The sequence below is a fragment of the Pseudomonas sp. microsymbiont 2 genome (assembly GCF_054788395.1).
This window is the reverse complement of the sequence record NZ_CM139112.1, coordinates 968,879-1,024,497: the sequence shown is the minus strand read 5'-3', so window position 1 is coordinate 1,024,497 and position 55,619 is coordinate 968,879. Positions and strand designations below refer to the sequence as shown.

At 66.2% G+C, this 55,619-nt stretch carries 53 protein-coding genes (2 of these 53 running past the window's edge); 22 read left to right on the top strand and 31 right to left on the bottom strand.

The window, feature by feature from the left end; all coding sequences use genetic code 11:
• The 3 genes from ACYUME_RS04685 to ACYUME_RS04675 all read left to right on the top strand — a co-directional run.
• Window positions 1-976: the 3' portion of an acyl-CoA dehydrogenase family protein gene (locus ACYUME_RS04685; RefSeq protein WP_460418192.1), read on the top strand. The gene continues 194 nt to the left of window position 1, outside the view; only the last 976 of its 1,170 coding nucleotides appear in the window; its start codon lies beyond the left edge, outside the window; the stop codon is at window positions 974-976.
• A gap of 156 nt (window positions 977-1,132) precedes the next feature.
• Window positions 1,133-2,464, top strand: a complete 1,332-nt coding sequence (gene paaK / locus ACYUME_RS04680; RefSeq protein WP_460419286.1) for a phenylacetate--CoA ligase PaaK — start codon at window positions 1,133-1,135, stop codon at window positions 2,462-2,464.
• A 45-nt stretch (window positions 2,465-2,509) separates the two neighbouring features.
• Complete coding sequence (locus ACYUME_RS04675) at window positions 2,510-4,201, top strand: alpha-keto acid decarboxylase family protein (RefSeq protein WP_460418191.1); 1,692 nt, start codon at window positions 2,510-2,512, stop codon at window positions 4,199-4,201.
• A 231-nt stretch (window positions 4,202-4,432) separates the two neighbouring features.
• Here the strand turns inward: ACYUME_RS04675 and ACYUME_RS04670 are convergent, their stop codons facing one another.
• The 5 genes from ACYUME_RS04670 to ACYUME_RS04650 form a co-directional block, all read right to left on the bottom strand.
• A complete protein-coding gene (locus ACYUME_RS04670; RefSeq protein ID WP_279888256.1) occupies window positions 4,433-5,227 on the bottom strand; it encodes an SDR family NAD(P)-dependent oxidoreductase in 795 nt (264 codons plus the stop codon).
• A gap of 103 nt (window positions 5,228-5,330) precedes the next feature.
• Window positions 5,331-6,797 carry an efflux transporter outer membrane subunit gene (locus ACYUME_RS04665; RefSeq protein WP_460418190.1) on the bottom strand — a complete coding sequence of 489 codons (1,467 nt, stop codon included), beginning with the start codon at window positions 6,795-6,797 and terminating at the stop codon, window positions 5,331-5,333.
• Window positions 6,794-7,876 carry an HlyD family secretion protein gene (locus tag ACYUME_RS04660; protein WP_279888266.1) on the bottom strand — a complete coding sequence of 361 codons (1,083 nt, stop codon included), beginning with the start codon at window positions 7,874-7,876 and terminating at the stop codon, window positions 6,794-6,796. Before ACYUME_RS04660 ends, ACYUME_RS04665 begins: the two co-directional genes overlap by 4 nt.
• A gap of 32 nt (window positions 7,877-7,908) precedes the next feature.
• Window positions 7,909-9,465 (bottom strand): MFS transporter, encoded by a 1,557-nt coding sequence (locus ACYUME_RS04655; RefSeq protein WP_460418189.1) that lies wholly within the window; start codon window positions 9,463-9,465, stop codon window positions 7,909-7,911.
• 501 nt (window positions 9,466-9,966) lie between these two features.
• The gene (locus ACYUME_RS04650) at window positions 9,967-10,872 is read right to left on the bottom strand and encodes a LysR family transcriptional regulator (protein ID WP_279888262.1); all 906 of its coding nucleotides are present in this window, start codon (window positions 10,870-10,872) and stop codon (window positions 9,967-9,969) included.
• Between the two features lie 170 nt (window positions 10,873-11,042).
• Between ACYUME_RS04650 and ACYUME_RS04645 the strand changes: the two genes are divergently transcribed.
• The gene (locus tag ACYUME_RS04645) at window positions 11,043-11,507 is read left to right on the top strand and encodes a universal stress protein (protein WP_279888264.1); all 465 of its coding nucleotides are present in this window, start codon (window positions 11,043-11,045) and stop codon (window positions 11,505-11,507) included.
• A gap of 15 nt (window positions 11,508-11,522) precedes the next feature.
• Window positions 11,523-12,299 (top strand): enoyl-CoA hydratase, encoded by a 777-nt coding sequence (locus ACYUME_RS04640; protein ID WP_460418188.1) that lies wholly within the window; start codon window positions 11,523-11,525, stop codon window positions 12,297-12,299.
• Window positions 12,300-12,480: 181 nt separating this feature from the next.
• On the opposite strand, the gene ACYUME_RS04635 is transcribed toward ACYUME_RS04640, so the two are convergent.
• Genes ACYUME_RS04635 through ACYUME_RS04620 form a run of 4 tightly spaced genes read right to left on the bottom strand, consistent with a single transcriptional unit; the run spans window position 12,481 to window position 17,242 of the window.
• Complete coding sequence (locus ACYUME_RS04635; RefSeq protein WP_460418187.1) at window positions 12,481-13,341, bottom strand: efflux RND transporter periplasmic adaptor subunit; 861 nt, start codon at window positions 13,339-13,341, stop codon at window positions 12,481-12,483.
• A gap of 10 nt (window positions 13,342-13,351) precedes the next feature.
• Window positions 13,352-13,552: a DUF1656 domain-containing protein gene (locus ACYUME_RS04630; RefSeq protein ID WP_028689551.1), complete on the bottom strand. Its 201-nt coding sequence runs from the start codon at window positions 13,550-13,552 to the stop codon at window positions 13,352-13,354.
• A complete protein-coding gene (locus ACYUME_RS04625) occupies window positions 13,542-15,719 on the bottom strand; it encodes an FUSC family protein (RefSeq protein ID WP_279882950.1) in 2,178 nt (725 codons plus the stop codon). Before ACYUME_RS04625 ends, ACYUME_RS04630 begins: the two co-directional genes overlap by 11 nt.
• Window positions 15,716-17,242, bottom strand: a complete 1,527-nt coding sequence (locus ACYUME_RS04620; protein WP_460418186.1) for an efflux transporter outer membrane subunit — start codon at window positions 17,240-17,242, stop codon at window positions 15,716-15,718. Before ACYUME_RS04620 ends, ACYUME_RS04625 begins: the two co-directional genes overlap by 4 nt.
• Window positions 17,243-17,422: 180 nt before the next feature.
• Here ACYUME_RS04620 and ACYUME_RS04615 point away from each other — a divergent pair, with 180 nt between their 5' ends.
• Window positions 17,423-18,370, top strand: coding sequence for a LysR family transcriptional regulator (locus ACYUME_RS04615; RefSeq protein WP_460418185.1), 948 nt, complete (start codon window positions 17,423-17,425; stop codon window positions 18,368-18,370).
• A 224-nt stretch (window positions 18,371-18,594) separates the two neighbouring features.
• Window positions 18,595-19,569, top strand: a complete 975-nt coding sequence (locus tag ACYUME_RS04610) for a 2-hydroxyacid dehydrogenase (protein WP_460418184.1) — start codon at window positions 18,595-18,597, stop codon at window positions 19,567-19,569.
• 46 nt (window positions 19,570-19,615) lie between these two features.
• On the opposite strand, the gene ACYUME_RS04605 is transcribed toward ACYUME_RS04610, so the two are convergent.
• Genes ACYUME_RS04605 through ACYUME_RS04590 form a run of 4 tightly spaced genes read right to left on the bottom strand, consistent with a single transcriptional unit; the run spans window position 19,616 to window position 23,365 of the window.
• Window positions 19,616-20,554 (bottom strand): glycosyltransferase family 2 protein, encoded by a 939-nt coding sequence (locus tag ACYUME_RS04605; RefSeq protein ID WP_279882941.1) that lies wholly within the window; start codon window positions 20,552-20,554, stop codon window positions 19,616-19,618.
• The gene (locus ACYUME_RS04600; protein WP_279882939.1) at window positions 20,551-20,919 is read right to left on the bottom strand and encodes a GtrA family protein; all 369 of its coding nucleotides are present in this window, start codon (window positions 20,917-20,919) and stop codon (window positions 20,551-20,553) included. Before ACYUME_RS04600 ends, ACYUME_RS04605 begins: the two co-directional genes overlap by 4 nt.
• On the bottom strand, window positions 20,916-22,418 hold the full coding sequence (locus ACYUME_RS04595; protein WP_460418183.1) for a glucosyltransferase domain-containing protein: 1,503 nt from the start codon (window positions 22,416-22,418) through the stop codon (window positions 20,916-20,918). Before ACYUME_RS04595 ends, ACYUME_RS04600 begins: the two co-directional genes overlap by 4 nt.
• Before the next feature lie 47 nt (window positions 22,419-22,465).
• Window positions 22,466-23,365: a DMT family transporter gene (locus tag ACYUME_RS04590; protein ID WP_460418182.1), complete on the bottom strand. Its 900-nt coding sequence runs from the start codon at window positions 23,363-23,365 to the stop codon at window positions 22,466-22,468.
• 227 nt (window positions 23,366-23,592) lie between these two features.
• On the opposite strand from ACYUME_RS04590, the gene ACYUME_RS04585 reads away from it, so the two are divergent.
• Window positions 23,593-24,519, top strand: a complete 927-nt coding sequence (locus tag ACYUME_RS04585) for a helix-turn-helix domain-containing protein (RefSeq protein WP_460418181.1) — start codon at window positions 23,593-23,595, stop codon at window positions 24,517-24,519.
• Here the strand turns inward: ACYUME_RS04585 and ACYUME_RS04580 are convergent.
• The 6 genes from ACYUME_RS04580 to ACYUME_RS04555 all read right to left on the bottom strand — a co-directional run bounded on the left by ACYUME_RS04580 (window position 24,516) and on the right by ACYUME_RS04555 (window position 30,852).
• Window positions 24,516-26,918, bottom strand: coding sequence for a TonB-dependent siderophore receptor (locus ACYUME_RS04580; RefSeq protein WP_460418180.1), 2,403 nt, complete (start codon window positions 26,916-26,918; stop codon window positions 24,516-24,518). The two genes, ACYUME_RS04585 and ACYUME_RS04580, sit on opposite strands and share 4 nt — an antisense overlap.
• Before the next feature lie 213 nt (window positions 26,919-27,131).
• Complete coding sequence (locus tag ACYUME_RS04575) at window positions 27,132-28,103, bottom strand: FecR family protein (RefSeq protein ID WP_279882929.1); 972 nt, start codon at window positions 28,101-28,103, stop codon at window positions 27,132-27,134.
• Window positions 28,100-28,657: an RNA polymerase sigma factor gene (locus tag ACYUME_RS04570; protein WP_279882927.1), complete on the bottom strand. Its 558-nt coding sequence runs from the start codon at window positions 28,655-28,657 to the stop codon at window positions 28,100-28,102. Before ACYUME_RS04570 ends, ACYUME_RS04575 begins: the two co-directional genes overlap by 4 nt.
• 4 nt (window positions 28,658-28,661) lie before the next feature.
• A complete protein-coding gene (locus ACYUME_RS04565; RefSeq protein ID WP_279882925.1) occupies window positions 28,662-28,988 on the bottom strand; it encodes a DUF3325 domain-containing protein in 327 nt (108 codons plus the stop codon).
• Window positions 28,988-30,550, bottom strand: a complete 1,563-nt coding sequence (locus ACYUME_RS04560) for a PepSY-associated TM helix domain-containing protein (protein ID WP_460418179.1) — start codon at window positions 30,548-30,550, stop codon at window positions 28,988-28,990. Before ACYUME_RS04560 ends, ACYUME_RS04565 begins: the two co-directional genes overlap by 1 nt.
• On the bottom strand, window positions 30,547-30,852 hold the full coding sequence (locus ACYUME_RS04555; protein ID WP_460418178.1) for a DUF3649 domain-containing protein: 306 nt from the start codon (window positions 30,850-30,852) through the stop codon (window positions 30,547-30,549). Before ACYUME_RS04555 ends, ACYUME_RS04560 begins: the two co-directional genes overlap by 4 nt.
• Window positions 30,853-31,050: 198 nt before the next feature.
• On the opposite strand from ACYUME_RS04555, the gene ACYUME_RS04550 reads away from it, so the two are divergent.
• The 5 genes from ACYUME_RS04550 (at window position 31,051) to ACYUME_RS04530 (ending at window position 35,819) form a co-directional block, all read left to right on the top strand.
• Window positions 31,051-31,545 (top strand): sigma-70 family RNA polymerase sigma factor, encoded by a 495-nt coding sequence (locus ACYUME_RS04550; protein ID WP_460418177.1) that lies wholly within the window; start codon window positions 31,051-31,053, stop codon window positions 31,543-31,545.
• Window positions 31,542-32,465, top strand: coding sequence for a FecR domain-containing protein (locus tag ACYUME_RS04545; protein ID WP_460418176.1), 924 nt, complete (start codon window positions 31,542-31,544; stop codon window positions 32,463-32,465). Before ACYUME_RS04550 ends, ACYUME_RS04545 begins: the two co-directional genes overlap by 4 nt.
• A 108-nt stretch (window positions 32,466-32,573) precedes the next feature.
• Window positions 32,574-34,886 carry a TonB-dependent Fe(3+) dicitrate receptor FecA gene (gene fecA / locus ACYUME_RS04540; RefSeq protein ID WP_460418175.1) on the top strand — a complete coding sequence of 771 codons (2,313 nt, stop codon included), beginning with the start codon at window positions 32,574-32,576 and terminating at the stop codon, window positions 34,884-34,886.
• 177 nt (window positions 34,887-35,063) lie between these two features.
• Entirely contained in the window at window positions 35,064-35,411 is a 348-nt protein-coding gene (locus ACYUME_RS04535; protein ID WP_279882913.1) for an HPF/RaiA family ribosome-associated protein, read from the top strand.
• A 120-nt stretch (window positions 35,412-35,531) separates the two neighbouring features.
• A complete protein-coding gene (locus tag ACYUME_RS04530; protein WP_279882911.1) occupies window positions 35,532-35,819 on the top strand; it encodes a DUF3509 domain-containing protein in 288 nt (95 codons plus the stop codon).
• 3 nt (window positions 35,820-35,822) lie between these two features.
• Here ACYUME_RS04530 and ACYUME_RS04525 read toward each other — a convergent pair whose 3' ends face one another.
• Window positions 35,823-36,293: a phosphate-starvation-inducible protein PsiE gene (locus ACYUME_RS04525; RefSeq protein ID WP_279882909.1), complete on the bottom strand. Its 471-nt coding sequence runs from the start codon at window positions 36,291-36,293 to the stop codon at window positions 35,823-35,825.
• Window positions 36,294-36,538: 245 nt separating this feature from the next.
• Here ACYUME_RS04525 and ACYUME_RS04520 point away from each other — a divergent pair, with 245 nt between their 5' ends.
• Window positions 36,539-36,802, top strand: coding sequence for a YebG family protein (locus ACYUME_RS04520; RefSeq protein WP_460418174.1), 264 nt, complete (start codon window positions 36,539-36,541; stop codon window positions 36,800-36,802).
• A 57-nt stretch (window positions 36,803-36,859) separates the two neighbouring features.
• Here ACYUME_RS04520 and ACYUME_RS04515 read toward each other — a convergent pair whose 3' ends face one another.
• Window positions 36,860-37,879, bottom strand: a complete 1,020-nt coding sequence (locus ACYUME_RS04515; protein WP_279882905.1) for a Leu/Phe/Val dehydrogenase — start codon at window positions 37,877-37,879, stop codon at window positions 36,860-36,862.
• A gap of 123 nt (window positions 37,880-38,002) precedes the next feature.
• Here ACYUME_RS04515 and ACYUME_RS04510 point away from each other — a divergent pair, with 123 nt between their 5' ends.
• Entirely contained in the window at window positions 38,003-38,809 is an 807-nt protein-coding gene (locus ACYUME_RS04510) for a SirB1 family protein (protein ID WP_279882902.1), read from the top strand.
• Here the strand turns inward: ACYUME_RS04510 and ACYUME_RS04505 are convergent.
• The 4 genes from ACYUME_RS04505 to hmgA form a co-directional block, all read right to left on the bottom strand.
• Window positions 38,798-40,147, bottom strand: a complete 1,350-nt coding sequence (locus tag ACYUME_RS04505) for an MFS transporter (protein WP_279882901.1) — start codon at window positions 40,145-40,147, stop codon at window positions 38,798-38,800. The two genes, ACYUME_RS04510 and ACYUME_RS04505, sit on opposite strands and share 12 nt — an antisense overlap.
• A gap of 184 nt (window positions 40,148-40,331) precedes the next feature.
• Window positions 40,332-40,961: a maleylacetoacetate isomerase gene (gene maiA, locus ACYUME_RS04500; protein ID WP_460418173.1), complete on the bottom strand. Its 630-nt coding sequence runs from the start codon at window positions 40,959-40,961 to the stop codon at window positions 40,332-40,334.
• A gap of 10 nt (window positions 40,962-40,971) precedes the next feature.
• Entirely contained in the window at window positions 40,972-42,264 is a 1,293-nt protein-coding gene (fahA, locus tag ACYUME_RS04495) for a fumarylacetoacetase (protein WP_460418172.1), read from the bottom strand.
• A gap of 3 nt (window positions 42,265-42,267) precedes the next feature.
• Window positions 42,268-43,569: a homogentisate 1,2-dioxygenase gene (gene hmgA / locus ACYUME_RS04490; RefSeq protein ID WP_460418171.1), complete on the bottom strand. Its 1,302-nt coding sequence runs from the start codon at window positions 43,567-43,569 to the stop codon at window positions 42,268-42,270.
• A gap of 192 nt (window positions 43,570-43,761) precedes the next feature.
• Here hmgA and ACYUME_RS04485 point away from each other — a divergent pair, with 192 nt between their 5' ends.
• Complete coding sequence (locus ACYUME_RS04485) at window positions 43,762-44,544, top strand: IclR family transcriptional regulator (protein ID WP_460418170.1); 783 nt, start codon at window positions 43,762-43,764, stop codon at window positions 44,542-44,544.
• Window positions 44,545-44,567: 23 nt separating this feature from the next.
• On the opposite strand, the gene ACYUME_RS04480 is transcribed toward ACYUME_RS04485, so the two are convergent.
• From ACYUME_RS04480 to ACYUME_RS04460, 5 genes are all read right to left on the bottom strand, one after another.
• Window positions 44,568-47,759 carry a hypothetical protein gene (locus tag ACYUME_RS04480; protein ID WP_460418169.1) on the bottom strand — a complete coding sequence of 1,064 codons (3,192 nt, stop codon included), beginning with the start codon at window positions 47,757-47,759 and terminating at the stop codon, window positions 44,568-44,570.
• Between the two features lie 433 nt (window positions 47,760-48,192).
• A complete protein-coding gene (locus ACYUME_RS04475; protein ID WP_460418168.1) occupies window positions 48,193-49,107 on the bottom strand; it encodes an SDR family oxidoreductase in 915 nt (304 codons plus the stop codon).
• A gap of 116 nt (window positions 49,108-49,223) precedes the next feature.
• Entirely contained in the window at window positions 49,224-50,129 is a 906-nt protein-coding gene (locus ACYUME_RS04470) for an alpha/beta fold hydrolase (RefSeq protein WP_279882888.1), read from the bottom strand.
• Window positions 50,130-50,302: 173 nt separating this feature from the next.
• The gene (locus ACYUME_RS04465; protein ID WP_460418167.1) at window positions 50,303-50,989 is read right to left on the bottom strand and encodes an LrgB family protein; all 687 of its coding nucleotides are present in this window, start codon (window positions 50,987-50,989) and stop codon (window positions 50,303-50,305) included.
• On the bottom strand, window positions 50,979-51,365 hold the full coding sequence (locus tag ACYUME_RS04460; RefSeq protein ID WP_460418166.1) for a CidA/LrgA family protein: 387 nt from the start codon (window positions 51,363-51,365) through the stop codon (window positions 50,979-50,981). Before ACYUME_RS04460 ends, ACYUME_RS04465 begins: the two co-directional genes overlap by 11 nt.
• A gap of 101 nt (window positions 51,366-51,466) precedes the next feature.
• On the opposite strand from ACYUME_RS04460, the gene ACYUME_RS04455 reads away from it, so the two are divergent.
• Entirely contained in the window at window positions 51,467-52,351 is an 885-nt protein-coding gene (locus ACYUME_RS04455) for a LysR substrate-binding domain-containing protein (RefSeq protein ID WP_460418165.1), read from the top strand.
• Between the two features lie 23 nt (window positions 52,352-52,374).
• Here the strand turns inward: ACYUME_RS04455 and ACYUME_RS04450 are convergent, their stop codons facing one another.
• Complete coding sequence (locus ACYUME_RS04450) at window positions 52,375-52,830, bottom strand: flavodoxin (protein ID WP_460418164.1); 456 nt, start codon at window positions 52,828-52,830, stop codon at window positions 52,375-52,377.
• A gap of 185 nt (window positions 52,831-53,015) precedes the next feature.
• Between ACYUME_RS04450 and ACYUME_RS04445 the strand changes: the two genes are divergently transcribed.
• From ACYUME_RS04445 to ACYUME_RS04425, 5 genes are all read left to right on the top strand, one after another.
• Entirely contained in the window at window positions 53,016-53,639 is a 624-nt protein-coding gene (locus tag ACYUME_RS04445) for a hypothetical protein (RefSeq protein ID WP_460418163.1), read from the top strand.
• 148 nt (window positions 53,640-53,787) lie between these two features.
• Window positions 53,788-54,360 (top strand): antibiotic biosynthesis monooxygenase, encoded by a 573-nt coding sequence (locus ACYUME_RS04440; protein WP_279882875.1) that lies wholly within the window; start codon window positions 53,788-53,790, stop codon window positions 54,358-54,360.
• A 76-nt stretch (window positions 54,361-54,436) separates the two neighbouring features.
• Window positions 54,437-55,129 (top strand): dihydromonapterin reductase, encoded by a 693-nt coding sequence (gene folM, locus ACYUME_RS04435; protein WP_460418162.1) that lies wholly within the window; start codon window positions 54,437-54,439, stop codon window positions 55,127-55,129.
• A gap of 11 nt (window positions 55,130-55,140) precedes the next feature.
• Window positions 55,141-55,437, top strand: coding sequence for a DUF1244 domain-containing protein (locus tag ACYUME_RS04430; RefSeq protein WP_279882871.1), 297 nt, complete (start codon window positions 55,141-55,143; stop codon window positions 55,435-55,437).
• Window positions 55,430-55,619 carry the 5' portion of a HopJ type III effector protein gene (locus tag ACYUME_RS04425; protein ID WP_460418161.1) on the top strand. 152 nt of this gene lie beyond the right edge of the window, so 190 of the gene's 342 nt are visible here — the first part of the coding sequence; the start codon lies at window positions 55,430-55,432; its stop codon lies beyond the right edge, outside the window. Before ACYUME_RS04430 ends, ACYUME_RS04425 begins: the two co-directional genes overlap by 8 nt.

Genomic DNA, 55,619 nt, shown 5'->3' with positions numbered 1-55,619 from the left:
CGGTGGCCTGGGCGAGGACTGGTGGGGCTTCACCGCCGCGCTCGAAGGCCTGGCCTCTTCGATCCGCACACCGGAGCTGCTGCTCTCGGTGATCGCCCAGGCCGGCATGGTCCGCGCGCTGATGCTGTACGGCAGCGAAGAGCAGAAGGATCGCTACCTCACCGCGATCCTCAACGGCGCGCTGAGCGCCACCGGCATCGCCGAACCCGGCACCGGCACCGACGTGCGCAGCATCCATAGCCTGCTGACCCCGACCGGCGACGGCTACCGCCTCAACGGCAGCAAGTTCAACATCGCCCACGCCCCCGTGGCCGACTTCATGCTGATCGTGACCAAGCTGGACACCGACGCCAAGGCCAACATCGCCCTGGTGATGATCGACAAGGACACCCCGGGCCTGACCCGTGGCCAACCCGACGACAAGCTCGGCAACAAGCGCCTGCCCACCGGCCCGCTGCACTTCGACAACCTGCACATTCCGGCCTCCCAGGTACTTGGCCAGCCAGGCCGTGGCCTGCAGCAGCTGATCAAGATCATTTCCCTGGGCCGCCTGTACTACGGCCTGGTGGCGGCCAACCTGCCGACGCCGTTCCTTGCCGAGGCCATGCAGTACGCGGCCAAGCGAGAGAGCTTCAACAGCGCCATCGACAGCCACCAGTACGTGCAGAAGCGCCTGGTCGACCTGGCCATGGGCATCGAACGCAACCGCTGGATGGCCTATGCCGCGCTGGACCAGCTGCTCGACGACCACCCGCAGGCCCTGATGAGCTGCTCGATCGCCAAGCTCGGCGCCGCGCAGGACTTCATCAACAGCGCCATCAGCCTGCTCAAGCTGTACGGCAGCCAGGGCTACCACGAAGGCGGCATCGCCAACCTGGTCAAGGACGCCCTCGGTTTCGCCAGCGTCGGCGGCACCGAAGAGATGCACCAGAAGAACATCTTCAACCAGCTGCTGCGCCTGACACAGGCCGTCTGAAACGGTCGAGACCGCAGCCCGCAAGCCCTTTCATGCCCTGCCGGCACGCCAGGCCCGCCCCTTCCGGGGTGGGCCCGGCGTGGCCCGGCACTGGGGCTTTGCCTGCCTTCCATTGCGCCCAACACAAAGAGAGCAGACCCGATGCCCACTTCATCGATGCCCTTGCACAGCACGTCCTCCACCGCCTTCGCCGAACCGGTCGACGACCGCTTCGAACACGCCAGCGTCGACGAACTGCGCGCCCACCAGCTGCAACGTCTGCGCGTCACCCTGGAGCACGCCTACACCAACGTGCCCTGGTACCGCGAGCAGTTCCAGGCCCTGGGGGTCCGCCCACAAGACCTGAGCAACCTCGACGACCTGGCCCGCTTCCCCCTGACCAGCAAGGCCGAACTGCGCGAGCACTACCCGTTCGGCCTGTTCGCCGTGCCCATGGACCAGGTGGTGCGCCTGCACGCCTCCAGCGGCACCACCGGCAAGCCCACCGTGGTCGGCTACACCCGTCACGACATCGATGTCTGGTCGTCGCTGGTGGCCCGCTCGATCCGCGCCGCGGGTGGCCAGCGTGGCGACCGTATCCATATTGCCTACGGCTATGGCCTGTTCACCGGCGGCCTGGGCGCGCACTACGGCGCCGAGAAACTCGGCTGCACGGTGATCCCGATGTCCGGCGGCCAGACCGAGAAGCAGGTCCAGCTGATCCGCGACTTCCAGCCCGACATCATCATGGTCACGCCGTCGTACATGCTCAACATCGCCGAAGAGATCGAGCGCCAGGGCCTTGACCCACGCGCCCTGTCACTGCGGGTCGGAATCTTCGGCGCCGAGCCGTGGGGCCAGCAGATGCGCGGCGAACTGGAACAACGCCTGGGCATCCAGGCCCTGGACATCTACGGCCTGTCGGAAATCATGGGCCCGGGCGTGGCCATGGAACACCTGGACACCAAGGACGGCCCGACCCTCTGGGAAGACCACTTCTACCCCGAGATCATCGACCCGGTGACCGGCGAGGTGCTGCCCGACGGCCAGTTCGGCGAACTGGTGCTCACCACCCTGAGCAAGGAAGCCTTGCCGATGGTGCGCTACCGCACCCGCGACCTCACCCGCCTGCTGCCCGGCACCGGCCGCGCCATGCGCCGGCTGGACAAGATCACCGGGCGCAGCGACGACATGCTGATCATCCGTGGGGTCAACGTATTCCCCAGCCAGATCGAGGAACAGCTGCTGAACCTGTTCATCTTCAGTCCGGTACACGAGCTGCACGTGAGCCGCGAAGGCAATCTCGACGCGCTCACCGTCCAGGTCGAGCTGCGCCCAGAGCACAGCCGGCTGAGCAACGAAGAGCAACTCGCGGCGTGCCAGCAGCTCAGCCACCGGATCAAGGTACACGTCGGCATCAGCACCCGCATCGTGCTCAACCCATGCCACTCCCTGAAACGCTCCGAAGGCAAGGCCGGCAAGGTCATCGACCTGCGCGGCACGCGCTGACGGCCTGGTAACCCTCCGCAACGGACTCACGAGGTTGACCCCAACATGGATATGACCATCGGCGACTTTCTCCTGCGTCGCCTGCAGGAATTCGGTATCCGCCACCTGTTCGGCGTGCCCGGCGACTACAACCTGACCTTGCTCGAACAGGTCGAGGTCATGCCGGACCTGCGCTTCATCGGCAACTGCAACGAGCTCAACGCCGCCTACGCCGCCGACGGCTATGCCCGCGCCCAGGGCTTCGGCGCGGTGCTGACCACCTACGGCGTCGGTGACCTGAGTGCCTTGAACGGCATCGCCGGGGCCTATGCCGAACGGGTCCCGGTGGTCATGATCTCCGGCATGCCACCGCTGCACGCGATCATCGACCGCGCCCTGATGCACCACACCCTGGCCGACGGCAACTACGACAACATCATGGTCGCCGTGCGTCAGTTCACCGTGGCCCAGGCACGCATCACCGTCGAGAACGCCGCCCAGGAGATCGACCGGGTGCTGCAGACCTGCTATCGCGAACGCCGCCCGGTGTATCTGCAGCTGCCCTCGGACCTGGCCTACCTGCACATCGAAGTGCCCGACACCCCGCTGCAGCTGAGCGAGGCCCGCAGCGAGCCGGGCCAGTTGCAGCATGTCGTCGCCCAGCTGCGCGATCGCCTGGCCAAGGCGAGCCGGCCGGTGGTGCTGGTGGATATCGATGTCGAACGCTTCGGCCTGACCGAGCAGGTACTGGAACTGATCGAACGCCTCGAACTGCCCTTCGCCAACCTGCCACCGGCCAAGGCCATGCTGCCGGAGTCCCACCACCTGTGGCTCGGCACCTATGCCGGCGCCGGCAGCGCCCCGGCGGTGCGCGAGGCGATCGAGCAGGCCGACTGCGTGCTGAGCATCGGCGCGCGCTTCGCCGACGTCAGTACCGCACTGTTCTCGCAGAAGTTCCAGGACGGCGCGCTGATCCAGCTGCAGCCCTATGCCGCGTCGATGGCCAAGGTCCACTACAACGCCGTGAGCATGCGCCAGGTGCTGGAAACCCTGGTGCAGCAGCCACCGGTCATGCAGGCCGCGCCGCGCCAGGTGCCGCCCTTCAGCGGCCCCGCGGCGTACCAGGCCCAGCCCGAACGCCCGTTGAGCCAGCTGCGCTTCTGGCAGCGCATCGCCAACCTGATCCGCGGCGACGAACTGATCATCGCCGAGAGCGGCACCTCGTCGGCCGGCCTCAATGGCCTGCGCATGCCGCGAGGCGTGACCTACCTCACCCAGCCGATCTGGGGCTCGATCGGCTACACCTTGCCGGCGCTGCTCGGCAGCCTGCTGGCCCAGCCGCAACGGCGGCAGATGCTGTTCATCGGTGACGGCTCGTTGCAGATGACCGTGCAGGAACTGTCGACCATCCTCGCCCACGACCTGAAGCCGATCATCTTCCTGATCAACAACGACGGCTACACCATCGAACGCCTGATCCTCGGCGAGCATTCCAGCTACAACGACATCAACCCCTGGCGTTACGCGCAACTGCCCAAGGTGCTCGACACCCGTGACCGCGCCAGGCATTTCACCGTGCACACCGAAGACCAGCTGGAAGTGACGCTGATCGAAGCCGAGGCCTGCGACTCGCTGGTGTTCATCGAGGTGGTGATGGAGCGCATGGACGCGCCGGAGTCGCTCAAGCGCTTCGCCCGGCTGTTCGCCGAGTTCGACTACGGGCTGCCGACGATGAGCCAGCCGACCCTGGCGCATTGACAGACGGCGGCGCCTGCAAGATCGAGCGCCGCTTCGCGGGCAAGTCGCATCGGCGCACCACCGCCCCCACAGGAATTGCACAAGGCTTGAGGTCGGTGTGATCTCTGTGGGAGCGGCTTCAGCCGCGAACACCCGCACAGCGGGTGCCTGCCACCGAATTATCTGCCTCGCGGCTGACGCCGCACACAAGAGACACGGCCCGGGCGGCATCGCCACCCGGGCTTTTTTGCATCAGGCGATCGAACGCACCACCCCGCCATCCACGCGCATGGCCGCGCCGGTGGTGGCGCTGGCCTGACGCGAAGCCAGGTAGACCACCAGGCTGGCGACCTCCTCGACCGTGGCCAGGCGCTTGATGATCGAGCTGGATCGGTGCTCGGCGATGAAGCTGGCCTCCAGCTCTTCCACCGGCTTGCCAGCCTCATCTGCCATCTTCTCGAAATAACCACCCACGCCTTCGGAACGGGTCGGCCCCGGCAACACGGCGTTGACCGTCACGCCGGTGCCGGCCAGGGTCTCGGCCAGGCCGCGGGACACCGCCAGCAGCGCGGTCTTGGTGGTGCCGTAGTGGACCATCTCGGTCGGGATCTGCAGCGCCGATTCACTGGACATGAACAGCACCCGGCCCCAGTTGCGCACCTTCATGCCCTGGGCATAGTGACGCGACAGGCGCACCGCGCTCATCACGTTGACCTCGAAGAAGCGCTGCCAGTCTTCGTCGCTGATCTCGAAGAAGCCCTTGGGCTCGAAGATGCCCAGGTTGTTCACCAGGATGTCGATTTCCGGCTCCTTGGCGAACAGCTTCTTCACCCCCTCGGCCGTGCCAAGGTCCGCCACCACGCCGGACACCTTGGCGCCTGGCAGCTTGTCGGTGATTTTCTTGATGGCGCGTCTGACCCGGCCATCATCGCGGCCGTTGATCACCACATCCGCACCCGCCTCGGCCAGGCCGAAGGCGACGGCGAACCCTATTCCGGCCGTGGAACCGCTGACGATCGCACGCTTGCCGTGCAAGGAAATATTCATACCTGCGTCCTTTTTCTGGATGACTTCTGTTCCCCAAAACGACACGCCGCCAACAACGCGAGCATTGTTGGCGGCGTGCCTCATGGCTGTTTGACCGCTGTGTTCAATCGCGTTCGACCTTGGCTTGCAATACCGGCGCGAACGATTGCCAACCGCCGCCCAGGGACTTGTACAGCCCCACCATGGACAGCGAAGTGGCGGCGCTGCTTTGCACCCACTGCTCCTGGTTGGCCAGCAACGCGCTCTGTACCGTCAACACGTTGAGGAAGTCCACCGCGCCCTCCACGTACTGGCGCTTGGCGTTGTCCAGGGCGACCCGGCTCTGGCGCACCGCTTCCTCGAGCAGGTCGCGGCGCAACTGGCTGGCGTTGTACTGGCGCAGCACATCGTCGACTTCATGCCAGGCGCGCAGCACCGTCTGCTGATACTGCAATGCCGCCTGCTGCTGCTGCGCCTCGCGCAGCTCGAGCACGCCCTTCAGGCGCCCGCCCTCGAAGATCGGCAGATTCAACTGTGGCCCGATGGCGAAGCGCCGCGCGTCCCAGTTGCCGAAGTCGGACAGTTGCATCGACTGGAAGCCGGCGCTGCCGGACAGGCGAATGCTTGGGTAGAAGTTGGCCTTGGCCACGCCGATGCTGGCGGTGGCCGCGTGCAGCCGCGCCTCGGCCTGGCGGATGTCGGGGCGACGCTCGGCCAGCTCCGATGGCAGGCCCATGGCGAAGCGCTGGGCGGTGCGCGGCAGCTCGCCCGGGGTCAGCAGTTCGCGCTGCAGGCTGCGCGGCGGCTCGGCCACCAGCAGGCTCAGGGCGTTGATCAGCTGGGCCTGGCGCTCTTCGAGGGTCGGCAGGCGTGCCTCGACCGCGGCCACCTGGGCGGCGGCCTGGGCCACATCGAGGTTGGTCGCCACGCCGTCGTTCAGGCGCATCTGCGACAGGCGCAGCGAGTGCCGGGACACGTCGAGGTTCTCGCGCACCACGCCGAGCGTGCTCTGCACCGAGCGCAGCTGGATGTAGGTGCTGGCGGTTTCCGCCAGCAGCGACAACAGCACGCCCTGGCGATCGTTCTCGGCAACCTCGACACTGGCGTCGGCCGCTTCCACTTCGCGGCGCACGCGCCCCCACAGGTCCAGTTCCCAGGCCGCGACGAAGTCGCCCTGCCACAGGTTGAAGGCCGACTTGCCGCCCTTGCCGGACGGGTCGGAAAGCCCCTCGGCACTGTTGCGCGCCCGGCTGTAGCCGGCGTTGACGTCCACCGACGGGTACTGCGCCGAGGCGATGCTCATGCGCAGCGCGCGGCTCTGCATCAAACGCGAGGTGGCGATCTGCAGGTCCAGGTTGCGGTCTACCGCGCGTTGGATCAGCGCTGTCAGCTGCGCGTCGTGGAAGGTCTCCCACCAACGGGCCTCCAGCGGCGTGCTTTGCGGCTGGCTGGGCGCAGCCTTTTCCTGCAACTCGGGCCAGGTCGCCGGGGCGCTCGGGGCGGGCTTGTGGAAGTCCGGTCCGAGGGTGCAGGCACTCAAGGCCAGGGTAGCGCCCAACAGCAAGGGCGTGCCGGTGCGTGCAAGCTTCATCGGGCGCTGACCTCCTGGTTGGCCTTGCCCCGGGCATCCTGGCCGCCTTCGCTGCGAGTATCGATGTCGGCGATCACCGACATGCCCACGCGCAGACGCTGCAACAGCGGCTGGTCGGCGTCGAAGACGATCTTCACCGGAATACGCTGCACCACCTTGGTGAAGTTGCCGGTGGCATTGTCCGGCTTGACCGCCGCGAAGGTCAGGCCGGTGGCCGGCGCGACGCTCTGCACGACCCCGCGCAGGCGCTCGCCGGGGAAGGTGTCGACGCTCACCTCCACGCGCTGCCCAGGCAGTACGTGGGTCAGCTGGGTCTCGCGGAAATTGCCGATCACGTAGGCACGTTGCAACGGCACTACCGAGAGCATCTTCGCCCCTGGCTGCACGTAGGAGCCGATGCGCACCGCGCGCTCGCCGACCATGCCGTCGATCGGTGCGACGATGGTGGTGTAGGACAGGTCCAGCCGCGCGCGGTCCAGGGTCGCATCGGCATGCTTGCGCCCGGCCTCGGCAGCCTGCAGCTGCGCGCTGAGGATGTCGGTCTGCTTGCGCGCCGCCGCCAGGGCCGCGCTGGAGTTGGTCGAGCGCGCCTGGGCCTGGTCGACCCGGCTGCGCGCCTGTTGGGCGTTCTGCACAGTGCCGGCGCCCTGCTCGGCCAGGCGCGTGTGGCGGGTCAGCTCGTGGCTGGCGAAGGCCAGCTCGGCCTTGTCGGCGGCCACCGTGGCCTCGGCCTGGGAGATCAGCGAAGCCTGGCGCTCCAGGGTGGCCTTGGCGTTCTGCAGTTGTGCGCGAGCCATCTGCGCCTGGGCCTCGGCCGCCGCCAGGGCGGCCTGGAAATCGCGGTCGTCGATGCGCGCCAAGGTCTGTCCGGCCTTGACCTGCTGGTTGTCCTCCACCAGCACCTGGGTGATGAAACCGGCCACTTTCGGGGCCACCACGGTGTAGTCCGCCGACACGTAGGCGTCGTTGGTCGACTGCACGCCCCCGCCGCCGAACAGCGACGGCAAGGCGGTAGAGGCGATGCCGCCGACGACGATGACCGCCGCCGCGATCAAGGCCAATTTCTGGTTTTTACTCATGGTCATGATGTCTTTCTCTCTCAACAAGAACGCTATGCCACCGCGCGGGGTGGATAGATTCGGGTAGGCACGAAGGGAATCAGCACGATCAGCGCCAGCGCCAGTAGTGCCATGCACAGGTAGAGGTCAGCCGAGGTCAGCACCACAGCCTGTTCGTGAATACGCTTGGCCAGGCCCGCGGCGTTGCCGTCGACCAGCGGCGAGTTGCCCAGGTTGTCCACCAGCATGTTCGAGTGGAAATGCCGGCGGCTGGTGGTCAGCGCGTCCAGCACTCCGGCGGCGACCACCGAGGCAAGGCCCTTGATGGTGTTGAACCAGGCCGAGGCGAACGGGCCGTCCTGCGGCGTCATGCCGCCGGTGGCGAGCATCAGCAGCGGGATCACCGCCATGGGTTGGCCGAAGATCTGGAACAGCTGCAACACGTAGAAGTTGTCGCGGATCCATTGCGAGGTGACGAAGGTGCCGCCGAAGCAGGACACCGCCAGCATGCCCAGGCCGATGGCCAGCACCCAGCGGCAGTCCACCGCGCGGATGTTGCACAGCGCCGCCGTCAGCGGCAGGGCCAGCAATTGTGGCAGCGCCACCAGCAGCATCACCGGGCCGGTCTGCGCCGGGCGATAGCCCTGGATCTGGGCCAGGAAGCTCGACGGAATGATGATCACCGCCGACAGCACCACCAGCACGCCGCCCAGGGTGATCAGGGCGTGGGTGAGGTTGCGGTTGGTGAGCATCTGCAACTTGAAGAACGGCAGCGGGTGGGACCACTCGTTGATCATGAACAGCACCAGCAGCGCCAGGCCGCCGCCCAGCAGCCAGCAGATCATCGGCGAGTTGAACCAGCCGTAGCGGTCGCCCTGGGACAGGCCGATGACGATCGAGCAGATCGCCGGCAGCCCCAGCAACAGGCCACGCCAGTCGAACTGCTTGAAGCGTTCCAGGCGCAGCGGGTCCTGCGGCAGCCCCCAGGCCACGCAGGCCATGGCCAGCAACGACGGCACGATGATCTGCCAGAACGCCCACTGCCAACCGACGTATTCGGTCCAAAGGCCCGCCAGCGGCAGGCCCAGGCTGGGACCGAAGGTGGCGGTCAGGGCATAGCCGGCCAGGCCATAGAGCTTGATGCCCGGCGGCAGGAAGCGCAGCGCCACGCTCATCAGCATCGGCGGCAGGGCACCACCGGCGAAGCCTTGCAGGGTGCGCAGCACCATCAAGGTTTCCTGGTTGGGCGCGAACGGGCACAGCAGGCCGAGCACGGCGAAGGCGCCGATGGCGCAGAGCGTGAAGCGGCGCAGGGAGAAGGTCACCGAACACCAGGGCGCGAAGGCCATGGCCGACACCGAGGTCGCCGAATACAGCGCCACCAGCCACGAGCCTTCGTCGGCGCCGATGCCCATGCCGCCGCGAATATCGGCCAGGGCCATCTTGGTGACCATCTCGTTGAGGCCGGCGCACAGTACCGCCAGCAACACGCCGACCAGGCCGACCACGATGCGCGGACCGAACGCCGGGGGTGCGGCCGGCTTGGCCGGGGCCGGGGCCGGGGCCGGGGCCGCTGCCGCGGCGGTAGCCGTGACGGCCAGCGAAGTCATGGCCTGGCCCCGGCGCTACGGGCTGGGGCGGGACAAGGCAGATAGGCACGCATGGCTTTGGAACTCCGGGAAAATAGATACCCGGCAAGTCTAGGGAGGCGCAATGCTGACGAAAACTGACATATTCGCAGCTTTGTGCTGCATGCAATGCAACAATCAAGTCACTTAATCATAAGTGCCCTATGCCCCGGCCCCACGCATGTCCCTGCAGGAGCGGCCTTGCGCCGCGAAAGGGGCGCATGGCGGTTCCGGCAATACCCGCCAGGGTCTGCTGCGCAGCCCTTTCCGGCCGGTCCGACGCCTCGGCAAGGCCGCTCTCATGGAACAAACCATAACTCATTGATTTAGCTTGCCCGCGAACACCGGCGAAGCCGGTGCCAGGAACCGTGGCGCCTGCTTCGCGGGCAAGCCCGCTCCCACAGGGATAACGGTTCCCTGCGCGACAGCCCAACCCCAAAGGGCTGGGCGATCTCCTACAGGGGCGCCGCAAACGCCCCTCACTCAATGCCTGCTGCAGCACTCCTTGAGCGTCTGCCGCAGCCAGCGATGCGCCGGATCGTTGTCGTAGCGCGGGTGCCAGGCCTGCATGATGGCCACCGACTCGAGCGCGATCGGGATCCGGAACGAGCGCAACGGCAGCCCCAGCCGCGCCACACTGAGCAGCACATGCTGCGGCAACGGCAGCAACAGGTCGGACTCGGGCAACGAGAACATCGCCGAGTGGAAGCTCGGCGTGATCAATGCCACTCGCCGGCTCAAGCCCATGCCCGCCAGGGCCTGGTCGATCGGGCCGGTGGCACGACCGCGCCGCGACACGCTGATCTGCTCATAGGCGGCGAAGCGCTCCGGGGTGATCTCGTCGCTGAAGATCGGATGGTCGACCCGGGCCAGGCCAACGAAGGTGGTGGAGAACAGACTCTGCACCTTGATCTCCGGCCCCAGGTTGCGGGTGGCGCTGATATACAGGTCCAGTCGCCCGTCGCGCAGGCTTTCGTCCTCGTCACCGCCCTCGCCCTCCGGGACGAAGCGCAGCACGGTGCGCGGCGCCTGCCGGCGCATGGTTTCCAGCAATGGCGTGGCGAACGGCGCGATGAACACATCGTTGGCGCGCAGATTGAAAGAACGTTCGAGGGTCGGCAGGTCGACCTCGTCGCTGGAGCTGAAGACCTGGCCGGCCTGTTCGACCACGCTGCGCACCTGGCTGCGCAGCGCCATGGCCTTGGGCGTGGGCACCAGGCCACGGCCAGCGCGCACCAGAATCGGGTCGCCGACGGCATGGCGGATTCGTGTCAGGGTGCGGCTCATGGCCGCCGGGCTGAGGTTCATGCGGCGTGCCGCCCCGACCACGCTGCCTTCGTCGAGCAGCGCATCCAGCGCGACCAGCAGGTTCATATCCGGAAAGTGCATGGTAAGCATCCATTCAAGAATTTCAGTGAATCCGCTGCAATATTACCAGTCTTTGCCGACTTTCCTGCCTTTGCATACGACGCAACATGTGATTGCGCCGCACACCATTTACCCGGCTGCATGCATTCTCAAGAATACCTGCCTTGTACATAAACAATGGACCCACAAGCATGTTCAGGTCGGTACTGATCGCCATCGATGGCACCTCGCACAGCCTCGGCATCCTCGACACCGTCAAGCGCTTCTGCGATACCGAGCAGCATTTGCTGCACGTGTTGCTGGCGGTCGACAGCGCCTATGCCCTGGAAGAGTTCGACCAGCGCCTGAGCAGCTTCGACCGCACCGAATACCCCGCCGCCGCCCAGGAGCAGCTGCACGCGGACAAGATCGTGCAACAGGCCATCCAGGCCTTCGAACAGGCGGGCTTCTCGACCACCGGCAGCCAGGAGGTCGGCGAACCGGCCGAAGCCATCATCAAGGTGGCGAAGGCACGCAACAGCGACCTGATCGTCATGGGGCACCGCCACCTGTCACGCCTCAAACGCATGCTCGATCCATCGATCGCCAGCAAGGTCATCGACGAAGCCAGCTGCCCGGTGCTCATCGACGCCCGCCACCAATCCCCACGCCACTGAACCGAGACGACACGGATGAAACTCGACTACCTGCAACTGGAACAGTTCGGCGCCGTCGCGCTGGTGCGCCTGAGCCGCCCCGAAGCCCTCAACGCCCTGTGCGTCGAGCTGATGGAGGAACTGGCCGGCGTGCTCGAGCGCCTGGAGCAGGACCGCAGCGTGCGCGCCCTGGTGCTGACCGGCGGCGACACGGTGTTCGCCGCCGGCGCCGACATCAAGGCCATGCGCGATCGCAGCTACATGGACGTCTACACCAGCGACTTCGTGACGGTGAACTGGGAGCGCCTGGCCAGCTTCCGCAAGCCGAGCATCGCCGCGGTGGCCGGCTACGCCCTGGGCGGTGGCTGCGAACTGGCGCTGATGTGCGACATGATCATCGCCGCTGAAAGCGCCCGCTTCGGCCAACCGGAAATCAAGATCGGCACCATCCCCGGCGCCGGCGGCAGCCAGCGTCTGGCGCGCTCGATCGGCAAGGCCAAGACCATGGACCTGGTGCTGACCGGGCGCACCATGGATGCCGAGGAAGCCGAACGCTGCGGGTTGGTCAGCCGCCGCGTCAGCGACGCCACGCTGCTCGACGAAGCGCTGCAGGCCGCCTCGCGCATTGCCGGCTATTCGGGCCCGGTGACCATGATGGCCAAGGAAGCGGTCAACCACGCGTTCGAGAGCAACCTGAGCGAAGGCGTGCGGGTCGAGCGCCGGCTGTTCCACTCGACCTTCGCCATCGACGACCAGAAGGAAGGCATGGCCGCCTTCGCCGAGAAACGCGCCCCGCAGTTCATGCACCGCTGAGCCCCGGCGCCAAACCGTAGGCGCCAGCCTTGCTGGCGAAACAGGCGACGCGGTGGCTGGCACCGGCTACGCCGGTGTTCGCGGCTGAAGCCGCTCCCACGGACCTCGGGCCATGCGCTCTCTCTGTGGGAGCGGGTTCACCCGCGAAGCAAGCGCCCGAGGTACCCGGCACCAAAGCGAGTCAATCGCTGTCCGGCGTGACCACCACGGTGCAGGTGGTCCCCGCCGCCAGCAGGAAGCCCTCGGGCACCTCATCGATATGAATGCGCACCGGCACCCGCTGCGCCAGGCGCACCCAGTTGAAGGTCGGGTTTACGTCAGCGATCAGCTCGCGGCTCTGCGGGTTGTCACGGTCGTAGATACCCCGGGCGATGCTTTCTACATGCCCCTTGAGGCGCTCGCCGCTCATCATCTGCAGCTCGGCCTGGTTGCCCACTTTCACATGGGGCAGCTTGGTCTCCTCGAAAAAGCCGTAGACCCAGAACGAATGCTCGTCCACGACCGCCATCACCGCCTCGCCGGTACGCGCGTAGTCGCCCCGGTGGATGTTCAGGTTGGTCACGTAGCCATCGACGGTGGCGACGATCTGCGTGCGCTTGAGGTTCAGCTCGGCGGCGGCCAGTTGCGCCTGGGCGTGCTGGTAGTCGGCCAGGGCCGAGTTGGCGATGTTGCTGGCGTCGTCACGGTTCTCCTTGGAGATCACCAGGTTGTCCATATCGGCCCGGCGCTTGGCGTTGACCTTGCGCATCTCCCAGGTGGCCTTGCGCGATGCGACCATGGCCTTGGCCTGGTCCACCGCCAGCTGGTAGTGCTCGGGGTCGATGCGCATCAGCACGTCGCCCTTCTTCACCCGCTGGTTGTCCAGCACCGGCACATCGACCACATAGCCCGGCACATCGGCGGCGACATTGATGATGTCGGCGCGCACCCGACCGTCGCGGGTCCACGGCGTGGTCATGTAGTGCAGCCACAACTGGCGACCGATCACCACGGCAGCGACCAGCACCAGCAGGGTGGCGATCAGGCTGAAAAACTTTTTCATCGAAGGATTCTCACCAGTAGAGCGACAGCGCCAGGGCGCCGAACAGGCAGACGAACAGCGACAGGCGCAGCAGCGCCGGGTGCCAGAAGAAGCGATAGCCATCCACGCTGGCGATGAACCGGTCCAGGCCCCAGGCCAGGCCCAGGGCGAACAGGAACATCAAGGTCATGGTGGGCATGTACACGCCATGGAAGGCGATCTCACGGGGCATGGTGCATTCCTTTCGCCGGTGCCAGCGGCGACTGTGGGTCGAGCAGGGAGGAACGGATGAAATGCAGGTAGCTCTGCGCACGGCGCAGCACCGAGGTGTCGAAGTGCCGGGCGAAGGGTTCGTCGGTGGCCTGCACACGGCTGATGGCATGATCCACCGCCACCAGGGCGCGCTCGTGGTTGCTGGCGCTGGGCTGCAGGAACAAGCGCGCCAGGGCCCGGCCCATCACGCGGATAGCCTGGCGCCAGGGCTGACTCTCGGCATAGGCCGGATGGACCGGCGCGCGGGCTTGCTCCTTGCGCAGCTCGATGATCGCGTGGCCGATCTCCAGCACGGTGAACATCCAGCCCATCAGCTCGCTCTGCACCCGCGGCTTGCCGGCGGCCAGGCCATAGGCCTGGTGCAGCAGGTCGCGGGTGCGGCTCTCGAAGGCCGACCCCAGCCCACGCAAGCGCCCGCCGATGGCGAACAGCACCTGTTCGCGCAGCGCCTGCTCCAGGCGGCTCCACAGCCAGCGGCTGTTGGGCGGCAGGATGATCGCCCCGGCGGCGGCGCAGACGAACATGCCGATGACCATGCCGATGTAGTCGTTGATGAAGGTGTAGGGGTCGTAGACGGTCAGGTTGTTCGGCACCGAACCGATGGCGAAGAACACCAGCAGGCCCAGGCCGTAACCCGCGTAAGCCGGGCGTGACGCAAGGAACGCGCCGAGCACGAACACCGGCGCCAGGACCATGCACAGCAGCGCGAAACCGTCGATCCAGGGGAACACGAAGAAGGTCTCGAAGAAGCCGATGAACGCGCCGAGCGCCGTGCCGCAGGCCATCTGGAACGACATGCGCTTGGGGTTCGGCGAGGCCGCCGACAGGCCCACGGTGACCGTGGCGATCAGGGTCATCATCGCGCCGCTGGGCCAGTCGCTGAGCAGCCAGTAGCTGCCCAGCAACAACAGCACCGCCGAGGCGCGCACGCCGGCGGCCAGCGACACCAGCCAGCTGGTCTGGGCCACGTAGGGCTCGTCCCACTGCTCGCGCTCGTGCTTGTGCACGGCCAGCGAAGCGTGGGTCTCGGCGTAGCTGTACATCTCGTCGACGAAGCGATAGAGCAGTTCGAAGGCGGTATGGAAGTCGAGCAGGTCGGATTCGCTGGGGTTGGTTTGCAGGTATTGGGCGCGCAAGCCGCGCACCTGCGCCTGCAGGCCTTCCTTGTAGCTGCCCAGCTCCAGCGCCAGGCGCAGCGCGTCGGCGTCGGTCAGGGCGCGCCCCACATAAGGCTCGAGCAGCTCGGCGAGGGTCGCAAGCCCCGGCTCGATGGCGCCGACGATCTGCAACGGGCCACGGGCACGCAGCCGTTCGAGCAGTCGGTGCAGAGCGTTGAAGCGCGTGGTGATGGCCATGAACTCGCTGTTCATGCGCACCAGCCGGCCAGAGCGCCGACGCATGTGCGGATCTTCGAAGGCGGTGACGTTGCGCAGGCTCTCCAGGCCCACCGCCTCGGCGACGAAGCGCACGTTGCTGGTCTCGTAGCGGTCGCGCTGGCTGTCGCCATGCAGGGCCTCGACCACCACCCCGGCGAAGGTGCCGAAACGCTGGTACAGGGCGTTGCGCATGGCGGCGCTGGCCGATTGCGGCAGGATCGCGGCGCTGACGAAGGTCGAGACGAGAATCCCCAGGGCGATCTCCAGCACCCGCCATACCGCCGCCATGAACGCCTGGTCGGGGTGCTGCAGGACCGGCAGGCCGATCATCGCCGCCGTGTAGCCGGCCAGCACGAAGCCATAGGCGCGGAAGGTGCGGTAGCGCATGGCCCCCGCCGAGCACAGGCCGACCCACAGCGCCAGGCTGGGCAGGAACAGCTCGGTGTTCTGCGGGAAGATCGCGATCAGCGCGACCATCATCGCCGAGCCGGCCAGGGTGCCAAGCACGCGGTAGAAGCTCTTGGCGAACACATGGCCGCTCTGCGGCTGCATGACGATGAACACGGTGATCATCGCCGTGCGCGGCTGCGGCAACTCCAGGCGCATGGCCAGCCACAGGGTGATGAACGCGGCGGCCAGCACCTTGAAGATGTAGACCCAGGTGACGCCATCGGTACGCGCCCAGGCGAAGAAGCCCCGGCGCCACTCCAGGCTCCGCAGCCAGCGCAAGGGCAAGCTCAGTGTGCTCATTCGGCGTGATCCGGCTGGTCGAAGATGGCCAGGGTGGCCGGGGTTCTCGGCGCGGCCTGGCGCTCTTGATCGGGCACGTCCTTGCCCGCCTCGAGGCCGCCGCCCAAGGCGGTGACCAGCTCGGCGTGGGCGGTCAGGCGCGCGGCCTGCACCTGCTGCTGCACCTGTTGCTGGCGGAACAGCAGGGTCTGCGCATTGAGCACGTTGAGGTAATCGGTCAGGCCACGCTGGAAGGCGACGGTGGCAATGTCGTAGGTCTTCTGCGCGGCAGCCACGCTTTCTGCGGCGAAATGCGCCTGTTCCTTCATCGACTCGCGACGGATCAGCTGGTCGGAGATGTTCTTCAGCGCGCCGATCACCGTCTGGTTGTAGCGCGCCACGGCCATGTCATAGCCGGCCGAGGCCACGCCCAGTTGCGAGCGCAGGCGGCCGCCGTCGAAGATCGGCAGGCTGATGGCAGGCCCCACGTTGTAGTTGAACTTGCGCCCGGTGAGAAACTCCAGCGGTCCGCCGCCGGTGGCCATGAAGCCGAGGCCGCCGACCAGGTCGACATTGGGGAAGAAGCCGGCATGGGCCACGTCGATGCCACGGGCCTGGGCCGCCACCTGCCAGCGGCTGGCGACCACGTCGGGACGCTGGCCGACCAGTTCGGCGGGCAAGTTCGACGGCAAGGTGAGCGGCGCGCCAAGGGTCAGGGTCGGGCGTCGCAGCTTCGCGCCCTGCCCCGGCCCCTGGCCGGCCAGGGCCGCCAACTGGTTGCCGGTCAGGGCGATTTCCTCGTTGAGGCTGTCGATCTGCCGATGGGTCTCCGGCAGCGGCGCTTCTGCCTGGCTGACCTCGAAATGGGTGCCGATGCCGCCGTCGAGGCGGCGCTTGGCCAGGGCGAGGATCTGCTCTTGCTGCGCCAGCTCGGCCTGGACGATATCGCGTCGGGCGTAATGCAGGCTGAGCTGGATGTAGGCGCGCACCACGTTGTTCTCCAGCTCCAGCTGGGCCTGGCGCGCCTCGGCGACGCTCACGTGCGCCTGGTCCACGGCCTGTTCGCTGGCGTTGCGCTCGCGGCCCCACAGGTCCAGCGCGTAGCTCAGGCCAATGGCGGCATTGTTGTCCCAGGTATTGGCGCCGGACAGCGCGCCCGGGCCGTAGAACTGATCCTCGGGCCAGTTGTGGCGCTTGAGCGTGGCGTTGCCATTGGCCTGCAGCTTCTCGGCCGACTCGACCACGCCGGCCATGGCCTTGGCTTCACGCACCCGGGCGGCGGCCATGGCCATGCTCGGGCTGCCGGCCAGGGCCAGGGCGATCCAGTCGTTCAGCTGGGCATCGCCATAGCCGCGCCACCATTGCTGGGCTGGCCAGTTGGCATCGCGCGCGGCTTCGCGGATGGCCTCGTCGGTGGCGAGTGAATTGGCTTGGATTGTCTTGCTTTGCGGGGCAATGCCCCAGGTTCCGATACAGCCGCTCAAGGTGAGACAAAGGGCACAGGCACTGAGCGCATGGAGCGCTCTGATGTTGCGACGCGGCACAGCGGCGATTTCCCGAGGAAGAGGTGGAGGGGCCGAGCAATTCTAGGGGCGGGTTTCATTGGCGATAAGCGTATATTCCTGCGAATCTTTGTTACCAAAACAGCGATAATCCGGCTTTAGTCGGACGTGCATTTGCGTTACTTCATGTCACAATTTTGTCCTCTAAACCGAGAGTGACCCATGGACACCCTGCAAAACATGCGTGCTTTCAGTTGCGTCGCCCAGCTCGGCAGCTTCACCGCTGCCGCCGCGCAACTGGATACGACCACCGCGAACGTGTCGCGGGCGGTCTCCAACCTGGAAGCCCATCTGCAAACCCGCCTGCTCAACCGCACCACCCGGCGCATCGCGCTGACCGAAGCAGGCAAGCGCTACCTGATGCGCTGCGAACAGATTCTCACCTACGTCGAGGAGGCCGAAGCCGAGGCCAGCGATGCCCATGCGCGCCCGGCCGGGCAGCTGAAGGTGCATTCGATGACCGGCGTCGGCCAGCACTTCGTGGTCGATGCCATCGCCCGCTACCGCGAGTCGCACCCGGACGTGACCTTCGACCTGACCATGGCCAACCGCGTGCCCGACCTGCTGGACGAGGGCTACGACGTGTCCATCGTGCTGGCCAGCGAGCTGCCGGACTCGGGCTTCGTCTCCCAGCGCCTGGGCATCACCTACAGCATCGTCTGCGCCTCGCCCGAGTACGTGGCCCGCCACGGCAGCGCGCACAAACCGGCCGACCTGCTCCAGCATGCCTGCCTGCGCATGGTCAGCCCGGTGATCCCGCTGGAGAAGTGGCTGTTCGACGGGCCGGAAGGCCAGGAGATGGTCAACATCACCAGCTCGCCGTTCCAGGTCAACTCGGCGGACGCGATGAAGACCGCGATCCGCAGCGGCATGGGCGTGGGCGTGCTGCCGATCTACACCGCCATCGATGGCCTGCGTGATGGCAGCCTGGTGCGGATCATGCCGGAGTATCGTCTGCAGGAGCTGAACCTGTACGCGATCTACCCATCGCGCCAATACCTGGATGCGAAGATCAAGACCTGGGTCGAGTACCTGCGCAACTCGCTGCCGGAGATTCTTGCCGCCCATGAGGCCGACCTGAAGACCCACGAGCTGCTGATCGCCAACTGAAAAAGCCGGTGCATTGGGGGTGGGGACAATGGTAGGTTGCTAACCATTGATTCCAGCGTCTGGCAGACAGGGACATGGGAGGGCTTCGCCCTCCATCGCGACACAAGGCCGCTCCTACAGGGTTACGCGACACCTGTAGGAGCGGCCTTGCGTCGCGAAAGGGCCGCACAGCGGCCCCGCTCTTCTGCCCGACTCCATCACCCGCCTTGCAGAGAAGCAGCCCGATGAAAAAGACCGTCCTGGCCTTCAGCCGCATCACCCCGGCCATGGCCGAACGCCTGCAGCAAGACTTCAACGTGATCGTGCCCAACCCGAAACTCGGTGACATCGCTGCCCAGTTCAGCGAAGCCCTGCCCGAGGCCCACGGCCTGATCGGCGTCGGCCGCAAGCTCGGCCGGGCGCAGCTCGAAGGCGCGGGCAAGCTGGAGGTGGTGTCCAGCGTCTCGGTCGGCTACGACAACTACGACCTGGACTACTTCAACGAGCGCGGCATCGCCCTGACCAATACCCCCGACGTGCTCACCGAAAGCACCGCCGACCTGGGCTTCGCCCTGATCATGGGCTGCGCCCGCCGCACCGCCGAGCTCGACGCCTGGACCAAGGCCGGGCAATGGCAGGCCACCGTGGGACCGGCGCAATTCGGCAGCGACGTGCACGGCAAGAAACTGGGCATCGTCGGCCTGGGCAATATCGGCGCCGCCATCGCCCGCCGTGGCCACTTCGGCTTCAACATGCAGGTGCTGTACACCGGCAACAGCCGCAAGACTGCGCTGGAGCAGGAGCTGGGCGCGCAGTTCCGCAGCCTGGACGCACTGCTGGGCGAAGCCGATTTCGTCTGCCTGGTAGTGCCGCTGTCCGAGGCCACTCGCAAGCTGATCGGTGCCCGCGAGCTGAAACTGATGAAGCCCAGCGCGTTCCTGGTCAACGTCGCCCGTGGGCCGGTTGTGGACGAAGCGGCGCTGGTCGAGGCGCTACAGAACGGCACGATTCGCGGTGCCGGGCTGGATGTGTACGAAAAGGAACCGCTGAGCGATTCGCCGCTGTTCAAGCTGCCCAACGCCCTGACCCTGCCGCACATCGGCTCGGCCACCGCCGAGACCCGCGAGGCCATGGCCAACCGCGCCATGGACAACCTGCGTGCGGCGCTGCTGGGCGAGCGGCCGCGAGACCTGGTGAACCCCCAGGTGTGGAAACACTGAAACCTTCATCGCGGGGCTCGTGAGAACGCGCTTGCCCCGCGATGCATCATCGAGGCTGCCGCCGCCTGCCCAGTACCTTGCGCACCACATACCGCGGCCGGTGCTTGGTCTCCTGGTAGATCCGCCCGATGTATTCGCCAAGGATGCCGATCCCGATCAGTTGCACCCCGCCCAGGAACAGGATCGCCGCCATCAGCGACGGATACCCCGGCAGGTCGTTGCCGAACACCAGCTTGTCGATCACCAGGAACGCCGCATAGACCAAGGCGACCAGCGAAACCCCGCCACCGAGGTAGGTCCATAGCCGCAACGGCACGGTGCTGAACGAGGTGATGCCGTCCAGCGCCAGGTTCCACAGGCGCCAGAAGCCGAACTTGCTGTTGCCCGCCGCGCGCTCCTGGCGGTCGTACTCGATGATCTCGGTGCGAAAGCCCACCCACGACAGCACGCCCTTCATGAACAGCTGCTGCTCCGGCATCTGCCGGATGGCGGCGACCACCTTGCGATCGAGCAGGCGGAAATCGCCGACGTTCTCCTCGATGGGCATCGAGGCGATGGCGTTGTGCAAGCGGTAGTAGAGCCGCGCCGTCCAGCGCTTGAAACGCGTGTCGGCGATGCGGCTGCGGCGCTTGGCCAGGACCACGTCGGCCCCGCCCTGCCAGCGCTCGATCATCTGCGCCACCACTGCGATCGGGTCCTGCAGGTCGACATCGATCGGCACCACCGCATCGCCCTCGGCATACTCCAGCCCTGCGAACAACGCCGACTCCTTGCCGAAGTTGCGCGAGAAGCTGATCGCCGTGACCCACTCGTCGCCGGCGGCCAGCTCCGCGCAGATGGCCTCGGTGTCGTCGCTGCTGCCATCGTTGACGAAGACGATCTCCACCGTCTTGTCGCGCAGCGACGGCTCGGCGCGCACGGCCTGGTAGAAGCGCCGCAGGGTCTCCTGCTCGTTGTATACCGGTACCACCAGGGTAATGTTCATGGGGTTCTCCGTCTGAACACCACGGTGTGCGAATAGGCGTAGCCCACCACCAGGCTGACCAGGGAGAAGGTTACCAAAGTCAGCCAGGGCGACAGCTCGGCATGGTCGGAGAAAGCGCCGATGGCCACGCTCAGGCCGCCCATCCCCAGCAGGAACAGCACATAGCGCCGACGGCTGGGGCGCACGGCGAAGGTGAAGTGGGCATTCATGTAGTAGGACAGGCTCGCCGCCACGGCGAAGCCCAGCAGGTTGCTGCCGGCCTGGCGCAGCCCCAGCCCCAGGTGCAGGCCCAGGAACACCAGCCAGTGCGCCAGGGTGTTGCCGACGCCGACCAGGCCATAGCGGATGAAACGCGACAGGCTCATTGGCCCGTATCCTGCGCCGGATGCACCAGCACATAGGCGGCGTCGCCGACCAGATGGATATCGTAGAAGCGGCTGGAAACCTCTGGCGCAGGGCTGCTCGCCAGCACCTGCTGGCGATCCAGTGGCGCGCCGCCATAGAAGGTGTGCAAGTCGCCGATGCCCATCCGCGGCAGCATCTCGGGCAATACCAGGTAGTTGTAGGCGTGGATCCTGGCGATCGCCGGCATCGCCTGCAACGTGCCCTGGGCTGCCGGAATCCAGGGCTGCTTCAGCCAGAACCCCAGCAGGTAATGATGCCTAGCCCCCTGCAGCGCCGGCGTGGATGACAGATCGTGGGCCAGGGCCTGGGCGATCGACTGGTGCAAGGTCTTCTGCAACACCAGCACACGACCATAGGCATAGGCATACGAGAGCATGAACAACACCGGGATCGCCAGCACCAGCACACGGATCCGTGGCAGCCCGGCCAGCGTGTCATGGGCCAGGTACGCCAGCAGCGCCAGGAAGGCTCCCAGCCCGAGCAGCACGCGCACCGTCTGCTCGAACTCCGCCAGCAGCAGGATCAGGCCAGGCACGCACAGAAGCACCAGCGGCACCGGCAACAACAAGGCCAGGCTCAGGCCCAGGCGCTCGCGCCCAGGCAACGGGCGACGCCACACGGCGAGCAGATGCCGCCCCAGGGCCAGCAACGCCAGCAGGATCAGCGCGGCGAAGATCCAGGCGCTCACCGGGGTGACCAGCAGGCCGACCGTATCGACCGTGGCCGCCAGCCGATGGCCGACCTCGCCCAGCCACTGGCCATCAAACGCCAGCAGCCCGGCACGGCTCGAGCTGACCATCCAGGCACTGCTGGCGTAGTACAACAGACAGCCGAGCAGCAACTGGCCAAGGCGCGCGCCGACACGCCGACCGATCAGCGCCAGCCTGGCGCCCTCGATGACCCGGCGCATCGCCTCGAGGCCACACAATGCGGCGAACAGGTTCACAGCGGGTTGGTACAGCGCGGCCGCCATCGCGACCAGCAGCGCCCCGTAGAGCCAGCCGCGCAGCGGCTGCGCGCCGAGGACGATGGCCCACGCGCAGGCCGCCAGCGACAGGGCCATGGTGGCGCCGTCGTACTGGTACGAAAGGTTCTGCAGAAAGAACGGCTGGTACCACAGCGGCAGCACCACCAGCACGGCGCTGAGCGTCGGCGTGGCGAACCAGTGCCGTACCAGGCGCGCCAGGGCATCGCCCGTGAGCAGCACGGCCAGCAGCAGCGGCAGCGGGTAGAGGTTCACCGCCCCCGGCGCGAAACTGAGCGCGGCGAACAGGGCGACCACCAACGGCCGCCCTACATGCCCCCAATCATTGCTGGCCAGGTGCTGGCGCGCGAAGTCGTCCAGGAACGGCATGTCGGCCATGAGCAATGGCAGGATGTGCAGCGCCAATGCCGCCGAGCACAGCAGCCAGAGCTGCACCGGCGTCAGCGGCCTGTTCCAGGATGAAGCGCAGGACATTCCCTTTCCCCAGACGAAAACATCCGGGCAAGTCTAGCCAGCCTCTCTCACCGCGCCAGCGCGGGCGGCGCGGACCTGGCCACGGGCTTGCGAAACACCAGCACATTGCCCGCCATCACCGCCACCAACCCCAGCAACGCCGGCGCAGTCCACTCGTAGCCCTCGGCAAACGCCGACACGTTCAACGCCACCAGCGGGAACAGCACCGTGCAGTAGGCCGCCCGCTCCGGCCCCATGCGTCCGACCAGGGTCAGGTAGGCGGTGAAGGCGATCACCGAGCCCGGGATCACCAGGTACAGCAGCGAACCGATGTAGCGCGCGTTCCACTCGATGGTGAAGGGAATGCCGCTTACCAGGCAGTACACCGCCAGCATCGAAGCGCCATACAGCATGCCCCAGGCATTGGTCGTCAGTGGTTTGAGGCCAGCCTTCTGCTGCAGGCTGGACAGCATGTTGCCGGCCGAGAAGCACAGCGTGCCGAGCAAGGCCAGACCCAGCCCGTAGAGGGTTTCGCGGCTGGCCGCATGATGGGAGAGCTCCGGCCAGAACAGCAGCCCCAGCCCCAGCAGCCCCATCGCGCCACCGCCAATCACGTTGGCGGCGATCTTCTGACCGAAGAAGATCCGCGCATTGATCGCGTTCCACAGCGTCGCGGTGGAGAACACCACGGCGATCAGGCCGCTGGCGACCCACTGGCTGGCGGTGAGAAAACACATGAAGTTGACGCAGAACAGGCAAAAGCCCTGGGCCAGGCACACCAGGTGGCCGCGCCGGTCCATCGGTTGCAGGCGGCGGGTGAGCAGCAGGAAGGCGAACAGGATGAGCCCGGCCAGGGCAAAGCGGTAGACGATCGACACCGCGATGGCGACCTCGCCCAGCTGCAGTTTCAAGGCGATCCAGGTGGTGCCCCAGATCAGGACGGTGAGCAGGTAGAGCGACAGGTTCATGCTGATACCTCTATTGCCAGGACCGGCCCCTTCGCGGGCAAGCCCGCTCCCACAGGTATTGCGCCATCCCCGTGGGAGCGGGCTTGCCCGCGAAATGGGCCACACGATTGTGTGATCAGTCTCCCTGCACACCCTGTGTTGCCGCTTGCATAAACTTGCGCTTTTCCTCCCTGGGTAGCTGCCATCCCAGCGCCAGCGCAGTACGATGGCCAGCAGAGGAACCGCCCATGCCCGCACTCGATCACCTGCACGTCTTCAACGCCATGCACGCCTCGCCCAACGCCCGGCTGGAGCTGAGCGCGCACCTGGGCGACGGACTGGCGGCCGCCTTGTGGAGCAACCGCGACGACGCCCGCGACTACCACGCCCCCAGCCACCACACCCTGTCCTGCTACATCGCCGACGGCACCGGCACCTTCCGCCGCCAGCGTCCGGCCGACAAGGGCGCGCCGGACAAGCTGTGCATCATGCCCGCCGGCCACGAGTCGAACTGGGTGGTCAACGGCCCGATCCGCCTGGCCCACCTGTACATCAGCGAGGCGCAGTTCGCCCTCGGCTGTACCCGTCTGCTGGACCGCGAACCGCGAGAGATGCAACTGCGCGAAGAAACCTTTCTCGACGAACCCCAACAGGCCCGGCGCTTCCGTGAGCTGATCACCCTGGACTGGGCCGAGCCCGGCGAACGCTTGCTGGCCAGCAGCCTGGCCCACGACATCATCGACCACGCGGTGCTCAACCAGGCAGGGCTGCGCCAGGGCCTCAAGCTCAAGGGCGGATTGGCGCCGTACCAACGCAGGCAGTTGGTGGACTACATCGAAGCCCACCTCGACCAGCCGCTGACGCTGGGCGAGCTGGCGCTGCGCTGCAACCTGTCCGAATACCACTTCGCGCGGATGTTCCGGGCGAGCTTCGGCCTGCCGCCGCACCAGTACCTGCTGGCCCGACGGCTGCAGCGGGCGTGCCGCTTGCTGCGCCTGGACGCGCTGCCATTGGGCGAGGTGGCGCTGGCGTGCGGATTCGCCAGCGCCAGCCATTTCAGCAACCGCTTCCGCCAGGTGCTGGGCGCGACGCCGGGGGAGTATCGGGCGGCGTTCGCCAGTTGCAGGAGCGGCCTTGTGCCGCGAAAGGACCGCAACGCGGTCCCGGCGATCTAGAATTCGAACGTGCTCGACAGACTGACCTGCCGCGCATCCCCCACCGCAACGAAGTAACGGTTCACCGCCGAGCTGTAGTAAACCTTGTCGAACAGGTTCTTCACGTTCAGTTGCAGACGCACCTTGTGCTCGTCCAGCTTGGTCTCGTAGCTGGCGAAGGCATCGGCCACGGTGTAGGCCGGCAGCTCGAAATCGTTGGTCGCATTGCCGGCCCGCTCGCCCACATAGCGGGCACCGGCGCCCAGGCGCAGGTTGTCGCCGCCGAACAGGCTGCCGTAGTCGTACACCGCCGACAGCGAACCGCTGTGCCGGGCGACGTTCTGCAGGCGATTGCCCTTGAGCTGCGGGTCCTTGGTCACCTCGGCATCGGTGAAGGCATAGGCGCCGATCAGGCTCCAGCGCTCGCTGAGCTGGCCGCTCAAGTCCAGCTCGACACCTCGCGAACGCACCTCGCCGGCGTTGCTGTAGAGGATGGTGCCGGGCTGGCTGTCGCCATCGGCCACCAGCACGTTGCGCTTGGTGATGTCGAACAGCGCCAGGGTACCGGTCACCGCGCCCGGCACATCGAGCTTGGCCCCGATTTCCCACGACTTGCCCTCTTCCGGCGCGACGCCGGAGTCCAGGGTCAGCGTGCGGCCACCGCCGATGCTCAGCGGGGCGATGGTCGAGTTGGGCTTGAACGACTCGCTGTAGCTGCCATAGAACGACAGCTGTTCGTCGACCTTGTACACCACGCCGGCATGGGGCACCCAGGTCTGGTCGCTGGTGTCGGTGTTGGCGGTGAACGGTCGGCCACGACCGGCGTACTGGTCGTACTGCTGGAAGCGCCCGCCGGCCACCAGGATCCAGTGCTCGTCCAGGTGCCAGGCATCCTGCAGGAACAGCGCGTCGCTGCGCAGCTTGTCGGTCTGGTCGCTGTCGCTGGCCCGCACGGTGGTGCCCTGCACTTCTCGGCCATAGACCGGGTCGAGGTAGCTGAAGGTCGAGCGGCTGTTCTGGCGGATCAGGTCGGCGCGGTAGACCTTGCGGTCCTCGTGGTCGGCGCCCAGCACCAGGTCGTGGCGCATGCCCGCCAGCTCCACGCTGCCGTTGAGGCTGAGGGTGGCGAACTGATCGCGGCTCATGGCGCCCTGGGTGCCGTCGATGCTGCGCGTCAGGGTGCCCCTGCGTTCATCCACCCCGGTCACGCGGACCTGGCTGGCGTCGTAGGTCTCACGGTTGAAGCTGTAGCCGAAATGCAGCTTCCAGTCGTCGGCCAGTTGGTGATCGACCTCCAGGCGGTACAGGTCGGAGCGCCCTTGCATGTCGTTGAACGGCTCGTCGAGACGGCGGGTGGCGGGAATGTTCAGCGGGTGCCCATCGCTGCCGAAGGCGGTGCCGCGGTCGAACGGGTAGAGAAACTCGCGGTGCTCGTAGGCCAGCACCACCTGGGTATCCTCGCCGTACCAGGCCAGCGACGGCGCCACCAGCGATTCGCGATGCACACCGTAGTTGCGCCAGTAGTCCTCGTCCTCGTGGTCGACGATCAGCCGGTAGGCCAGGTTGCTGTCGCCCAGCGCGCCGGTGCTGTCCAGGCCACCACCGCTGCCGTTCTTGCCGCTGCCGTAGGTCGAGCCGCGCAGGGTCAGGGCGTTGTATTGCTCGAGCTGCGGACGCTTGCTGACCACGTTGATCACCCCGCCCGGGTCCTGGATGCCGTACAGCAGCGAGGCCGGCCCCTTGAGCACCTCGACCCGCTCGGTGCTGGCATTGAGCGCGCGGCCCTGCACGATCGGCATGCCATCGCGCATGATCGAGCCGTCGCGGTTGTCGCCAAAGCCACGCTTCATCACGGTGTCGGCGGTGCCACCGAAGTTGTTGCCCTGGGTGATGCCGCTGACGTTGTACAGCGCGTCGTCGAGGTTGCGCGGCGCCTGGTCGCGGATCACCTGGGCCGGCACCACGTTGATGGCCTGGGGGATATCCAGGGTCGGGCCCTGGCCGCGCATGATCGAGGCACTGGTCGGCGGCTGGTAGCTGTAGCTGTCGCTCTGGGAGTCGATATTGATCGCCTGCAGCTTGAGCGCGCCGGAAGTGTCCATGGGCTCCAGGGTCAGGGTACGGGCGTCGAGACGACGCCAGGCCAGGCCCGAACCGCCGAGCAATTGCTGCAGGGCCTGCTCGGCATCGAAGGTACCGTTCAAGGCCGGGGCCTGCAGGTCGGGCAGCGCCAAGGTGTAGACCACGCTCTGCCCGGTGGCGCGACTGAAGGCATTGAGCGCCTGGGCCAGCGGCTGGCTTGGCTGGGCGAAGCGGTAGGCCTGGCTCTGCTGCGCGGCCAGGGCCTGGGGCGCGACGGCCATCGCGGGCAAGGAACAGAGACCGAACCAGAGCGGGACACAACGCGGGGAGAACTTCATGGACGCTGACCTGTGAGAGGGATGATCGTTTGCGAATGAATCGCACTTCCACTCACTACACGTATGCCGCGGTGGGATACCTCATCGCCTGATCGGATTTTTTTTGCCGTACCGACGCCATCGCGGGTAAACCCGCTCCCACGCAGCTTGTGTCTGGCTCGTGGGAGCGGCGGTACGCCGATGCGACTTGCCCCGCGATGGCGTCGGCACAGGTCAACGCAATACGGTCAGTCGCCCCAGCAGTGTCTGCCGCGAAAAGCCCATGACCTTGCCCAGCGAGTCCAGCGCCGCCAGCGGCTCTTCCAGCGGGAAACTGCCACTGACCTTACGCTGCGCCAGATCACCGTCGAGCAGCAGGATCCGCCCGGGGTAATAGCGCCCGAGGTCCTCGACCACCTGCCCCAGCGGTACTTGGTAGTAGTTCAGCCAACCCTGGCGCCAGGCCAGGCGGCTTTCGCTGTCCGCGACCTCGACGGCGCCGGCCTCGCCCGCGGCATAGGCCAGTTGCTGGTTGGCCGTCAGCTCCCGGGGCATCTGGCCCGGCCCCGCCGTGACCGCCACCCTCCCGCTGCGCACCGTGACCAGAGCGCCCTGATTCTGGTCGCGAACTTCGAACTGGGTACCCAGCACGCGCACCTCGCCGCCATTGGCCTCGACCATGAACGGCTGGCCGGTATGGGTCACTTCGAAGAACGCTGCGCCCCGCAGTAGCCGCACGCGCCGCTCGCCATGGTCGAAATCCACCACCACGGCGCTGCCGGCGTCCAGCGTGAGCTGCGAACGATCCGCCAGGGTCACCTGGCGCACTCGCTCGCCGCTGGTGTAGTCGGCGCGCAGGTCCTGCAGCCAGGACTGTGGTTGCCAGCCCGCCGCACAACCCAGCGCCAGCACCAGGCAGGCCGCGACCGCCAGGCCGCGCCAGGGGCGTCGGCGGGATGGTCGGTTCATCGCCTCGAGGTACTGCTGCAGGCTGTCCCGTTCCTCGAGCGCCAGCCGCGCCGCCGGTACTTCGCTCAGCCGCCACAGCGCCTGGGCCTCGGCATAGGCCTGGCGATGGGCCGGGTGCTCCAGCAACCAGCGCTTGAACGCCGCACCTTGCGCCTGCGCCGGCTGCTGCTGGATACGCCCCAGCCAGCGCAGGGCCGCCTGGGACTGTTCGGCGCTGATCGGCTGTTCAACATTCATCGACGGGCGCTCCCTGGCCGGCGCAGTGGGGATGCGGGTTCGGCGACGCTCGCCTTGCACGCTTCGAGGGCGCGCATCATATGCTTTTCCACTGCGCTCTGGGACAGCTGCATGGCCTTGGCGATCTCACCGTAGGTACAGCCATGGATGCGGTTGAGCAGGAAGATCTGCCGGGTACGCTCGGGTAAGGCGCGCAGGGCCGCCTCGATGCGCTGCAGGTCGTGGTCGACTTCCAGGGCCTGTTCGGGTGCCGGGGCGCACGCCGGATCATCAGCGTTGTGCAGGCCCTCGGTGGCGCGATCCCGCGTGCCTTCGCTGCGCAGATGGTCGATGGCCAGGTTGCTGGCACTGCGCAACAGGTAGGTATCGAGCGCCTCGACCTGCACCTCGGGGCGACGCCAGAACCGCAGGAACAGGTCCTGGACCAGGTCCGAGGCCGTGGCGCGGCAGCCGATGCGCCGGCTGACCAGCGCCTCCATGCGCGCGCGCTGGGCGAGGAACACCTGGAGAAAACGCGCCCGGCCACTGCCGTTGTCGGCGCCCGGCTCGCTCACCGCCCTATACCGCCAGCACGGCCAGCAGCGGCCCGAGCACCAGGCTGGCCGCTGCCAGGCCAAGCAGCAGGCGCGGTTGATAGGGCAGCGCGAAGACCCATAGCGTCACCCCGGCCATCAGCACCGCGATCCACTCCACCAGGCCCAAGGCCCAACCACGCCAATGCACGGCCAGGACCACCGACAGCAGCAGCAACGCCCAGCCGCCCAGGCGCAGGGCGCGCAGCTGGAACGCCGTGGGCTTGCGTCCGAGCAGGTCGCTGAAATGCTTGTCCATGGCCAGGCACAGGCCGGCGAAACCGGCGAAGCCGATCAGGGCGATCGCCAGCATCAGCTCGCCTCCACGGTTTTCGCCGCGCGCGGCGCACGCTTGGGCGCAGGCTTGGGCGCGCGTAGCATCTTGCCAGCCGCCCAGGCCAGGAACAGCCCGGTCGCCAGCGCGGTGAGGTCGAACCCGGCCATGACCCAGTCGCCCGTGGCGATGGAATGGTCCAGGCCCTTGCCGGTGGTCAGGGCATTGAGCAGCGGCAGCAAGGCGAACGCCAGCGCGCCCAGCAGCAACTGCTCGCCCCAGGCGCGACGCCCCGGCCGCAACATGGCGTGCAGCAACGACAGCCCCCAGGCCAGGAAGAACGCATCGATTTCCCAGTCGGCGCGCCCCTCCAGGCCCACCGGCAGCAGGCGATTGGCCCAGAAGAACGCCGCCACGCCCAGCAGCAGGCCGCTCATGCCGGCGATGTTCAGCACTTCGACAAGGCGCAGCTCGCCGGGCATGCGCGCGCTCTTGGCATGCTTGAGCTGGCGCTTGCTCAGCCACATCACCAGGCCGGTGCCGATCACCGCCGTGCCGGCCACGCCGAACACGAAGTACAGCCAGCGCAGCCAGGGCCCGGCGAAGTTGCCCATGTGCAGGCCGACCAGGGTGAAGGAGGTCTTCATCGCCGCGCTTTCCGGCGTACCTTGCTGAAGCAGTGCGCCGCTGCTGCCGTCGAAGGTCCAGGTGGCGCTGCGCGAATAGGCGACGCTGTCTGCGGGCGTCCAGGAGAAGTTGACCCGGGCATTGCGATCACCGGGGTTCAGCACCTGGATGAAGCCCATCCGCGCCCCCGGCGCATGCGCCTGGACCTTGGCGTACAACTCGGTCAACGGCACCAGCGGCGCCGGCTGGGCGGCGGCGCTGACCACCTCGTCACGCCCGAACAGGTCGTTGAAGTAACCGTCGCTGTCACCGTAGCTGGCCAGGATGCCGGCCGGCATGACCATGTACATGAAGATCACCAGGCTGCTGTAGCTGATCATCAGGTGGAACGGCAGCACCAGCACACCGATGGCGTTGTGCCCGTCGAGCCAGGAACGCTGGCCCTTGCCGGGGCGGAAGGTGAAGAACTCCTTGAAGATCTTCTTGTGGGTGATGATCCCGGTGACCAGCCCCAGCAGCATGATGAAGGCGCAGAAAGTCGACAGCCAGCGCCCCCATGGATGGGGCATCTGCAGCTGGAAGTGGAAGCGGTAGAAGAACTCGCCACCGCGCGTGTCACGCGCCTCGACCGCCTCGCCGCTGCGCGCGTCCAGCGCCTTGTTGGTGAAAGCCGCGCGACCGACGCCGTTGGGGTCGCGCCAGGTGACGCCAAGCGCGGCATCGCGCTCGCTGGGCAGGCGAATGAACCAGGTGCTGGCATGGCCGGCGTTGGCTTCGAGATAGCGCTGGGCCATGCCGAGGCTGGCCACCGGGTCCAAGGGGTGAAACTGGACCTCGGGCTGGGTCCAGTGGCTGATCTCGTCCTTGAAGTACGACAGCGTTCCGGTGAGGAAAATGGCGAACAGCAGCCAGCCGAAGATCAGGCCGGTCCAGGTGTGTAGCCAGGCCATGGCCTGGCGCAAGCCCTCTTTCATGGCTGTTTCATCCAATAGGCCAGGCCATTGATCAATCCCAGCGCCAGGCTCGGCAGCAGCACGCCGAACCAGGCCCGCCAGGCGCTGCGGCAGGCGAAGCACCAGAGAAAGGCCAGCAGATAGACCACGAACGACAGCATCATGCCGGTCAGCGCGGCATCGACCTGGGCCATGGGCGCGAGCAGGGCGATGGCGATGCTGGCCATGGACGCCAGCAGGTAGCCGCCCAGCAACGCGGCCAGACTGCGCGAGGTCACGGCCAGGCGGTAGCTCAAGGGGATGCCGGCGGCTTTGCTGTTCATGGCGAGGGTCCGAGGGGCGGGGCTGCAATAGTAATGATTTTAATTCTCACAGGCAAAACATCAGAGACGAGTTGCCAGGCTGAACCATCGCGCCGTGAACGCCCGGATATCGGCATCGATTGCCGAACGCCGGACGGATGAATACAATGCGAACAATTCTTACTTCCAGTTGCGCCACCTGGCGCCGGAGTCGCATCGGTGCCCAGCGCCCTCTCTTCCACCGTCGAAGGCCTCTACATCGCCCATCACAGCTGGCTGACCGGTTGGCTGCGGCGGCGCCTGGGCTGCCCGCAAAGCGCCGCCGATCTGGCCCAGGACACCTATGTGCGCCTGCTCCAGGCGCGCGAAGCACCGCAACTGGTCGAACCCCGCGCCTTCCTCACCACCGTGGCCAAGCGCGTGCTGTGCAACCACTTCCGCCGCCTGGAACTGGAGCGCGCCTACCTTGAGGCCCTGGCACAACTCCCCGAGCAAGTGGCGCCCAGCGAAGAGCAGAAGGCGATCATCTTCGACACCCTGCTCGAGCTCGACCGTCTGCTCGATGGCCTGCCGCCGCTGGTCAAGCGCGCCTTCCTGCTGGCCCAGGTCGATGGCCTGGGCCAGGGCGAGATCGCCCGTGAGCTGGACATCTCGCTGACGACGGTCAAGCGCTACCTGCACAAGGCAGCCCTGCGCTGCTACTTCGCCCTGTGAACAGCGCGTTCGCCCCACATATCGCCGAGCAGGCGGTGCATTGGCTGATCGAATCGCAGAGCGCCGGCTTCGACCAGCAGCAGGCCCTGGAACGCTGGTTGCTGGCCGACAGCGAGCACCAGCGGGCCTGGGCGCATATCCAGCAGGTCAACCAACGTCTGCGCGGGGTGGCCTCGCCCGTGGTTCATGCGACCCTCGAGGCACCGCCCTCCCCGGCCCGGCGCCGAGCGCTCAAGGCACTGCTGCTGGCAGGGCTGGCCAGCGCCACCGGGCTGGGCCTGCACGGGCACAATCCAGTGCCGGGGCTGCTGGCCGACTACCGCAGCCCGGTGGGACAACGGCGGCATCTGGCGCTCGATGACGGCAGCCAACTGCACCTGAACACCCGCAGCGCCGCCGATGTGCGCTTCGACAGCGAACAACGCCGGGTGCGGCTGCTGGAGGGCGAGCTGCTGCTGGAGGTGAACAGCGACCCGCGACCGTTGCGCCTGCACACGGCCCAGGGCGAGCTGCGCCTGGACAGCGGTCGCTTCGACGTACGCCAGTTCGACGGTTTCAGCCTGGTGTCGGTATTCAGCGGCAGTGCCAGCGTGGCGGGCACGGCGTTGCTGGCCGGCCACCAGGCGCGCTTCGCCGCGGATGGCTGGCAGGCGGTCGCGCCGCTGGACCCGAACCGCGGGGCCTGGGTCGACGGCATGCTGGTGGTGTCGCAGATGCGCCTGACGGACTTTCTCGCCGAACTGTCGCGCTACCGGCTCGGGCAGCTCGGTTGCAGCGAACGGGTGGCCGACCTGCGGATTTCCGGCTCGTATCCGTTGCAGGACGGCGAACGCATCCTGGACATGCTGGAGGTGGCATTGCCCGTCCGGGTACGGCGCTTCACCCGCTACTGGGTCAGCGTGGAAGCCGCCACCGGCTGAGCCGCCGCCGACCGGGGCGCGATCAATTTTTTTTCATCCACCTGAGCCATTTCCCGAACCTCGCGTGACAGAGAAAGCAGAACCCTCTCGTCACAGGACCTTCGCCACATGCCCCTGCGCCCCAGCCCCCTCGCCTACGCCCTGATCCTCGCCGCGCCGTTCGCCCTGGCCGGCGAATCCCGCGATTACCACATCACCTCCGGCACCCTGGAACAGGCCCTGACCCAGTTCGGCCGCGAAAGCGGCGCGCTGATCTCGTTCAGCCCGGCACTGACCCAAGGCCTGAACAGCCCTGGCCTTGAGGGCCAGTACGAGGTCGGCCAAGGCCTCGACACGCTGTTGCGCGGCAGCGGCCTGCAGGCGCGCCGGGAGACCGACAACGCCTACAGCCTGCAACCGGTGCAGGCCACCGGCCAGGAAGCGGCCGTGGAGCTGGGCGCCTCGACCGTGGTCGGCGACTGGCTGGCCGACGCGCGCCAGGACAACGTCTTCGAACACCCCGGCGCCCGCGACGTGGTGCGCCGCGAGGAGTTCGAACGCAGCGGCGCCAGCAGCGCCCGCGAAGTGCTCAACCGCATCCCCGGCGTCAACGCCCCGGAGAACAACGGCACCGGCAGCCACGACTTGGCGCTGAACTTCGGCATTCGCGGGCTCAACCCGCGCCTGGCGTCGCGCTCCACCGTGCTGATGGACGGCATCCCGGTGCCCTTCGCGCCCTACGGCCAGCCGCAGCTGTCGCTGGCGCCGATCAGCCTGGGCAACATGGACGCGGTGGACGTGGTGCGCGGTGGCGGCGCGGTGCGCTACGGCCCGCAGAACGTCGGCGGCATCGTCAACTTCGTGACCCGCGCCATTCCCGAGCAAGCGACGTTCAAGGCGGCGATGCAGAACCAGGTCAGCCCGTCGTCCAGCCACGATGGCTTCAAGAACAGCGCCAACCTGCTGGTCGGCGGCACCAACGCCAACGGCCTGGGCGGCGCGCTGCTCTACTCCGGCACGCGTGGCGGCGACTGGCGCGAGCACAGCGACACGCAGATCGACGACCTGATGCTCAAGGGCAAGCTGCAGCTCGACGAGGCCAACAGCCTGCACGCCATGGCCCAGTACTACGAGGGCGAGGCGCAGATGCCCGGTGGCCTGAGCAGCGCCGACTTCGACGCCGATCCGTACCAGTCGACCCGCCTCAAGGACAAGTTCTGGGGCCGCCGCACGCTGTTCAACTTCGGCTACGACTACAAGCAGGACGACCGCCAGTTCAGCGTCAACAGCTTCTTCACCAAGACCCTGCGCAGCGGTTACCTCGACCAGGGCAGCTTCGTCTCGCTGTCACCGCGCGAATACTGGGTGCGCGGCATCGAGACCCGCCTCTCCCAAGGCGTCGCCCTGGGCGACAGCTGGCACGAACTGGGCATCGGCTACCGCTACGTCAACGAAGCTGGCCACGAACTGCGCTACCGCGAGCCGAGCAACGCCAACCGCCTGCCAAGCAGCGCCAGCCGCAACGACCGCGATACCCGTGGCGGCACCGAAGCCCACGCGATCTACCTGGACGATCGCATCGACATCGGGCGCTGGACCATCACCCCGGGCATCCGCTACGAAATGATCGATTCCGAGCAGAGCAACAAGCTCAGCGGCCAGCGCTACCAGGGCAGCTACAACACCGCGCTGCCGGCGCTCAACGTGATGTACCACCTGACCGACAACTGGAACCTCTACGCCAACACCGAAGGCTCGTTCGGCAGCGTGCAGTACAGCCAGATGCCCAACCGGGTCAGCAGCGGCGAGGTGAAACCGGAGAAGGCACGCACCTGGGAAGTCGGCACGCGCTACGACAATGGCGACCTGCAGGCGGAAATCGGCGCATTTCTGATCAACTTCGACAACCAGTACGAAAGCAACCAGACCAACGACTCGGTGATCGCCCGCGGCGAAACCCGCCACCAGGGCATCGAGACCAGCCTGCGCTACGCCCTCGACGGCCTCAGCCCGGCGCTGGCCGGGTTCGACGTGCACGCCGGCTACGCCTTCGTCGACGCCAGCATTCGCGAAGACGGGCCGAACAAGGGCAACCAGGTACCGTTCTCGTCCCGCCACAAAGGCACGCTTGGCGTGGGCTACACCCAGGGCCCGTGGCAGTTGAACCTGGACAGCAGCTTCCAGAGCAGCCAGTACGCCGACAACGCCAACACCAGCCGCGAGAGCGCCGACGGCAGCACCGGGCGCATCCCCGGCTACATGCTGGTCAGCACCCGCGCCGGCTACGACTTCGGGCCTACGCTTTCGAACCTCAAGGTGGCGGTGGGGGTGAAGAACCTGTTCAACCGCGAGTACTACACCCGCTCGTTCGACGACAACAACAAGGGCAAGTACGTGGGCGAACCCCGTACTCTATACCTGCAGACCTCGGTCGAGTTCTGACCGACGACAAGAAAAGCCCGGCCAGCGCCGGGCTTTTTGCAACAGGAAATTTTTCTTCGAAAGGGGGTTGAATTCATTGCGCGGATGCCTGACCTTAGAGTCAAGAGGCGCAAAAAACCCAACGTCCTCAGTGACCTGGGCGCGCCTTCTGCGAGCAAGCTGAATAAGGATTGAATCATGCAAATCCAGGTCAACAGCAGCAACCAGATCGAAGGCAACGTCCGCTTGAACGAGTGGGTCCGCAGCACGCTGCACAGTAGCCTCGAACGCTTCGAGGACGACCTCACCCGCATCGAAGTCCACTTGCGCGACGACAACGGCGCCAAGCCCGGACCGCACGACAAACGCTGCCAGATGGAGGCTCGCCCAAAAGGCCACCAACCGATTTCCGTGACCCACACCGCCGCATCGCTGGATCAAGCCGTCGATGGCGCCGCCAGCAAGCTCAATCACGCACTGGAACACTTCTACGGCAAGCTGCGCAGCAAGCGTGGCGCCCTGGAAGTGAGCGATCCAGAAGCCTGACGCTCGAACGAAAACGCCCGGCCTTGCGCCGGGCGTTTTCACTTGTGCCGATCAACGGGCCTGAACCAAACGTGCCCCGCCCCGGTCAACCTCTGCAGCCATTCATTGCAGAGCCCGACCATGAGCAACCCCTTCGATCGCATCAGCGCCGCCTTCGCGCCGGAGTACCGGGTCAACCTGAGCATCGAGCGCCTGGATGGCAGCATCATGCTGACCCTTTCCGATGACAGCGGCGTGGTCGCCAAGCGCCTGATCAGTCAGGCCCAGCGCAACGACCCGGTGCGCCTGCAGCGGGTCATCGACAGCATCCGCCTGGGTCTGGCCATCGAGCTCGGCCAGAATCCATTGCAAGTGCTCGCCGCGCTCACCCGTAGCCATCACCTGCCGGCGAGCACCCTGGCCAACTGAAGGCTACTTGCCCTCGTCCACTTCCTTGCCGTTGGCATCGAGCACCCGGGTCGAGGGGTAGCGGTACGACGCGTAGCGCACCACGAGGATGGCGAACGCCAGCAGCAGGATGCCGCCGCACAGGTACAACAGGCCGACATCCGGCGCCTTGTGGTGCGATACGTCGCCGATCAGCAGGCGCGTCAGCGCGGTGATCGCCACGTACAGCAGGAAGCGGATGGGCATGTGGTTGGTCTTGAAGTAGATCCCCACCATCGCCCCCAGCTCCAGGTAGATGAACAGCAGCAGGATGTCATCGACGCTGACCCCACCCTTGCTCAGCATGTCCAGGAACGTCACTACCGCCGCATAGGCGGTGATCGCGCCAATGCCGAACAGCGCCAGGTAGTGGAATGCCTCCACGCACAGGTTGCCCAGCGAGTCGGCGGAGCCGTGCAGGCCCTTGCGCAGTCTGTCTGCCCATTTGATGTTCACGATGTTCGATTCCCCGATACGACCTTAAGGATGGTGCGTCACGCCTGTGACAGCTGTGCCATGCAGTTAACGGGCCTTGGCCCTTGTCTTGGAAGGCGGTCGATTGCCGCAGGGCACCTGTGGGCTACGCTGTTTTTCTGCGCACAAGGCCATCATCGAGCTTGCAGGTCGGTGGCGCGCCCATGCACTGTATAAAAATACAGTTAACCAGCAACCCAACCAGCAAAAAGGCATAGAGGTGATGAATGGCCGTCGAAGTGGTGTACCGCAGCAGCCGCGACCCGGAGCGCTTGTTCATGGATAAGGCCGAAGCAGACCGTCACGACAAGATGCTCGAACTGGCCGAGCGCCTGGCCGAGGTGCTGCACAAGGCGGTGCCGTCACTGAGCGAGCAGCAGGTCGAGGAAGCCGGCATCTACATGGCCAAGCATCGCGATGTGTTCGCCCGGGCGTTCAAGAACCAACCCGATGCGCTGGCCGAACTGCTCGAAGCTGGCCAAGTCGAGTAGTCTCGGCGCTGGTACCTGTGGGAGCGGGCTTGCCCGCGAAGGGGCCGACACCCATCTTCAGCCGTACAGCAGCCGCTCCGCCAGCATCTGCGCGACCCGCGCCGGCGATCGCTTCTCCGCCTGGGCATGGGCGAACACATCGGTCAGCCTTGTCGGAATCCGCGCCAGGTGCGCGGTGATGGTGCCCAGGTCCTCGCCTCGATGCTTGAGCACCACGTAGATCAGCCCACCAGCGTTGATCACATAGTCCGGCGCATACAGAATCCCCCGGGTTTCCAGCTGATCGGCCACCTGCAAAGTGGTCAGCTGGTTGTTGGCCGAACCGGCCACCGCCGCGCAACGCAACTGCATCACGCTCTGACCGGTGAGCACCGGCCCCACCCCGCAGGGCGCGAAGATATCGCACGGCGTGCTGATCAACGCATCGTTGGCCACCGGATGAGCGCCGAACTGCTCCACCGCCAGCCGCACCTTTCCCGGGTCCAGATCACTGACCAACAGCTCGGCGCCCGCCGCATGCAGCTGTTCGGCCAACGCATACCCCACATTGCCCAGCCCTTGCACCGCCACCCGCAAGCCTTCCAGGTTGTCGCTGCCCAGGCGTGCCATGGAGGTGGCGCGAATACCGGCGAACACGCCCATGGCCGCGTGGGGTGAGGGGTCGCCCGAGGCCGTGGTGCTGGTGACATGGGGAGTGGATTGGGCAATGCAATCCATGTCCAGGGTTGACGTGCCGCTGTCCACGGCAGTGATGAAACGCCCCTGCAGCGTGTCGACGAAGCGACCGAAGGCCTCGAACAGCGCGGCGCGGTTTTCCACATGTGGGTTGCGCACGATCACTGCCTTGCCGCCGCCCATCGGCAGCCCCGCCAGGGCGGCCTTGTAGCTCATGCCCTGGGCCAGGTGGATGGCATCGGTCATGGCGCTTTCGTCATCGGCATAGGGCAGATAGCGGCAACCGCCAATTGCCGGCCCCAGCTGCTCGCTGTGGATCACCACCACGGCCTTCAGGCCGGTGGGCGGGTCGATGAACAGGTGCAGCGACTGAGTACGGGTGCTTTGCATGAGCGCGAACATCGACGGGCTCCCCCGAGAGGTGCTCCTACCAGTATAGGCAGGTCAAGGCCCGACACTACGCGGGCGGACCACTGGACGAAAACCTGCGCCAGGGCTACAAGTTAAGCGTGATGGAGAGGTCCCATGAACCCACGCCAAGCCTGCCTGGCCTGCCTGGAGCGCGAGCCGGTCGCCCTGCTGGAAGCCACTCTGTGGATCGCCGTCGAGCATGATCGCACGGTCGAGCCCGCGACCTGCCTTGCCCGACTGCAGGAGTTGCAGCGGGAAGTCAGCACCTGCCTGCCGATGCTGCCCGTCAATGAATTGGCCCAGCCCCTGCTGCGTCAACTCAATGCGTTGGGTTTCCAACAGGACGAGTATCACCCGCTGCGGCCACAGGCGGCGCTGATGGACAAGGTGCTGCAACGCCGCCGTGGCCAGCCACTGCTGCTGGCCATCCTCGCCCTGGAGCTGGCCCGGCGCCTGTCGATCCCGCTCGAAGGGGTCAACTTTCCCGGACATTTCCTGCTGCGCGTGCCTGGCGCCGATCATCTGCTCGACCCTTGTGGTGGCCGTCGACTCTACCCCAACGACTGCCGGGAACTGCTCGCCCGTCAGTTCGGCCCCCAGGCCACGCTGAGCGCCGAACACCTGCGCGGCGCCTCGCCGATGCAGATGCTCCAGCGTTTGTCGCGCAACCTGCGCCAGCTGCACGGCAGCAACGACAACGACCTCGCCGCGCTGATCGATGCCGAGCGGGTGATGCAACTGGGCCCGGCTCAGGTCGGCGACTACCTGGCCCGAGCCACGCTGTACCAGCACCTGGACTGCCCCCAGGCCGAGCGCTTCGACCTGGAGCATGCCCTGCTGCTCAGCGACGACCCTGTGCAACGCCTGAAGCTCAGCGAGCGCCTCGGCCAGTTGCCCAGCGACAAACGCTCAATCCATTGACACCTGCGCCTTGGCCAGCGGCTCCCGCGGCCGTGGCACACGTACCTGGCTGATCAGCAGCGCGCCCAGCAATGCCGGGATGGCGCAGAAGAAGAAAATCTGTTCCACCGGCATATGCAGGGTCAACAGCAGGCTGCCCAGCAACGGTCCCAGGATCGAACCGAAGCGCCCGACGCCCAGTGCCCAGCCGGTGCCGGTGGCACGTACCTGGGCCGGATAGAAATTACTGACGAAGGCATTGAGTGTCAGCTGCCCACCGATGATGCAGAAGCCCGCCGCGAACACACTGGGCACCAGCCAACGCGGGTCGTCATGGTTCAGGCCCACCAGCACGCTGAACAATGCCGCGCCCAGCAGCACGCAGGCCAACAGGTAGGCCTTGTTCTTCATGCGGTCGGCGCACCAGGCCAGGCACACCGCGCCGAAGGTGCCGGCAAACAGGAACAGCGAGGTGACCAGGTTGGCCTGGTTCAACGCCAGCCCGCTTTCCTGCAACAGCGAAGGCAGCCAGCTGATCATGAAGTACAGCAGGATCAGGCTGACGAAGAAGGTGCTCCACAACAGCAGGGTCGGCCGGGCAAAGCCCTCACGGAACAGGGCCGCCACGGTGAACTTGCTGTTGCCGGGTTCATCCGCCGCAAACTGGGCGGTCGGCACCTGCCAGCCGGGCAGCAGGCGGGCAGTTACCCGTTGCAGCCGCGCATAGGGCGGGTCGTCGCGCAGCAGGCGCGGCAGCGATTCGGGCAGGAACAGCGCCAGGAACGGAAACAGCAGCAGCGGCGCCACGCCACCGGCGAGGAACACCGCCTGCCAGCCGTAGTGATCGATGAAACCTGCGGCGACGAAGCCACCTGCCGCCCCACCCAGGGAGAAGCCGCAGGCCGCCAGGGTCACCATCAGCGTGCGCAGGCGTGGCGGCGCATAGTCGGCCATCAGCGCCATGGCGCTGGGCATGGCGCCGCCCATGCCGATGCCGCACAGAAAGCGCGCCAGCATCAGGCTGTCGAGCGAGGAGGCAAACACCATCAGCACCGTCAGGCTGGCGTACAACAGCACGCAACACAGCAGCACGCGGCGCACGCCGAAGCGGTCGGCCAGCGGAGTCACCACCAGCGACCCCACCGTCAGCCCCAGCAGGTTGGCACTGAACACCGGCCCGAAGGCTGCCTTTTCCAACCCCCAGTCCTGCGCCAGGGCGGGGATCACATAGCCCAACACCTGGGCGTCGTAACCATCGGTGACCAACAGCAGGATCAACAGCAGCAGCAGGCGCCACTGGTAGGGTGACACCGGGCGCGCGTCGAGCGCCGCGCGAAAGCTGGCTATCTGGTTGTGCATCGCAAGGTACCTGTCTTTTGTTGTTATGCCATGGGTCGCGATGGTCGTTGCAGGAGCTTGCTCCTGCGGGCTGCAGCAGTACCTGTGGGAGCGGGTTTACCCGCGAAAGCGTCGGTGGCCTCACCCTTGCATTCGCGGGTAAACCCGCTCCCACAGTGTCCCAGCCAACACAATGAGCTTGTGGTCAGTCGGGGGTGTCGGGCTGCCTCGCCGGGTGGGCCTTCTGGAAGGCCGGGTGCTGCTCGGCCAAGGCGGCCACGCGGCGAATGCGCGGGTAGCCACCGAGGTCGATGTTGAAGCGCTCGGCCGCGTACAACTGCGGGATCAGGTAGACGTCGGCCAGCCCCGGCACAGTGCCGAAACAGAAGCCGTCATCACCGATCAGCTGCTCGATCGCCGCCAGCCCCTGGCTGATCCAGTGGCCAATCCACTGGTTGACCTGGGCCTCGTCATGACCCAATTGGCGCAGCTGGTTGAGCACGCTGACGTTGTGCAACGGATGGATATCGCAACCAATGATCGCCGCCACGCCGCGCACCTTGGCCCGGGCTTCGTGCGCCCGGGGCAGCAGTGGTGTTTCCGGGAAGGCTTCCTCCAGGTACTCGATGATCGCCGGCGACTGCACCAGCAGCTCGCCGCTCTCCAGGCGCAGCGCTGGCACCCGGCCCTGGGGGTTGAGCGCCAGGTAGTCCGCGCCACGCTGCTCGCCCTTGAGCAGGTTCACAGGCTCGGCCTGATAGTCCAGGCCCTTGAGCGCCAGGGCAATGCGCACCCGATACGACGAGGTGGAGCGGTAGTAGCTGAACAGTTCCATCGCCTGCCCCTCAGTTGGCCGCGACGATGGTGCCGCGGCACTCGCCGAAGCCGATGCTGGCCACGCCATCGCGCACGCAACGGGCGCGCAGGATGATCTCGTCGCCGTCCTCGAGGAACTTGCGCACCTCGCCGCTGGCCAGCTCCACCGGGTGCTTGCCGCCCTCGGTGATCTCCAGCAGGCTGCCGAACGAGCCCGGCGCGGCGCCCGACAGGGTGCCCGAACCGAACAGGTCGCCCGGTTGCAGCTGGCAACCGTTGACGCTGTGGTGGGCGACCATCTGCGCCACGGTCCAGTACATGCTGCGGGTGTTGCTCAGGGTCAGGCGATGGGCCGGCAGGTTCTGCTCGCGCATGCGCGCGGTCAGCAGCAGCACTTCCAGTTCGATGTCGAAGGCGCCACCGGCCTGGTCGCGCTTGTCCAGCAGGTACGGCAACGGCTGCGGATCGCCTTCCGGACGGGCCGGCTGGGCGCAGCGGAACGGCTCCAGGGCCTCGGCGGTGACTACCCAGGGCGAGACGGTGGTGATGAAGCTCTTGGACAGGAACGGACCCAGCGGCTGGTATTCCCAGGCCTGGATATCCCGTGCCGACCAGTCGTTGAGCAGGCAGAAGCCGGCCACGTGCTCGGCGGCGTCGCCCACCGGGATCGACTGGCCCATCTCGTTGCCCTGGCCGATCCAGATGCCCAGTTCCAGTTCATAGTCCAGGCGCGCGCAGGGGCCGAAGTTCGGCTCGCTCTGGCCCGCCGGCAGGGTCTGGCCCTTGGGGCGGCGCACATCGGTACCGGACGGGCGAATGGTCGAGGCGCGGCCGTGGTAGCCGATCGGCACATGCTTGTAGTTGGGCAGCAGCGGGTTGTCCGGGCGGAACAGCTTGCCGACGTTCTTGGCGTGCTCGATGCCCACGTAGAAGTCGGTGTAGTCACCGATCTTCGCCGGCAGGTGCAGTTGGCACTCGCTGGCCGGGTACAGGGCGGCCTTCAGCGCGGCCTGGTGCTCGCTGCCCTCGCCCAGCAGTACTAGCAGGCGCTCGCGCAGGGCGACGCGGGCCGAACGGCCAAGGGCGAAGAAGGCATTCAGCGCGCCACCGACGGTGGCCTCGACGGCAGCCTTGGCCGCACCATCGAACAGCCCGGCGGCCAGCACGGCCTCGAGATCGAGGATCGCGTCGCCGATGGCCACGCCGCAACGTGGCGCCTGCCCTGGACGGCTGAAGATGCCCAGGGGCAGGTTCTGCAGCGGGAAGTCGCGGTGCCCGTTGGCGTGCTCGACCCAGCTACGGGCAATGGCGGTGTGGTTCATCGGTTATCTCCGGTTCGGGTTGAAGGTGCTCGGCAAGGTGGCCCAGCAACTATCGTAGTCGGCCTGCAACTGCGGGCTTTCGAGGGCCTGGCGGCTCGGACGCAGCACCTGGCTGGTCTCGAACATGAAGGCCATGGTGTTGTCGATCTTGTGCGGCGCCAGGTCCGCCGTGATGGCCTTGTCGCAGGTTTCGGCATCCGGGCCGTGGGCGCTCATCACCCCGTGCAGCGAGGCGCCGCCGGGCAGGAAGCCTTCGGCCTTGGCGTCGTAGGCGCCGTGGATCAGGCCCATGAACTCGTTCATCAGGTTGCGGTGGAACCATGGCGGACGGAAAGTGTTCTCGGCCACCATCCAGCGTGGCGGGAAGATCACGAAGTCCATGTTGGCCAAGCCATGCACGCTGGTGGGCGAAGTGAGCACGGTGAAGATCGACGGGTCGGGGTGGTCGAAGCTGACCGTGCCGATGGTGTTGAAGCGGCGCAGGTCGTATTTGTACGGCACGTTGCTGCCATGCCAGGCGACCACGTCCAATGGCGAATGTTGCAGCTCGCAGGCCCAGTGCTCGCCCAGGAACTTCTGCACCAGTTGCACCGGGCCGGTGGCCTCTTCGTAATGCGCCACCGGGGTGAGGAAGTCACGCGGGTTGGCCAGGCCGTTGCTGCCGATCGGGCCGAGGTCCGGAATGCGCAGCGGCGCGCCGTGGTTCTCGGCGATATAGCCCCGTGCCTGGGCATCGAGCAGCTCGACGCGGAACTTCATGCCACGCGGGATCACCGCGATTTCCAGAGGTTCCACTTGCAGCACGCCCAGCTCGGTGGCGATACGCAGGCGACCTTGCTCAGGCACCAGCAGCAATTCGCCGTCGGCGTTGAAGAACACCCGCTCCATCGAGCGGTTGGCGCGGTAGATGTAGATGCTCACGCCGGCCGGTTTCTCCGAGGCCGCGTTGGCTACCATCGGCAGCCAGCCTTCGATGAAGTCGGTGGGCTCGGCGGGAATCGGTTGCGGGCTCCAGCGCAGGCGATTGGGATTGATCGGCCCCAACGCGCCGTTCAGCGGCTGGCGCTCCAGGCGCTCGAAGCGCGGATGCAGCGCCGACGGGCGGATACGGTACAGCCAGGTACGACGCAGTTCGCTGCGGGTCATGGTGAACGCGGTCCCCGACAGCAGCTCGGCGTACAGCCCATAGGGGGCCTTCTGCGGCGAGTTCTGCCCGACCGGCAGGGCGCCGGGCAAGGCTTCGCTGGCGAATTCGTTGCCGAAACCGCTCAGGTACTGGAGTTCGGGTGAGGTGTCGCGGGTCATCTCGGTGCCTCCGGGCTGCTGGGAGCCGTTGCGGGCAGCTGGCTGCGGGCCCGATCCTGAAACCGGCACCAAGGGCGGCAGCGCGTCTGCATTGTTTTTATCGTAATCAGATTACGAATAACGTAATTTGCTCCTGCGCAGGCGTCAAGCTATAAAGGCGCCACCCCGGAAAATCCGCATAAGAAGTCCCCCATGGCCAAAGCCAGCAGCAGCGCCGACAACGGCAAACAGAAGGTCCGCTCGGCGGAAGTCGGCACCGATATCCTCAAGGCCCTCGCCGAGCTCTCACCGTCTACCTCGCTGTCGCGCCTGGCCGAGCATGTGCAGATGCCGGCGAGCAAGGTGCATCGTTACCTGCAGGCGCTGATCGCCAGCGGCTTCGCCGAGCAGGACCCGGCCACCAACCATTACGGCCTGGGCCGCGAGGCGCTGCGGGTGGGCATGGCGGCGCTGGGCAGCATCGATGTGTTGAAGGTTGCCGCCCTGCCGCTGTCGCAGTTGCGCGACGAGCTCAACGAAAGCTGCTTCATCGCCGTATGGGGCAACCAAGGGGCGACGGTGGTGAGCATCGAGCCGGCGGTGCGCGCGGTGACGGTGGTGACTCAGATCGGCTCGGTGCTGCCGCTGCTCAGCTCGTCCACAGGGCTGGTGTTCGCCGCGCACCTGCCGGAGCGGGAAATCGCCGAGCTACGTGACCGGGAGCTGGCCGCGCTAGGCCAGCCCGCGGACGCCTACGCCCCACTGCTGACGCAGATCCGCCAGCGTGGCCTGCATCATGTCCATGGTCTGCTGATGCCGGGGGTGGATGCGCTGTCGGCCCCGGTGTTCAACGCCATGGGGCAAATCGCCGCGGTGATGACCGTGGTCGGGCCGACGTCGATCTTCCATGCCGATGAACAGGGGCCCGCGGCGCAGAGCCTGCTGGCCGCCGCCCAGGCGACCAGCAGGCGAATGGGGCATGAGGTCGTTGCTTGATCAGCTCAGGTCGGCAACCGGCCCTACTCGCGGGTAGCCTGGGAAGCCCCGTTCAGCGCGATATCCAGGAACCCCATCAGCTCGTCCCTGAATGTCTCGGCAACCGGGGAGGCACTCTTTGGCCCCCAGTTGAAGAGCGCCTCTTTCAAGAGCCCGCTGAACACCCCTGAAGGGCCTGGGGACAGGATGGCCCAGGTCGAGGCAATGACTTTCCCCAGGCCAACTGCGGAGCCCACGCTGATCGCCGCGCTGACGAACTTCATCACGGCCTCGCCTCTGTTGCCTTCCCACCAGGCATGAGCCCCCTCCGAGAACGTGAGCGAGGTCAATGCCAGGTTGACAGTGGCGGAAATCAACAACAAAGGCATGCCTAGCAATCCGATGCCCCAGGTCAAGATGCTGATGGCCGGCAGCACGATGCGCTCCGCCGCCTGCAGCAGACGCTCGGCGACGTCTGACGTCTGGTGCCTGGCATCGCGAAGGCGGTGCTCGACGCGAAGGCGTAAGTCATGATCCCAGTCTGTTATCCGGCCATGGGTAATATGAGCATGTGCGTCATACACGATCTGCACGCCCTCTGAATCATTCAACCGAATGTAATCCAGTTGCCGCATCGCGGCTTTGTCGGCGGAGGTGGAGCGGCTGACGAAGTAGGCGCCCAGGTTTTCCGCTCGCCACGACTCGGCGATGTCCGCAAGCGTGCGCACCATCCGCCCATCGGCGGCGTCGCTCAGGTAGACGAGATGATCGCCTAGCGACTTATTGAGCAGATACCCCCCCTCAACCAGACGTTCCAGCCCTTGCTTGAACCCCAATCGCTCGAAATGATGATTCTTGAGGATGTCATCGTCCTCGACGGTTTCGCTGATCGAGCGCAGCCACGCTGACTGTTGCTCGTCGAGGTGCCCTTCCAGGCTGGCCACAAGAAAGTCCCGACGGACCTTGGCGCTCATCATCGAGCGGTGCAACCACGATTGCAGCTCCCGCTCCGGACGCTGCTCATCGAGGAAAACCGCATTCATGTGGTTCTCATACTGCTCCCCCATGCGATTGCTGGCTTTGCGAATGGCGCTGGCAAGCGATGACAGGTTCAGGTGCGAAAGGTCCTGACCGACGGTAGAGCGCATCGTGGAGCTGTCTTGGAAAAAGTACCCGATCGAATAACCCCAGGCCATCCATTGGGCGAAGGTAAACGTACCCTCTGTCGACTTGATCACCACAGTGTCGGGGTCGATCCAGAGGCCTACGTTACCCGGATATTCGTTGATCCGCTTGGCCGCCACCTCACGCGCGAAGGCCTGGAGCGCGGTTATCGTGCAATGGGCTTGATGCGCCGGTTGCAATGACGCCAACTCGTTGTCGAGCGAGGCGATCCGTACTCGATCCTCGGGTTTGGCGTTGCGATACCACTTGGGCGCGAGCAACCTGAGCTCGTCGTACTGCGCCAGGATCAGATCTCTGGCCATTGCTTGCGCGAGATTACCCTTGAGTGGCTCCAGAGTGATCATCCCCGGGTACCACGAGGGCGACTCGAGCCGGCTGAGATAGTTCTGCAGTTTCGCGCGCTGGGCAGCTCGCGTGCGCGAAAGCACGTAGGCCAGCCCCGTCGGATTGGACAACATGCCGACCAGCGCGAGCTGAACGGCCACCAGCGGGGCGAAACGCTGGAGGTCACCGCCCGGGGCGCCTGGCGCATAGAGCATGAAGTCATTGCCATGGGCCAGGCAGTAAATATTGCGTAGCGGCATGCCATGCACTTTGACCCGGTGCACGCCAAGATCCTCGACGGCCAGATTGCTGCTCAGCAACTCGGTGATGCGCGAGTGGATCGGGTCAGGAAGCACACCGGCATGATGAGCCTGCGCGGTCGCCAGGGCCAATTGGGCGGTAGCCGCTTCGGCCATGTGATCGCGGGTTGTCGCCGTGTTCAGGGCATTGACGAGCAGACGGCGATATTCCATCCGCAAATTCAGTTTATTGATCATCCGCTGCATCTGGGCATGAGTCAGTCGCTCGCCCAGCCCCTCATCATCCGCTCTTGCGATGAGCCTGTATCCCTCGTAGCCACCGCTGATGGCCCAATCCAGCAAGCTGCACGACCGGTGGAGAGGCGCGCCGAAACCGACGGTGCCGAGCGTGAGCCGGATCCGCTCGGGCGCCATGACTGGCCAGCCGAGATTGTTCACCAGCCAGTCGCGTATCGCGCGCGCGGCAAACGTGCGGAAATCACGCAGATTGCCCAAGTGTTCATCGACGCGCGCTTTCGTCTGCGCCATCTGGAGCTCCAGCTGTGAATACGCAGCCAACGCCTCCTCCTCCAGGCTATTGCGCCAGGAAGGCACACGCGCTAGCCGCAACGTCTTCATATGGGCGGCCAGACGCGTCTGAATCGGGGCGATCCAAGCGTCCAACCGCACTGTTTCGTTGAACAGACGCGCCTCGACCGGACTCTCGGCCGCCTTGGCCTCGAGGTCTGCCAACAGATTGCCCTGCAACGTCCGCAGGTCCGCCAGCTGCTGCACCGCGAACGCCTGCGCAAAGTCCTCGAAACTCAACATCAGCGGCTCGCCATTCTCAACGGCCGCCAGCAACTCGGCGGGCAGGAATCGAATCCACCCTGCCTGCTCGGCAATACCCTGGAGCAACGCCTGGCGCAGGCTATCGACTGCATCGATGCGTTGGCTGTGCACCTTTACGCCCCAGGCTGGCCCGTAGAAAAGAAACGCGTCGTCATCGGCAAACTCATCAATGTCGCGAACCACCGCGAAACAGCCCGCCAACGGCACCCGCACCTCACCTGCGGTGACCACGACGCCGACCATGTCACCTGACTGCTCGCCGGCGCTGAGCAGGGACTCGATCACCGCCCTGAATTCCGGCTCGACGATCGCATGCAAGGCCAGCTCCAGCTCGAACAGTTGATAGAGCTGCGCACGTAAATTGGAGGACGACGGCCCACCTTTTCCCTGTGCCGTCCACCACTCATCCATGTCGACCTGCCATTCAGGCATTCGCTGTTCGATCCGCGCCGTATCGAGCGACACCTGCTCGAGGGTGTCCGGTTCATACTCCTTGCTGAAACGGGGCACGGTGGACAGCTGCGCTTGAAGCGCCAATGTCAGCAACGACAGTTGAGCCAGCAACTCATCGTTGGAAGCGGGAGCGTTCTGCTTTTTGAGAAACGAAAGATCGGGAAACAAGGCCTCAGAAATCATCACGAACTCCAAACGGAAAAATGGAGCCGGATGGTGTCGTCAAGCCTGGGCCGCGAAAAATCGGGAACTCATTCCTACGCGCAAGCCAGAGCGATCTTGCAGATGCATCCTACGACCAGCAGCGCAGGCCGACATACCGGGGTAAGAGCTTTACGATTATCTCGAAGGACGTAATAGAGAATGTCAGAAGCGACTATTTTTCCCGCGCCACCAAGTGCTTATTCTTACGTCATTGGTTCGGCACGCAGGGCTCTCCCCCGCCTTTCGCGCCACCAAGGTTCACCGACGTTGATTTTGAAGCTCCTTGATCTAACGTCTCGATTGGCCGCTGCGTTTGCAGCGGCCTTTTTTATTTCTGCAAGAATCGCAAGATCGACACTAGATTCATCGCCGGCAATTCGGCGAAAGGGCCGCTGTGCGGTCCCGGCATTGTTCAACCCAATGGATACTTCTGCAGGTTCGTCATCATCTGTTGCAACGCCTGCAGGCTGTCCTGCGGATGCCCGGCACCGTCGAAGTCGCCGATCCGCGCCCAGTTGTCCGCCACTTGCTCGGGCGTGAAACCTTCGCGCGGGTCAAAGCCCATGCCCAGGCTGCGCTCCCAGCGCAGCTTGCCGACCCAGCCGCCGCCTACCTCGAACAGCTCGCCGCTGTCCTGGCACTGCTCGCTGCCCAGGTACACCACCAGCGGGCTGACCAGCTCAGGTTTCAGGCGCTCGAACACCTGCGGTGGAATCAGGCCCTCGGTCATGCGCGTGCCCCCCGTGGGCGCGATGGCGTTGACCAGGATGCCGTGCTTGCGCCCCTCGATGGCCAGCGTGCGGGTCAATCCATAGAGGCCAAGCTTGGCCATGCCGTAGTTGGCCTGGCCAAAGTTGCCGTAGATGCCCGAGGTGGACGAGGTGAAGATCACTCGCCCCCAATTCTGCGCCCGCAGGTGCGGCCAGGCAGCGTGGGTCACCTTGTAGGCGCCCTCGACATGCACGCGGTAGACCAGCTCCCAGTCGCTGTCCTCCATCTTGTGGAAGGTCTTGTCGCGCAGGATGCCGGCATTGTTCACCAGCACATCGACCCGACCGAAGCTGTCCAGCGCCTGCTCGACGATCCGCGCGCCATCGGTGACCGAATCATGGTTGGCCACCGCCGTGCCCCCGGCCGCGCGGATTTGCGCCACCACCTGGTCCGCCGCCGAGGCGTTGGCGCCCTCGCCATGGGTCGAGCCGCCCAGGTCATTGACCACCACCTTCGCGCCCCGGGCGGCGAACAGCAATGCATGGGCCCGCCCCAGACCACCGCCGGCCCCCGTGACAATCACCACTCGATCCTGCAGACGTACCGGCTCGCTCATGCTCAAGGCTCCTGGCAATGAAGGGATGCAAGGCAGTGTCGGCCAGCCATCACGGCCGGGCAATCAAGCGCATCGCGGCGAATGCCGGGCAATAACGCACGACGATGATCGCCTGCTCAGGACCAGGCGACCTTCTGCGGCAGGTAGCTCATCGGCTGTTCGCGAAAGGCCAGGTAATGGCGCAGTACCTGCACCGGTGCCTCGGTATGCGGATAATGGCCGATGCCCGGCAGCACCACGGTGTCCGGCTCCGGCACCAACTGGCGGTAGCGCTCGACCATATGCACCCCGGACAACGGGTCGACCGCGCCATTGATGAAGCGCAGCGGCACGCCCTCGCGCTGCAGCGCCCCGACCCAGCGCTCACGCTGGGCTCGGCGTTCGGGCAGGAAGCTGATCAGCTTGTGCAAGATACGCGGCCCACGGTTGGAGGCGATCAGGCTCCAGTAATCGTCCAGCGCGCTTTCGCTGGGATGGGTGCAGGGGCCGTAGACCTGGATGACATTGCGCACCAGGTCGTCTCGCCCGAACGAGCGCCCAACCAGCCAGCCCAGCCGGCTCAGCAACAGCTTCTGGATCAGCAGCACCCGACAGGTCTCGGGAAACAGCCCGCTGTTGAGGAATGCACAGCTGGCGATCTGCAGACGCTGCTCGTGGTGGCGGGCCAGCAGCTCCTGGGCCACGCTGCCGCCGTAGTCGTGGGCCAGCAGGTGTACCGGCTGGTCGATACGCAGGTGCGCCAACAGCGCCTGCTGCAGATCGGCCTGCTCCAGCAGGCTGTAGTCGTGGTCCGCGGGTTTGGCCGAGTCGCCGAAGCCCAGCATGTCGCAGGCCACCACGCGAAAGCGCTGGGCCAGCGGTGCCCACAGGTAGTGCCAGTCCCAGCTGGCGGTCGGAAAGCCATGGAGCAGCAGCAGCGGCTCGCCCTGCCCTGCCGTCCAGTAACGGATGTTCTGGCCCCGGAAGGTGAAACCCTGGCTCCGGGTGCGCCAGACGCACAATGGAATCTCGGCCAGTGGCATCACGGTCGTCCCGGTGGATAAGTGTCGGAATAGGGCAAGGCTGCGTTCATTGCATGTCACCTCGGCACATACATGTGCTCTCTATGTCGAGGCTGAGTCTAGAAGCCAATACGAAGGTGATAGGTCGCCTTGGCAGCCAGCCTGATGACCGAACGGGTCAGTGGCACGAACGGTCAGATCAGCCTCGCCAGCAAAGGCGCGGCCAGCAGGTTCAGCAACCCGGTCAGGACCATGACCAGCCCGGCCACCGATCCTTCCTCGCGCCCGACCTCCTGCGCCCGGCTCACCCCGGCGCCATGGGCCCCGACACCGAACAGCGCGCCCCGCGCCAGCGGTGTGCGCAGCGGCAGCCAGCGTAACAGGATGCCGCCGAACATCGCCCCGAGCACGCCGGTGAACATCACGAACACCGCCGTCAGCTCCGGCACCCCGCCCAGATCCTGGGCCACCGGCATGGCGAATGGCGTGGTGATCGAGCGCGGCAGCAACGACAGGCTGACCGAATCGTCCAGCGCCAGCATGTGCGCCAACGCCCAGGAACTGCCGATCGAAGCTACGCTGCCGGCCAACATGCCCACCAGCAACGCCGGCCAGTGTCGCGCCAGCAATGCCCGCTGTTGCCAGATCGGCACCGCGAAAGCCACCGTCACCGGCCCCAGCACGCCCATCAGCCAGTGGGTGTTGCGCGCATATTCGGCGTAGGCGGTGTGCAGCGGCACGGCCACCGCCAGCAGCAGCGCCGGTACCAGGATCAACGGCGACAGCAGGTAGCGCCCGCTGCGCCGGTACAGCCAGCGGCTGCCCAGGTAGGCGATCAGGGTCAGTGCCAGCCAGAACAGCGGCATGGGTTCAAGGCTCATGGCGCAACCTCCAGCGGCACACCAGCTCCACGGTCACGGCGGTGACCACCATCACCAGCAAGGTGCTGACGGCGATCACCAGCAGGATGCGCCAGCCTTCGCTGCGCAGCAGGCTGCCGTAGTCCAGCAGACTCATCAGCGCCGGAATGAAGAACAGCAGCATCTCGGCCATCAGCCAGCCGGCGCCAAGTTGCAGGGTGGCTGGCTTGAGCACGCCCGTGGCGAACAGCGTCAGCAGCAGCGCCAGGCCCATCACTCCAGCGGGGATCGGCCAGGCGAGCCAGGCGGCCAGCTGGCCGCCGATCAGGAACAGCGCCAGCAGCACCGTCAGTTCGGCGAGCAGACGCAGGGTTTTCTTGAGCAATTCAGGATTCATGACGGGAGTTCCTCGACAACGCGGCCATTGTAAAAGTCACCCAGCCAGGCCAGAAGCGAATTGTTAGACTGGCATCCATTCCAAAATGGAATTCAACGAACATGGAATTCAAACAGCTGCGCAGCTTCATCGAAGTCATCCATCGCGGCGGTTTCACCCAGGCGGCAGGCACGCTGCATGTCAGCCAGTCGGCGGTGAGCAAGCAAGTCGCCCAACTGGAGCAGGACATCGGCCAGCCGCTGCTGGAACGCCAGGGCTCGCAATTGCTGCTGACCGCCGCCGGGCGCATCGTGCTCGAGCGCGGCGAGGCGCTGCTGCGCCAGCGCCAGGAACTGCTCAGCGAATTGGACGACCTCAGCCAGATGGCCCGCGGCGAGCTGCGCCTGGGCCTGCCGCTGCTGGGCAGCGACGCGCTGTTCGCCGGGTTGTTCGCCGAGTACCGGCGACGCCACCCGAACATCGCCATTCAGCTGCTCGAAGGCGGCAGCCGCATGGTCGAGCAGGCGGTGAAAAGTGGTGAGCTGGAACTGGGCGGCAGCCTCACGCCAAACGATCCGGCGTTCGAGTACCAGCCCTTTTGCAATGAACCGCTGGAAGCCTTGCTGCCATCCGAGCACCCACTGGCTGGACAGGCTGAAGTCGAACTGGCGCAGTTGGCCGATACGCCATTCCTGCTGTACCAGCGCAGCTTCGTGCTCAACGACCGGCTGCTCAGTGCCTGCCAGCAGGTAGGGTTCACGCCGAAGGAAGGCGGGCGTAGCGGCCAGGCGGACTTTCTCGCCGCGCTGGTGGCGGCCGGGCAAGGCGTGGTGCTGCTGCCAGCGATCGTCGCCCGGGCGCTGGAGCGGCCCGGGGTGGTGCGCCTGCCGTTGCGGGCACCGGAGTACCTGCGCTGGGACATCGCTTTCATCTGGCGGCGCGGAGCGTATCTTTCGCGGGCGGCGCAGGCGTGGCTGGCGTTGTTGCGCGAACAGGGCGAAGCATGACGCGAACGTGTAGGAGCGGCCGTTTAACCTTTGAGTAGAGCCACAAACTCCGCCAACCACGGCTCGGCATCGGTCTCCGGGGTCACGGTCTCGCTGGCATCCAGGCGCAGCATCGGCAGCACCTCGTTCACCCCCAGCTCGGCAAACAGCTCGCGCATCTGCTCGCCACCGCCGCAGTAGGTGTCGCCATAGCTCGAGTCGCCCAGGCCAATCACCGCCCCCGGCAGACCGCGCCAGGCCGCCGGCAGCACATCGCGAATGGTGCTGTACAACGGCATCAGGCTGTCGGGCAGTTCACCCATGCCAGTGGTCGAGGTCACCGCCAGCAGCGCGTCCGGGGCAAAGCCCTCGATGTCCTGCAGGGTGGCGCGGGCGGCGTGCCAGGCATCCAGGCCGGCGGCCTTGAGCAGCGATTCGGCGTGACGGGCGACTTCTTCGGCGGTGCCATACACCGAACCGGAAATAATGGCGACTTTCATCGGGTGAGGATTCCGAAACTGAGTGAAAACGTAGGATACTAGCATCCGACAGTGGCAAAAGGCCTGCTCAGCCCAAAGTCACATGCCCGCACCGTCATCCGACGAGTGACCTGAACAAAGCCCATTTGCCGCTGTCCATCGCCGTGAAGAAACCGCCCGAATCGCTCGCCCCTTCGAGTTCGACCATGCAAGCAGACGCCCTTCTTTCCCAGGACGAACTGGATTTCATCCAGGACATGCAGCATTCGCCCCAGTTGAACCTGGCCGACCCCATGTCCAGCCTGCTGGTCAATGGCGATCGGCGCCTGAAGGATCTGCTCACCCGCCTGGTGGCCAACGAGCAGGTGACGCTGCAAGCCAGTTTCAACAACCAGCAACTGAGCTTCCCCCTGCAACTGGTCGAGGACGAGTTCCACGCCCTGCACCTGCAGCTGGGCTCGCCGGACATCTACGAAGACGGCCCCATGCTGCGCCCCTGGCGCCTGTCGCTGGAGCAGCCGGTCGCCCTGCTGGACGACCACGGCAAGGCCAGCGACCTGTGGGTGCGCGATATCTCGTTCAAGGGCGTGCTGGTGGAGGTGCGCGGCGGCGGTGAAGCGCCCGCGCAGTTCGACCTGCGCTTCGCCGCCGAGGACATCCCGCCCATCGGCCTGCTCGGCCTGCTGCGCCGCCGCATCGGCCCACGCCTGGCCGCCTACGACCTGTCCCACAACCCCGCCGAGGAAATCGAGCGCCTGCGCGAGTACATCCTGCAGGCCCACCGCCAGGCCCATCCCGAACTGCACGCCCAGGCCCCGACCACCTTCTGACGACCGTCCGCCGACTGAAACTGACCGGTCATGATCGATCAGCGATAATCCGTGCCCGATTCTTGCAAGCACGCTTGCGCCGCCCACCACCCCGGGCCGCACGCCAAGGGGCCGGCTACCCGCTAGCCCCGTCGCCAGGAGATACACGATGTCTACCCCACCCGTCACCTTGATGGTGTCGCGCCGCGCCGCCCATGGCCGTTACCAGGACCTGCTGTCCTGGCTGCACGAAGGCGAGCAACTGGCCACCGACTTCCCCGGCTATCTCGGTTCGGGCATCCTCGCCCCGCCCATCGAGGGCGACGAATTCCAGATCATCTTCCGCTTCACCAGCGAGCAGACCCTGCACGCCTGGGAGCATTCGGCCTCGCGCCGGGCCTGGCTGGCACGCGGCAACGGCCTGTTCGAGCGCCCCAAAGAGAGGCGCGTAAGCGGCATCGACGACTGGTTCGGCACCAACATGGTGCAAAAACCGCCGCGCTGGAAGCAGGCCACGGCCATCTGGCTGGCCTTCTTCCCGGTCTCGCTGCTGTTCAACCTGCTGTTCGGCCACTGGCTGGCGCCGCTGGAGCTGCTGCCCCGGGTGCTGATCAGCACCCTGGCCCTGACGCCGGTGATGGTGTACCTGTTCATTCCCCTGTCCACCCGCCTGCTGGCCGGCTGGCTGAACCCCGCGCCCGGCGATGCGCAGGCACGCTCCACCGGCCTGCGCAGCCGCTGAGGCGCAGGCGCGCAAGGCCACGCAGTTCGGGTATGCTGGGGCATCACGCACGGACAGACGAACAGACCGCCCGCACATGAACAGCCCAATCCTCATCACCGGCGCCAGCCAGCGCGTCGGGCTGGCCCTGGCCCTGGAGCTTGCCCACGCCGGTCATACGGTGGTCAGCGCCAGCCGCAGCCTGCATGCCCAGGCGGCACACCCGAACATCCGGCAGTTCCAGGCCGACCTGACCCGCGGCGAAGACCGCCAGGCCCTGATCGACCACCTGCACGGCCACTACGACGGCCTGCGCGCGATCATCCACAACGCCTCGCTGTGGCTCGATGATGGCCTGGACAACCTCGAGACCATGTTCCGCCTGCACGTCGAGGCGCCCTACCACCTCAATCTTGCCCTGGGCGAGCTGCTGAGCAAGGTGGACAAGGCCGACATCATCCACATCTGCGACGAAACCTCCTCGCGCGGCAGCAAGAGCCACATCGGCTATGCCGCGACCAAGGCCGCGCTGCAGAACATGGTGCTGTCGTTCGCCGAAAAGTACGCGCCGAAGGTGCGGGTCAACGGTATCCTGCCCGGCCTGCTGATCCTCAAGGAAGGCGGCGACGAGCAGTACCGCCAGCAGACCCTGAAAAAGGCCCTGCTGGAATTCGAACCCGGCGCCCGCCCGCTGATCGACGCCGTGCTGTTCCTGCTGCACAGCCAGTACAGCACCGGCAGCCAGGTGGTCATCAACGGTGGCCGCCATCTGAAGAACCGCATGACCTGAAGAGACCGCCCATGACCCCGCAACAACAGCTCGAACTCGAAGCCGCCGCGTTCCGGCGCCTGGTCGACCATCTGCAAAAGCGTACCGACGTGCAGAACATCGACCTGATGAACCTCTCCGGCTTCTGCCGCAACTGCCTGTCGAAATGGCTCAAGGCCGCGGCCGACGAGCGCCAGGTCGAGCTGAGCCTGGACGATGCCCGAGAGCAGGTGTACGGCATGCCCTACGCCGAGTGGAAAGCCCAGTACCAGAAAGAAGCCAGCGCCGAGCAACAGGCCGCGTTCGAACAAGGAAAACCCCGTGACTGACCTGAACACCCTGCGCAACAGCCTGGCCGGCGGCGAGCACGTTTTCGCCGACACCCTGGCGTTCATCGCCGCGAACTACAGCTACCAGCCCCAGGCCTTCGACAACGGCGACGTGCATAACGCCGCCGGGCAGAACGAAGGCTCGTGCAAGACCCTGGGCCTGGCGCTGCTCGAAGGGCTGA

What these genes read in the sequence shown, in the direction of transcription:
- ACYUME_RS04655 (WP_460418189.1), bottom strand. Translation starts at nt 9,465, where the DNA reads ATGACTTCGCTGGCCGTCACGGCTACCGCCGCGGCAGCGGCCCCGGCC.
- ACYUME_RS04595 (WP_460418183.1), bottom strand. Translation starts at nt 22,418, where the DNA reads ATGTCCTGCGCTTCATCCTGGAACAGGCCGCTGACGCCGGTGCAGCTC.
- ACYUME_RS04675 (WP_460418191.1), top strand. Translation starts at nt 2,510, where the DNA reads ATGGATATGACCATCGGCGACTTTCTCCTGCGTCGCCTGCAGGAATTC.
- ACYUME_RS04600 (WP_279882939.1), bottom strand. Translation starts at nt 20,919, where the DNA reads ATGAGCCTGTCGCGTTTCATCCGCTATGGCCTGGTCGGCGTCGGCAAC.
- ACYUME_RS04660 (WP_279888266.1), bottom strand. Translation starts at nt 7,876, where the DNA reads ATGAGTAAAAACCAGAAATTGGCCTTGATCGCGGCGGCGGTCATCGTC.
- ACYUME_RS04625 (WP_279882950.1), bottom strand. Translation starts at nt 15,719, where the DNA reads ATGAGCACACTGAGCTTGCCCTTGCGCTGGCTGCGGAGCCTGGAGTGG.
- ACYUME_RS04575 (WP_279882929.1), bottom strand. Translation starts at nt 28,103, where the DNA reads ATGAATGTTGAACAGCCGATCAGCGCCGAACAGTCCCAGGCGGCCCTG.
- ACYUME_RS04645 (WP_279888264.1), top strand. Translation starts at nt 11,043, where the DNA reads ATGTTCAGGTCGGTACTGATCGCCATCGATGGCACCTCGCACAGCCTC.
- maiA (WP_460418173.1), bottom strand. Translation starts at nt 40,961, where the DNA reads ATGGAACTGTTCAGCTACTACCGCTCCACCTCGTCGTATCGGGTGCGC.
- ACYUME_RS04555 (WP_460418178.1), bottom strand. Translation starts at nt 30,852, where the DNA reads ATGAACAGCAAAGCCGCCGGCATCCCCTTGAGCTACCGCCTGGCCGTG.
- ACYUME_RS04590 (WP_460418182.1), bottom strand. Translation starts at nt 23,365, where the DNA reads ATGAACCTGTCGCTCTACCTGCTCACCGTCCTGATCTGGGGCACCACC.
- fahA (WP_460418172.1), bottom strand. Translation starts at nt 42,264, where the DNA reads ATGAACCACACCGCCATTGCCCGTAGCTGGGTCGAGCACGCCAACGGG.
- ACYUME_RS04580 (WP_460418180.1), bottom strand. Translation starts at nt 26,918, where the DNA reads ATGAAGTTCTCCCCGCGTTGTGTCCCGCTCTGGTTCGGTCTCTGTTCC.
- ACYUME_RS04470 (WP_279882888.1), bottom strand. Translation starts at nt 50,129, where the DNA reads ATGCCACTGGCCGAGATTCCATTGTGCGTCTGGCGCACCCGGAGCCAG.
- ACYUME_RS04485 (WP_460418170.1), top strand. Translation starts at nt 43,762, where the DNA reads ATGGCCAAAGCCAGCAGCAGCGCCGACAACGGCAAACAGAAGGTCCGC.
- ACYUME_RS04565 (WP_279882925.1), bottom strand. Translation starts at nt 28,988, where the DNA reads ATGCTGGCGATCGCCCTGATCGGCTTCGCCGGTTTCGCCGGCCTGTGC.
- ACYUME_RS04460 (WP_460418166.1), bottom strand. Translation starts at nt 51,365, where the DNA reads ATGAATCCTGAATTGCTCAAGAAAACCCTGCGTCTGCTCGCCGAACTG.
- folM (WP_460418162.1), top strand. Translation starts at nt 54,437, where the DNA reads ATGAACAGCCCAATCCTCATCACCGGCGCCAGCCAGCGCGTCGGGCTG.
- ACYUME_RS04530 (WP_279882911.1), top strand. Translation starts at nt 35,532, where the DNA reads ATGAGCAACCCCTTCGATCGCATCAGCGCCGCCTTCGCGCCGGAGTAC.
- ACYUME_RS04670 (WP_279888256.1), bottom strand. Translation starts at nt 5,227, where the DNA reads ATGAATATTTCCTTGCACGGCAAGCGTGCGATCGTCAGCGGTTCCACG.
- ACYUME_RS04650 (WP_279888262.1), bottom strand. Translation starts at nt 10,872, where the DNA reads ATGCACTTTCCGGATATGAACCTGCTGGTCGCGCTGGATGCGCTGCTC.
- hmgA (WP_460418171.1), bottom strand. Translation starts at nt 43,569, where the DNA reads ATGACCCGCGACACCTCACCCGAACTCCAGTACCTGAGCGGTTTCGGC.
- ACYUME_RS04585 (WP_460418181.1), top strand. Translation starts at nt 23,593, where the DNA reads ATGCCCGCACTCGATCACCTGCACGTCTTCAACGCCATGCACGCCTCG.
- ACYUME_RS04665 (WP_460418190.1), bottom strand. Translation starts at nt 6,797, where the DNA reads ATGAAGCTTGCACGCACCGGCACGCCCTTGCTGTTGGGCGCTACCCTG.
- ACYUME_RS04505 (WP_279882901.1), bottom strand. Translation starts at nt 40,147, where the DNA reads ATGCACAACCAGATAGCCAGCTTTCGCGCGGCGCTCGACGCGCGCCCG.
- ACYUME_RS04445 (WP_460418163.1), top strand. Translation starts at nt 53,016, where the DNA reads ATGCAAGCAGACGCCCTTCTTTCCCAGGACGAACTGGATTTCATCCAG.
- ACYUME_RS04560 (WP_460418179.1), bottom strand. Translation starts at nt 30,550, where the DNA reads ATGAAAGAGGGCTTGCGCCAGGCCATGGCCTGGCTACACACCTGGACC.
- ACYUME_RS04605 (WP_279882941.1), bottom strand. Translation starts at nt 20,554, where the DNA reads ATGAACATTACCCTGGTGGTACCGGTATACAACGAGCAGGAGACCCTG.
- ACYUME_RS04440 (WP_279882875.1), top strand. Translation starts at nt 53,788, where the DNA reads ATGTCTACCCCACCCGTCACCTTGATGGTGTCGCGCCGCGCCGCCCAT.
- ACYUME_RS04610 (WP_460418184.1), top strand. Translation starts at nt 18,595, where the DNA reads ATGAAAAAGACCGTCCTGGCCTTCAGCCGCATCACCCCGGCCATGGCC.
- ACYUME_RS04515 (WP_279882905.1), bottom strand. Translation starts at nt 37,879, where the DNA reads ATGTTCGCGCTCATGCAAAGCACCCGTACTCAGTCGCTGCACCTGTTC.
- ACYUME_RS04510 (WP_279882902.1), top strand. Translation starts at nt 38,003, where the DNA reads ATGAACCCACGCCAAGCCTGCCTGGCCTGCCTGGAGCGCGAGCCGGTC.
- ACYUME_RS04465 (WP_460418167.1), bottom strand. Translation starts at nt 50,989, where the DNA reads ATGAGCCTTGAACCCATGCCGCTGTTCTGGCTGGCACTGACCCTGATC.
- ACYUME_RS04635 (WP_460418187.1), bottom strand. Translation starts at nt 13,341, where the DNA reads ATGAAAAAGTTTTTCAGCCTGATCGCCACCCTGCTGGTGCTGGTCGCT.
- ACYUME_RS04450 (WP_460418164.1), bottom strand. Translation starts at nt 52,830, where the DNA reads ATGAAAGTCGCCATTATTTCCGGTTCGGTGTATGGCACCGCCGAAGAA.
- ACYUME_RS04535 (WP_279882913.1), top strand. Translation starts at nt 35,064, where the DNA reads ATGCAAATCCAGGTCAACAGCAGCAACCAGATCGAAGGCAACGTCCGC.
- ACYUME_RS04430 (WP_279882871.1), top strand. Translation starts at nt 55,141, where the DNA reads ATGACCCCGCAACAACAGCTCGAACTCGAAGCCGCCGCGTTCCGGCGC.
- ACYUME_RS04630 (WP_028689551.1), bottom strand. Translation starts at nt 13,552, where the DNA reads ATGCCCCGTGAGATCGCCTTCCATGGCGTGTACATGCCCACCATGACC.
- ACYUME_RS04520 (WP_460418174.1), top strand. Translation starts at nt 36,539, where the DNA reads ATGGCCGTCGAAGTGGTGTACCGCAGCAGCCGCGACCCGGAGCGCTTG.
- fecA (WP_460418175.1), top strand. Translation starts at nt 32,574, where the DNA reads ATGCCCCTGCGCCCCAGCCCCCTCGCCTACGCCCTGATCCTCGCCGCG.
- ACYUME_RS04480 (WP_460418169.1), bottom strand. Translation starts at nt 47,759, where the DNA reads ATGATTTCTGAGGCCTTGTTTCCCGATCTTTCGTTTCTCAAAAAGCAG.
- ACYUME_RS04640 (WP_460418188.1), top strand. Translation starts at nt 11,523, where the DNA reads ATGAAACTCGACTACCTGCAACTGGAACAGTTCGGCGCCGTCGCGCTG.
- ACYUME_RS04615 (WP_460418185.1), top strand. Translation starts at nt 17,423, where the DNA reads ATGGACACCCTGCAAAACATGCGTGCTTTCAGTTGCGTCGCCCAGCTC.
- ACYUME_RS04475 (WP_460418168.1), bottom strand. Translation starts at nt 49,107, where the DNA reads ATGAGCGAGCCGGTACGTCTGCAGGATCGAGTGGTGATTGTCACGGGG.
- ACYUME_RS04455 (WP_460418165.1), top strand. Translation starts at nt 51,467, where the DNA reads ATGGAATTCAAACAGCTGCGCAGCTTCATCGAAGTCATCCATCGCGGC.
- paaK (WP_460419286.1), top strand. Translation starts at nt 1,133, where the DNA reads ATGCCCTTGCACAGCACGTCCTCCACCGCCTTCGCCGAACCGGTCGAC.